Below are 56,080 nucleotides of genomic sequence, written 5' to 3' on the forward strand. Positions count from 1 at the left end.
CGGCGTGGGAGCCGTCACCGTCCTCGGCTCTCCCGAACTGCTCAGCCGGGACACCACCCCGGCCTCGGTCGCGGGAACCCGGATCGGCCCGCCCGTGTCCGGCCCGTACGGCGGCTCCGGCCCGCACGGCGCGCCTTCGAGGCCCGGCCCGCACGGCGCACCCGGTCTTCACGGCACGACCGGTCCGTACGGCGGTTCCGGCGAGCCCCCGGACGTGACCGCCGTCATCTCCCACGGCGACCGTCCGGGGCGGCTGTGGTGGACCTACCTGTCGCCGCACTTCGTCACCCCCGACCGGGCAGAACCCTGCGAGCTGGGCACGCGCGTCCCGGGGTTCGCCCGCTCCCTGGTGGAGCAGGTCGCCGGCCGGGCCGGCCGCTCGGACCTCTCCCTCTACCTGCGCGGCGTCGGACGGCAGGTCGCCCTGCGGATCCCGCCCGGGTTCTGGGAGCTGCTGGAGGCGGTGGCGGCGCGGATCGCGCCGCGCCCGCCGCGCATCCTCTTCCTCTCCCAGGAGCCGTACGTCCCGTGGGAGCTGGCGGCCCTGGAGCGCCCGCTCGACCCGTCGCTCCCGGTCTTCCTGAACTGCCAGGCGGCGGTCGGCCGCTGGGCCCTGGGCGGGCGGCGTCCCGGGCTGCCGCCGCCGACGGCCGCCGCGGCGGATGCCGGCGGTCTCCGGCACGCCCTGGCGGCGCTCGGCGGGCCGCCGGAGATGATCGGCCCGGCCCTGTCCGACGGGGCCGGGGTCGTGCTGGCGGGCGGCCCCGCGCTCGTGCCGCGCACGGTCGCCGGGTGCCGGGTGGGCGGCGCGCCGTTCGTCTTCCTGACCGGGGAGCACGATCCGGACGCCGCCCAGGCGCTGCTGGTGGCGGGGGCGGGCGGGGTGGCCGCCCCGCTCTGGCCGGTCGCCGGGGAGGCGGCGCGGGAGCTGGCGGCGGAGTTCCACCGGCGCTGCCTGTCCGGGGAGGCGCCCGCCGAGGTCCTGCGCTCCCTGCGCTGCGCGGGCTCGGCGGCGGCGCTGGCCTACCGGCTCTTCGGGCATCCCTCGGCGGCCCTCACCCGGCCTCAGCCTCCCGCGTGACGCTCCAGGAAGGTGTAGACGTCGGCCTCGTCCACACCGGGGAAGGAGCCGGGCGGGAGCGCGGCCAGGACGTGGGAGTTGGCGCGGGCCGAGGGCCAGGCGTACCCCTCCCAGCGCTGGGTCAGCTCCGTGGGCGGGCGGCGGCAGCAGTCACCGGTGGGGCAGTTGGACTTGGTGCGGTTGGTGGTCTCCCGGCCGCGGAACCAGCGTGACTCGCGGTACGGCACGCCGAGGGTGATGGCGAAGTCCCGCTCGCGGCTCGGGTCCACGTGGGCGACGCAGAAGTAGGTGCCGGTGGGCGAGTCGGAGTACTGGTAGAAGACGGAGAAGCGGTCGGGCGAGGCGAAGACCTGGCGGCCCGACCACTGCAGGCACATCCGCTGGCCCTCGATCGCGCCCTGCTCGTCGGCCGGGAAGACGATGCCGTCGTTCTCGTAGGCCTTGTAGATGATCCCGCCGGCGTCGTTGCGGACGAAGTGGCAGACCAGGTCGAGGAAGTGGGTGGCCAGGTTGGTGAAGCGGTGCGCGGCCATCTCGTAGGAGACGGCGAACACGTCGCGCAGGTCCTCCACGCTGAGCGCCCGGTCCTGCTTGGCCTCCCGCAGGTACGGCACGGCGGCGGCCTCGGGCACGAGCACCGCGGCGGCGAAGTAGTTGGCCTCGGTCCGCTGCCGCAGGAAGTCGGCGAAGTCGCGGGGCTTGTGGTGGCCCAGGGCCAGGTGGCCGATGGTCTGCAGCAGGATCGTGCGGGGGGTGTGCATGCCGAGCTGCTCGTGTTTGACGTAGATGCGGCGGTTGCGCAGGTCGGTGATCGAGCGGACCGTGCGGGGCAGGTCCTGGACGGTCTGCACGGTGTAGCCGAAGTGCGTGACCAGAGCCTGGACGGTGCTCTGCGACAGCGCCCCGCTCCGGTAGCCGACCGCGGCGAGCGCCTCGGCCGCCGCCTTCTCGATCTCGGGGAAGTAGTTGCCCTGCTCGCGCTGCTTGCGGCGGAGCTCGGCGTTGGCGACCCGGGCCTCCTCGGGGGTCGCGGTGCCCTTGGCCTCGCGTGAGCGCAGCTCGCCGTACAGGCCGAGGATGTGTTCGAGCACGTCGTTGGGCACGCGCGCGGAGACCTTCAGCCGGGCCAGGCCGAGCCTGGCGTAGAGCGGGTCGCGCTGGGCCTCCTCCAGGGCCATCTCCAGCTGGGCCCGGCGGTTGGGCGCCTGGCGGCGCAGCAGCTCCTCCACCGGCACGTTCAGCGCGGCGGCCAGGCTTTTGAGCAGGGAGAGCTTCGGCTCGCGCTTGCCGTTCTCCAGCAGGGAGAGCTGGCTCGGCGCCCGGCTGACCCGTTCGCCCAGGTCGGAAAGGGTGAGCCCGCGCTGCTTGCGCAGGTGCCGCAGCCGCTGACCGAAGGCGATGAGATCAAGCTCCTGCGTCAAAGACAGCGGTTCTTCCCCCACCAAGGATCCCATGCTCTGATCCTATGGGAAATTTCAAAGTATTTTCTACCCTGCCGACCGCCACCGGGTCCCGCGGCAGGTGGCGGAACCCGCCCTGAACCGGCCCCCCACCCACCCCGACTCACCCCACCCCGACCCCGCTCGGCTCGGCTCGGCCCGACTCGGCTCGGTCCGAAGTGACGTCCGGCGGCGCCGCGCGCATGACGGCGCCGTCCTCGGATAGAGGACACATCGGGCGAGAACCTCCGCCGCCCCCGCCGGCCCGGCATCGGCCGCATGCCGTCCCACCAGGGGGTCGGCGGTCTTCGGCAGCCACTCCAGTGGCCTGGACCACACACCCGATTGGTCTAGTCCATACCGAAAACTCTGAACTTCTTCTCTTCCGAATACCGACCGGTATTCGTCTACCGAGAAAAAACGTCGTTCTTTCCGCAAAAACAGCCTTGTTTGCCCGTTTCGTCGGGGAACAGACTTCTCAACAAGGCACCCAGGGGACGACAAGGAGTGAAAAAATGAACGATCGCCTCAAGGGAGCCGCAGACGAGCTGCGGCGCGAGTGGGAGACCAACCCCCGCTGGAAGGGCACCGAGCGGTCCTACACCGCCGAGGACGTGGTCCGGCTGAGGGGTTCGGTCCAGGAGGAGCACACGCTCGCCCGGCTCGGCGCCGAGCGCCTGTGGAACCTGCTGCACACCGAGGACTATGTGCACGCGCTCGGTGCGCTGACCGGCAACCAGGCGGTCCAGCAGGTCAAGGCCGGTCTGAAGGCGATCTACCTGTCCGGCTGGCAGGTCGCGGCCGACGCCAACCTCGGCTCGCAGACCTACCCGGACCAGAGCCTCTACCCGGCCAACTCGGTCCCGGCCGTCGTGCGCCGCATCAACAACGCGCTGCTCCGCGCCGACCAGATCACCTGGTCCGAGGGCGACGAGAACGCGCCGCACTGGCTGGCCCCGATCGTGGCCGACGCCGAGGCCGGCTTCGGCGGCGTGCTCAACGCCTTCGAGCTGATGAAGGGCATGATCGCCGCCGGTGCGGCGGGCGTGCACTGGGAGGACCAGCTCGCCTCCGAGAAGAAGTGCGGCCACCTCGGCGGCAAGGTTTTGATCCCGACCAGCCAGCACGTCAAGACCCTGAACGCGGCCCGCCTCGCGGCCGACGTCCTGGGTGTCCCGTCTCTGATCATCGCGCGGACCGACGCTCAGGCCGCGACGCTGCTGACCACCGACGTGGACCCCCGCGACCAGGCCTTCACCACCGGCGACCGTACGGCCGAGGGCTTCTACCGCGTGCGCAACGGCGTGGACGCCTGCATCGCCCGCGGCCTGGCCTACGCGCCCCACTCCGACCTGCTCTGGATGGAGACCTCCACTCCGGACCTGGACGTGGCCCGCGAGTTCGCCGAGGCCATCAAGGCGCAGTACCCGGACCAGATGCTGGCCTACAACTGCTCGCCTTCCTTCAACTGGAAGAAGCACCTGGACGACTCCACCATCGCCAAGTTCCAGCGCGAGCTCGGCCACATGGGCTACAAGTTCCAGTTCATCACGCTGGCGGGCTTCCACTCGCTCAACTACTCGATGTTCAACCTGGCCCAGGGCTACGCCAACGACGGCATGACCGCCTACGTCGAGCTCCAGGAGGCCGAGTTCGCCGCCGAGTCGCGCGGCTACACCGCCACCCGCCACCAGCGCGAGGTCGGCACCGGTTACTTCGACCTGGTCAGCACGGCCATCGCGCCGGACTCCTCCACCACGGCCCTGAAGGGCTCCACGGAGGAGGAGCAGTTCGAGGCTCACTGATCCCGAGGACGCTCCGGAAGCAGGGATTTCGACGCCGGACCGGGCCGGGCCACGCTCTCAGGGCATGCGGAGCCGCCTGACCCCGTCCGTCCCGTCCTCAAGCAAGATCCCTGCTCCCGGGTCCGCCCTCGGACTCGGACACCCCGACCAGGAAGAAGACCCCGCCTCTCACCCCCCAGGGAGGCGGGGTTTCCTGGTTCCGACCTATGCCCAGATCACATGACTCATCGCCCAATTCAGGACTTGGTGGAGTTACCTCTATTCCATTGGGATATGCCCAGATAGTTACCCCATCCTTACCCTGTCCTCCGTAGCCTCGACCCCATGGGGATCTGGCGAGGGCCGGACGGCATCGAGGTAGAGGCGATCATGCGGGACGACCAGCCCTGCCTGCGCGTCACCCGTACGGTCGGCCATGAGCGGGTGCTGATCGCGTACTGCGCGGACGTCCGCGAAGTGAACCGGTACGTGGACCTGGCGGACCTGGTCCCGGTGGAGGTCTCCGGCCACGCCCGCGCCTGACCCGCGGACGGCGCCCGCGCCCGCCTCGCGGGCATCCGGGCACACCCGATCCGCGAACATCCGGCCATAGGCGATCCTGCGAGAACGTGAACCTCGGCGGCGGGTGCGGCGTCGCTGTAGGCAGGGAGGCCCGATGGAAGTCCTGGACGGCCTCGCCGACGAAGACCTCCACCTGGAGCTCGTCCTCGTCGAGGCCCTGCACTGGGAGGCGGAGCGGCTGACCGCGCAGCTCCGACGCCCCTGATCCGTTACGGAAAGCGAAGGAACCGGAACGGAGAGCGCACGCATGCCCGTCGTCTCACCCGGGACGGCGGGCACTGTTCTGCCCGCCGGGACTTCCCCGTAATGTTGGCTCTCCCGGGCACATGCGAGGAATCAGAGCATGAACAAGCGCGAGCTGATCGAGAAGGCCGCCGCGGAGGCCGGCCTCACCCGACGGCAGACCGCCGCGGCGCTGGACGCGATTCTGGACACCATCCAGCACGCCGTGGCGAGCGAGGACAAGGTCGCGATTCCCGGCTTCGGCTCCTTCGAGATCGTCCACAAACCCGCGCGCACCGGGCGCAATCCGCAGACCGGCGAGCCACTGGAGATCGCCGAGACCTGGACGGCGAAGTTCAAGCCGAGCCCCGGGTTCATGGGGCTGATCCGCCAGCGCAAGAAGGACTGACGACGGCCCGGCCCCGGACGCGGCCGACGGCTCTCGGGATCCGGCGATCCGGGGTCAGCGGTCGCGCACGGCCCGGGCGGACCAGCGGCCGTCCAGGCGGTCGATCCGGAGCGGGCGGCCGAAGCACTCCGACAGGGTGCCGCTCGTGAGGACCTCCTCCACCGGCCCCGACGCCAGAACCCGGGTGTCCCGCATCAGCAGGGCGTGCGTCGTGGTGGCCGGGACCTCCTCCAGGTGGTGCGTGACGGTGACCGTGGTCAGCGCCGGGCGGGTCGCGGCCAGCTCCTCCACCGCGGTGATCAGGTCCTCCCTGGCGGGCAGGTCGAGTCCGGCGAACGGCTCGTCCAGCAGCAGGACCACCGGCTCGGCCATCAACGCCCTGGCGACCCGGATCCGGGCCCGCTCCCCCTGGGAGCAGACGCGGAACAGCCGCTCGCCCAGGTCCTTGCAGCCCAGGTCGGCCAGGAGCCGGTGCGCGCGCTCGTGTTCGGCCGGGCCGTACCGGTCCCAGAGCGGGGCGCTGGTCCCGGTGTGACCGGTGAGGACGACGGTGTGCGCGGTGGTGCCCTCCTCCTCCAGCAGTTCCTCGTCGACGAGCCGCTGGCTGGCCGCGACCAGGCCGATGCGCCGGCGCAGCTCGCGCAGGTCGACGCGGCCCAGCCGCTGGCCGAGCACGGTGGCCGTGCCCTGGCTGGGGTGCCGTACGGCCGCCGCCAGCGACAGCAGCGTCGTCTTGCCCGCCCCGTTGGGCCCGAGGACCACCCAGTGCTGGCCGTACTCCACCCGCCAGTCGATGTCCGCCAGAAGCGTCCGGCTGATCACCCTGACCCCGACAGCGCTCAGTTCGATCGCTCCTGACACAGACGTCCCCTCCGCCTCGGTTCGAGCGCTCACCCTAACGGATCGGCGTCTCCGCTCCCCGCGGGTTCAAGGGACGCGCCGCTCACCGTGACCGCCGCGGATCGGCCGGGAGCCCGGTCCCCGGCCGCCGTCAGTCGCCGATCTGGACGCCGGGGCTGGGCGAGGGGGAGACCGTGGCGGTCGGGGTCCCGGACGCGCTCGGCGTCGGCGTCGGGCTCTCGCCGTCGCCGGTCTGCGGGATCTGGGTGAAAGAGGGCTTCGGGCTGCCGGAGGACGACGGGCAGTCCGCCCCCTTGTTCCTGCCGTTCCCCCGGCCGTTGCCGTTCCCCTTGTTCTTGGCGTCCGCGCAGGTCTGCGGCTCCTCCGTGACGCCCGGGTCACCGGGCTCGCCGGGGTCGTCCGTCGTTCCCGGCGGCCCTTCCGGGGAGGGGCGTTCCCGATCGCCGGCGACGCTGGGCGCCGGAACGGTCCGCGTGGTGGTGACCATGATCGTGGAGGGGGTGGGCGGGACCGTGAGCCGCACCCGGCTTCCCGGCGGCCGGGTGCCGCGGAAGGTCGAGTCCGTGGTCGGCTCGTCGGCCGGGATCACCATCGGCACGTGCTCGGGATGCCCGCCGACGACTCCGCCGCCGGCGTTCCCGGTGGCGACCACCGTGATCGTCGCCAGCGAGACGGTGGCCAGCGCCGCGAAGCTCGCCTGGGGAAGATGCGCGCTCCTGCGCGGCCTGGCCCGGCGGGACGGCCGCGGCGGCTTGGCCTGATCGACCGGGATCGAGGGGTGGTCCCGGATCGGCGCCCCGCCGCCGCCCGGACCGGGTCCGGCGGAGGAGAACGGGCCGAACGCGGAGGCGGGGACCGGGAAGCCCGAGGACCACGAGGCCGCGGAGGCGGACGGCGCCGAGAGCGGCCCGCCGGACGCCAGCCGCACCCGGCCGCCTCCCGCCGGGTACGGCACCGGCGTCCAGATCTCGGCCAGCACCTCGGCGACCGCCTCGCGCGGGTCCCACGGGTCGCCGATCCCGCCCGCGGCGAGCAGCGCGCCGAGCAGGTCCGCCGCGCGCGGCCGGCGTTCGGGCTCCTTGGCCAGCGCCGCCTCGACGGCCGGGCGCAGCATCTCCGGGACCCCGGAGACGCGGGGCGGCTCGACCAGGATCCGCCGGGTCAGCACGTCGGCCTCGCCCGAGCCGAACGGGTGGTGGCCGGTCGCCGCGTAGGCGATCAGGCAGCCCCAGGCGAAGACGTCGGAGGCGGGCAGGGCGGGGCCGCCGACGAGCCGTTCCGGGGCGACCCAGCCGGGGCTCCCCATGACCTGCCCGGCCTGGGTGTGCGCGGCGAGGGTGTCCACGTCCCTGGCGATCCCGAAGTCGATCAGCCGCGGGCCGGTGTCGGACAGCAGCACGTTGCCCGGTTTCAGGTCGCGGTGGACCAGACCGGCCTCGTGCACCGCCGTCAGCGCGGCGGCCGTGCCCAGGGCGGCGCCGTAGGCGAGGTCGGGGGTGAGCGGGCCCTGCGCGGCCACCACCTGGGACAGCGCGGGCCCCGGGATGTACTCCGAGACCAGGTAGGGCCGTTCGCGATCGGTGCCGTCCTCCACCACCGCCGCGGTGCAGAAGGGCACCACCCGCCGGGAGAACTTCACTTCCTCGGCGAAACGGGCGCGGAGCGTGGCGTCGTTGAGGTGAACCGGGTGCGGCGTCTTGAGCGCCACCAGACCGCCCTGAGGGTGTTCGGCCAGGTAGACGACCCCCATTCCGCCGGTGCCGAGACGGCCCAGCAGGAGGTAGCGGCCGATGATGACCGGGTCCCCGACGGTCAGCGGCCGCACGCCAGGCGGCATGCCGCTCGTGGGGCCAGTTCCGCCACGTGCCATCCGGATCAAGCCTCTCTGTACGAGCTTCGGCAAGCACACTGTGACGGGACCGGAGAGCTGTTCGCTCCTGACTAGTCATAAGGGATATGGCCGGTAAGGTCACTGATCCCCCAAGGTAAGTAACCATTGGTGGCGATGTGACTAGATATCCCGGTGTGACCTGCGAGGACGGCGCGGCGGGCCCCTCCCGGAGGGAACCCCTCAGGCGGCGGCGGAACCGGCCTCGGCCGTACGGTCACCGGACAGGACTTCACCGGACAGGACCTCGCCGGCGGAGGCCCGCGGGGCGGCCGGCGCCGGGACGTCCGGGGCCGCGTACCGTTGGGCCGCGGCGAGGAAGCGGGCGATGTGCTGGAACGCCCGCCGGGCCTCGGGGACGACGTCGGCGAGGATGGGGAAGACGTGCGGCATCCGCCGCCACTCCTCGTAGGTGACCGGGACCCCGGCGGCGCGGGCGCGCTCGGCGACCCGGCGGCCCTCGTCGCGCAGGACCTCGGTCGAGCCGGTGACCACCATCAGCGGGGGCAGGCCGGCGTAGTCGCCGAACACCGGGGAGACCAGCGGGTCGCGGGCGTCGAGCCCGGCGGTCCAGCGGCGGGCGAGCCACTCGATGCGGCCGGCCGGCAGCAGCGGGTCGCTCAGGCGGTTGCTCCGCCGCGGGGTGTCGCTGAGGTCGGTCCACGGGGACAGGCACACCGCGGCGGCCGGCAGCGGCGCCTGCCGGTCGCGCAGCGCCAGCAGGGTGGCCAGGGTGAGGTGCCCGCCGGCGGAGTCGCCGGCCACCAGGATGTCGGCGGGGTCGTAGCCGCGCTCCAGCAGGCACTCGTAGGCCGCGACGGCGTCCTGGAGCGACTCCGCCGGCGTGTGGACCGGGCCCTGGCGGTAGTCGAGGGCCAGCACCGGGCGCCGGGCGGCGACCGACATGCGCCAGGTGATCGGCCGGTGGGTGGCCGGGGAGCAGACGAAGTAGCCGCCGCCGTGCAGGTAGAGCATGACCTTGCTCTCGTCGAGCCCGTGCCCGGCGCGGACCCACTCCCCCGCGCACGCCCCGACGCGGTCCTGCACCAGGCTCACGTGCGGGGGCAGCCGCAGCGGCACCTTCCCGGCGAGGCCGACCAGCCGCGAGGCGGCGACCACGCTGAGATCCGATCGGAGGAAGAGGCCGGAGATCGGTTTGACCGTGCTCCACATGAGCGTGTTGAGTGCGTTGGCCTGCCAGCTGACGGGGTAACCGGGACAGACGTCCACGTCGAGCTCATCGCGCATGCGGGAACCTCCTGGCAGGAGGATTCCCCGTCAGAACTTCGTTCTACCATGCGCCAGACATATCGTAAGAGTTACGGACATATATCGGCTTTTCGCACCGGCTCCTTCCGACTCTCCTCCCCAGGCCGCCGGATAACCCGTTGTCCCAGCCCAGAGCGGCGAGGAAAATCTGAGGGTTGCCCCGACGACACCCCGAGGAGGCCGCCTTCCCACCCCGCGCCCGCTTCCCGTCCCGTCCGCGGCCCCCGGCCCGAACCCGCCCGCCGCGCCGCTCCGGCCTGCTGTCCCGCACCCGCCTGCCCCTCTACGCGCGCATCGCCCGGTACGGCTTCCGCCGCCACTCCGCCTACCGCGCCGCCGCCCTCGCCGGAGCCTTCACCAACACCGTCTTCGGCATCCTGCGCGCCTACGTCCTGATCGCCCTGTGGCAGGCCCGTCCCGGCCTGGCCGGGTACGACGTCGCCGACGCCGTCACCTTCTGCTTCCTCAGCCAGGCGTTCATCGGCCCGATGCAGCTGTTCGGCGGCGGGCTCCAGCTCGCCGAGCGGGTGCGCGGCGGCGACATCGCCGTCGACCTCGCCCGGCCCGCCTCCCTGCAGGCGTGGAACCTCGCCGACGACCTGGGCCGCGCCGCCTACCTGCTCCTGCTGCGCAGCGTGCCGCCGACCCTCGTCGGGGCCGCGCTGTTCGGCGTCGTCTTCCCCGCGGACCCCGCCGTCTGGGGCTTCTTCGCCGTCAGCTTCCTCCTCGGCGTGATCGTCAGCTTCGGCTGGCGCTACCTCGTGGCGCTGTCGTCCTTCTGGATCGTCGACGACCGGGGCACGCAGTCGTTGTCGCTGGTGCTGATGATGTTCTTCAGCGGCATGGTCCTGCCGCTGAACCTCTTCCCCGGCTGGCTCGGCGCCCTGGCGCAGTCCCTCCCCTGGGCGGCGATGGTGCAGATCCCCGCCGACGTCTACCTCGGCAAGCGGGACGTGCCGCAGGCGCTCGCCCTCCAGCTCCTCTGGGCCGCGGCGCTGCTGGCGCTGGGCGCCCTGGCCACCCGCGCCGCCCGGCGCAAGGTGGTGGTCCAGGGTGGATGACCGCGCGAGATCCCGCCCGGGGTCCCGGGTGAGCCTCCGGGAGGCCGCCCGTGGTTAGGACCTACCTCCTGCTCGCCTGGACCTGGCTGCGCGCCTCGGCGCAGTACCCGATCCCGATGATCACAATGGCTCTCGGCTCGTTCGTGCTGAACGGGCTGGACGTCGCGGCGATCTGGGTGATCTTCGAGCACACCGACGCGCTGGGCGGCTTCGGGCTCGCCGAGGTCATGTTCCTGTACGGCGCCGCGGGCGTCTCCTTCGCCCTGGCCGACATGCTGTTCGGCAACGTCGACCGGCTCAGCCAGCACATCCGGGCCGGCACCTTCGACGCCGTGCTCATCCGCCCGGCGAGCGCGTTCGTGCAGATGACCACCGACCGGTTCGGCGTGCACCGGTTCGGCCGGATGGCCCAGGCCGCGGTGGTGCTCGGCATCGCCCTGCCCCAGCTGGACCTGGAGTGGGGCCGGGCGTGGATGATCCCGGTGATGATCGTGTGCGGGCTCGTCATCTTCACCTCGATCTTCACCCTCGGCGGCGCGCTGCAGTTCCTGCTGACCGACGCCCCCGAGGTGGCCAACGCCTTCACCTACGGCGGCAGCACCCTGACCCAGTACCCCCTGACCGTCTACGGCGGCGACCTCGTCAAGGCGGTGACGTTCATCGTCCCGCTGGCGTTCGTCAACTGGCAGCCCGGCCTGTACGTGCTGGACCGGGACGACCCCTTCGGCCTGCCGCACTGGCTGCGCTTCGCCGCGCCCGCCGCGGCGCTGATCCTCGCCCTGGCCGCCGCCCTCGCCTGGCGGGCCGGCATCCGCCGCTACCGTTCCACCGGGAGTTGACCGCATGATCGAAGTCGACCGCGTCGGCCGGTCCTTCACCGTCGGCCGGGGCCGGTCCCGGCGGACCGTGCACGCCGTACAGGACCTGTCGTTCACCATCGACGCCGGAGAGTTCGTCGGCTACCTCGGCCCCAACGGCGCGGGCAAGTCCACCACGATCAAGATGCTCACCGGCATCCTCGCGCCGACCTCCGGCCGGATCGAGGTGGCCGGGCTCGACCCCACGCGCCGCCGTACGGCCCTCGCCCGGCGCATCGGGGTGGTCTTCGGGCAGCGGACCACCCTGTGGTGGGACCTGCCGCTCAAGGACAGCTTCGACCTGATCCGACACCTTTACAAAGTAGATCGAGATGATTTCCGCCGGCGGCTCGCCGAGCTGACCGATCTCCTCGACCTCGGCGGCTTCATGAACACGCCGGTCCGGCAGCTGAGCCTGGGACAGCGCATGCGCGGCGACGTCACCGCCGCCCTCCTGCACGACCCGGCCGTCCTGGTCCTCGACGAGCCCACCATCGGCCTGGACGTGGTGAGCAAGGCCGCGATGCGCGCCTTCCTCGGCAGGCTCAACGCCGAGCGCGGCACCACGGTGCTGCTCACCACCCACGACCTCGGCGACATCGAGAAGCTCTGCCGGCGGGTCATGCTCATCCACCACGGCCGCCTCGGCTTCGACGGCACCCTCGACGACCTGCGGGCCACCGCCCCCGGCGAGGACTCCATCGAGGACGTCGTCACCCACCTCTACACGGCCTCGCCCGCCGACCGCTGAGCCCGGTCCTTCTCCATCTCCGCGCGGACGGCCCCGCAGTCGGGATCCGTCTCGGCGGCCCGCTCGAGCCGCTCGGACAGCAGGGCGGCGGCCTCCGCGAGGTGCGCCAGGCGTTCGGCGCCGAGGGTCTCCAGTACGAGGACCCGCACGGACTCCTCCCGGACGCGCCGGGCGCGCTCGGCCGCCTCACGGCCGGCGGCGGTGAGGACGACGTCCCAGCCCCGCGCGTCCTCGGCGCACGTGTGCCGCTCCAGCAGGCCGCGGGCGCCCATGCGGGCGGCCTGGTGCGACAGGCGGCTCTTCTCCCACTGCAACGACCAGCGCAGTTCCAGCGCCCGCATGCGCCCCCGCGGGGCGTCCAGGAGCACGTCGAGGATCTGGTAGTCGGCCTCGGACAGGCCGGTGGCGCGCGTGAGCTCGCGTGCCAGGTGGGCGGCCAGCCGGGCGTGGACGGCCGTGTGACTCCGCCAGGCGTCCATCGCCGTCGCGGGGCCGGTCGCCGTCGCGGGGCCGGTCGGCGCCGTCGGGTCGGTCGATGGCGGGCGCGAGGTCATGGCTCCACCCTACGGCACGGATGGTTGATACGTCACCAAACAAGGTATGGTTGATACGTCTACTACTTTTGACGGAGGACCCCATGCCCGACTACGGCCACGATCTGCGGTTCGGGTCGTTCATCACGCCTCAGAACCGCCGCCCGGACGCGGTGACCGAGCTGGCCCTCCTGAGCGAGCGGGCCGGCCTGGACCTGGTCACCTTCCAGGACCACCCCTACCAGCCCGGCTTCCTGGACACCTGGACGCTGCTGAGCTGGGTGGCCGCCCGGACCGAGCGCGTCCACCTGGCCGGCAACGTCCTCAACCTGCCGCTGCGGAACCCGGCCGTGCTGGCGCGCTCGGTGGCCAGCCTCGACCTGCTCTCGGGCGGGCGGATCGAGCTCGGCCTGGGAGCGGGGGCGTTCTGGGACGCGATCGAGGCCATGGGCGGCCGCCGGCTCACTCCGGGGCAGAGCATCGAGGCGCTCGGCGAGGCCATCGACGTCATCCGCGGCCTCTGGGACGCCGGCGAGCGCCGCCTGCTGCGCGTGGACGGCGCCCACCACCCGGTCAACGGGGCCAAGCGGGGCCCCGCGCCCGCGCACGACGTGCCGATCTGGCTGGGCGCGTACAAGCCGCGGATGTTGCGCCTGGTCGGTGCCAAGGCCGACGGCTGGCTGCCCAGCCTCGGCTACCTCCAGCCGGAGGACATCCCCGCCGGCAACAAGGTCATCGACGAGGCGGCCGGGGAGGCGGGGCGCGACCCGCGCGAGATCCGCCGCCTGCTCAACCTCGTGGGCGGGGACTTCGAGGCCTCCGGCCGGGGGCTGCTGCAGGGGCCGCCCGCCCGGTGGGTGGAGCAGCTGCTCCCCCTCGCGCTGGAGGACGGCGTCAGCACGTTCATCCTCGGCTCCGACGATCCGCGGGCCATCCAGACCTTCGCCGGGGAGGTCGCCCCCGCCCTGCGCGAGGCCGTGGCCGCCGGGCGGGCCCCCTCGGGAACCGGCGCCGGCACGGCCTCCGTCCGCGCGCGCCCGGCCCGCGCGCTCTCGCTGCGGCGCGAGGGCATCGACTACGACGCGGTTCCCGCCTCCCTGGCCGCGACCGCGGTCGAGCCCGGCGACCGCGGCTACGACGACGCGCGCTCCACCTACGTGTGGCCCGGCTCACCCGGTCTGGTGCTGCGCCCGTCCACGCCGGGGCAGGTGGCCGAGGCGCTGACGTTCGCCCGGCGGCAGAACGTGCCGCTGGCGGTGCGCAGCGGCGGGCACGGCATCAGCGGGCGATCCACCAACGACGGCGGCATCGTCATCGACGTGGGCGCGATGAACGGAGTCGAGGTGATCGATCGCGAGCGGCGGCTGGTGCGCGTCGGGGCCGGCGCCCGCTGGGGCGAGGTGGCCGAGGCGCTGGCGCCGTACGGGCTGGCCATCAGCTCCGGCGACTACGGCGACGTGGGCGTCGGCGGCCTGGCGACCTCCGGCGGGCAGGGCTTCCTGGGCCGCTCCTACGGCCTGACCATCGACCACGTCGTGGGCGCCGAGGTCGTCCTGGCCGACGGGCGGGTCGTCCGCGCGGACGCCGGGAACCACCCCGACCTGTTCTGGGCCCTGCGCGGCGCGGGCGGCGACATCGGCGTCGTCACCTCCTTCGACATCGAGGCCGCCGAGGTGGGCGACGTCGTCTTCGCCGTCCTCGTGCACGACGCCTCGGACCTGGCGCCGTTCCTGGAGCGCTGGGGAACGCTGGTCGAGGGCAGCCCCCGGCGGCTGACGGCCTTCCTGTCGGCCTTCCCCGGCCAGGCGGGCGGGCAGGTCCTCGCGCAGACCGTCGCCGTGTGGGCCGGAGACGACACCGACGCCGCCGTCACGGCCATCGAGCCGTTCCTGGAGCTGGCCCCCGTGCTGCGGCAGCAGGCCCAGCTGGCCCCCTACGCCGCGATCGTCGCGCCGCACCGCAACCGCCACTCCGGCGGCCAGGCCCAGCTGCGCAGCCGTTCCGCGCTGGTCGACCACATCGACGGCGCCGTCTCGGCCGCGGTGGCCGGCATGTTCGCGGCCGGCGACGTCGCCATGTTCCAGATCCGATCGGTCGGCGGAGCGGTCAACGACACCGCCCCGGACGCCACCGCCTACGCCCACCGCACCCAGAACTTCTCCCTGTCCGCGGTGGCCGGCGAGTCACGGCGGGCGGAGGCCGACCTGGCGTGGGAGCGGCTCGGCGTGAACGCGATCTACCCGAACTTCGAGTCCCACGGTGACGAGGACCTGCCGGCCAGAGCGTTCCCGCCGGACACGCTGCGGCGGCTCCGGCAGGTCAAGGCCGCCTACGACCCGCACAACGTCTTCCGGCACAACGTCTTCCGCAACGGCTTCCCCGTCGCCCCGGCGGCGGACGGTGAGGCCCGGCGGGAGAACGATCAGTAGTAGGCCGGGTCGCCGGACTCCTCTTCGTACTCGTCGTCGGAGCTCCGGGCCCGCCCGGCCCACCGGGAGGGCATCAGCACCGGGACGAAGAGGGCGACGCCGAGCATGGCGTAGACCCCGCTGCTGAGCAGGACGCCCATGCCCACGGGCGCCGTGTCGAGCGAGGCGTGGATCGTGGGCACCTCCGCCGCGATGCTCATCGCCCGGCTCGCGTCGAGGACGTAGATCACGGTCCAGGCGAGCAGGACCATCGACGGGACGAACCCGGCCAGCGGGGAGACCCGGCCGGCGATCAGCAGGCCGAGGAGGAGCCCGATCACGACCATGACGCCCAGGGCGATCCAGGTCTGCGTGGTGGAGTCGGGAAGGGACTGGCCGGTCGCGCCGGGCAGGGGCCGTCCGAGGGTGGTCACAGCCGCCCAGCCTCCGCCGAGGAGCAGGACCGCCGCCATCATCAGTCCGACGAGCAGCCCCAGGAAATGCCGCATCGCTACCACCCCGACCTCGTGTGCTTTCGCGGTTGCGGCAACCATAGCGACATATGTCATAAAGCGGCAGGCATCGTGCACCTTTGGGCCTGACCCGAACGCCCTCACCCCGAACGCCGGCCCCTCCGCATTCCCCGCCTCCCCGCGAGGGCGCGGCGGCGCCCGTCGGACGCGCGACGGGCGTCGGACGTCGGGCTCCGGAGCATCCGGGACCGGTGCGGGAGACTGGGGCGGTGACCATCGACAACGCCCCTCCCGCGTGGAGCACCTCCATCATCGTGCTGACCCTGGCGCGGCAGGTCGAGACCGAGCTGAACGCCGCGCTCGCGCCGCTTGACCTCACCGTCAGCAGGCTGGGGCTGCTCGGTCACATCGCCGGCGTGCCCGGGGCCTCCTTCAGCGACCTGGCACGCATGTCGGGCATCACCGTCCAGACCGTGCACTCCGCGGTGAAGACGCTGGCGAAGGCCGGGCTCGTGCGGGACCGCACCGCACGGGCCGGGGCGGCGTCGGCGATCGAGGTGACCCCCGAGGGGGCCCGTCTGCTGGAGGCGGCCGGGAAGGCGATCGCGCAGGTCGACGACCGGCTCTTCGGCCCGCAGGCGGACCCGATCCGCCAGCGCGTGGGCCGGGCCCTGCGGACCGCCTTCCACGACGAGGACGCGTGAAGACGCATGACGTTCCACACCGAGGACCGCCCGGCTTCCCCTCATGGAACCACGTGACACTCCGTCGCGGAGCCGCATGAGGACGCCCGGCTTCCCGTCGCGGAGCCACGTGACGGTCCATCGCGGAGCCGCACAACACTTCATCGCGGAGCCGCATGGCCCGGGGTTCGCGGCGGAGCCGCGGGGCCTGAGGAGCTGAGGTTCCGGCAGATCTCCGCACCCGGCTTTCAGGGCGCCTGAAGCTTCCATTACGCTTCAGGCACCCTGAAGGTTGAGGAGATCCCATGGACCATGCCCTGCTGTCGGTGCACGTGCTCGCCGCCATCGTCTTCGTCGGCGGCTCGGCCGTCGCGACCAGCCTGTTCCCCCGATACGCGCCCCTCGCCCCGGAAACCGGCACGGGTGAGCGGAGCGCGTCCGTGGCCGCCGCCCTGCACCGCATCACCGGCGGTTACGCGGCGGCCGGCCTCATCGTCCCGGCCGCCGGGATCGCCCTGGCCGTCGCGCAGGATCGGATGGGAGAGATCTGGATCACCGTGTCGATGGTCCTCACCGCTCTCGCGGGCCTGCTGCTGGCCACGCAGATCCACCCGCGCCAGAGGCGGGCGCTCGCCGCCCCGGGCGACGGCCGGGCGCTGCGGACGCTGAGCATGCTCGCCGGCGTCTACAACCTGGTGTGGGCGACCGTCGTGGTCCTCATGATCGTCCGGCCGGGGTCGGCGGCGTGACCGCGCTTCGCGTCCTGCGGATCGCGGCCGCCGCCGAGGCCGTCTCCATCGCCGTCCTGCTCGCCAACCTGCTCACGGTCCACGCCGAGGCGGTCACGAGCGCCGCCGGCCCGCTGCACGGACTCGCCTACGTGACCGTCGTCGCGGCCGCGTCGACGGCGCGGGCCGCCACCGGCGTGCGCCGGCGCGCTCTCCTGCCGGGCGTCGGCGGGCTCCTCGCTCTCCGCCGGCTGCGATCCCGGCCCTCATCCCGCACCGACCGGAAGGACATCTGATGGACGCCTACCCCGACCTGCCTTTCCCCCGCACCGACCTCGCCCTGAGCGCCATGCGCTTCGCCCGGGACATCGAGGATCCGGCGATCTTCAACCACAGCATGCGCACCTACCTGTTCGGCCGGTGCATCGGTGAGCAGCAGGGCCTGCGGCCCGATCTCGACTACGACGACGAGCTGCTGTTCCTGGGCTGCGTCCTGCACGACGCCGGACTCAGCGACCCGGGCGACGGCGAGAATCGCTTCGACGTCGACGGCGCCGACCTCGCCGCCCGTTTCCTCGGCGAACAGGGGGTGTCCCCGGAGAGAGTCGAGGTCGTGTGGGATGCGATAGCCCTGCACCTGTTCCATGAGGTCGCCCTGCGCAAGCGGCCCGAGATCGCCCTGGTGACGGCCGGGGCCGGGTTCGACCTCGGCGCCGACGGGCCGTACACCCTCCCGGCCGGGTACGCCGACCGCGTCCACGCGGCGCTGCCCCGCCTGCACGCCGCGGCCGTGCTGTTCGACTCGATCGCCCGACAGGCGCTCGCCAAGCCGCACAAGGCCCCGCCGTACACCATGCCCGGCGAGTTCCTCCGCCAGCGCACCGGCCGGGACTGGCCGACCTGGCGGCAGCTGATGACCCAGCCGACCGGCTGGCACGACTACGACGGCTACCCCCCGGCCGGATGAACGCTCCCCCGTCCGGTCGCCGGTGTGAGGGCGCGGCCGATCACCCCTCCGGGGAGGGGCCGCCGGAGTCGCGGGCGGCGCCGCGTGGCGGAAGGTCCGGGGAAACCCGCGTGCGACGCGGGGAGCCGCCGCAAGTAGCATGCGGAGACCCGTCACCACCCCTGGGGGAACCCCTCTGATGCACCACGGCACCGCGCCCGCCCGGCCCCTGACCGCCGACCGGACGGACATGCCGGCCGACATCCGGCTGATCGTCACCGACATGGACGGCACGCTCCTCGACGACGACGGGCGGATCCCCCCGGACCTGTGGCCCCTGCTGGACCGGCTGCGCGATCGCGGCGTGCTGTTCTGCCCCGCCAGCGGCCGGCAGTACGCCTCGCTGGCCGTGCAGTTCAAGGACGTCCTCGACGGGACGGTCTTCATCGCGGAGAACGGCGCCTTCGTCGTCCGGGACGGCCGGGAGATCAGCTCCGACCTGCTGGAGCCGCCGTTCGTCCGCGACGTCGTGGCGGCCGCGCGCGACCTCGCCGCGGGCGGAGTGGACGTCGGCGCCGTCGTCTGCGGCAAACGCACCGCCTACGTGGAGCGCACCGACCCGGCCTTCCTGGCCGAGGCCGTCAAGTACTACGCCCTCCTCACTCCGGTGGACGACCTCGCCGCCGTCGACGACGAGATCATCAAGATCGCGCTGTTCGACTTCGGCACGGCCGAGCACAGCACGGCCCCGGCGCTGCGGCCGTTCGCCGCGACCCACCAGGTGGTGGTCTCCGGCGAGCATTGGGTGGACGTCATGCACGCCGGCACCGGCAAGGGCGCGGCCGTGCGGCGGCTCCAGGAGGAGCTGGGCGTCACGCCCGCGCAGACCATGGTCTTCGGCGACTACCTCAACGACCTGGAGATGCTCGACGCCGCCGAGTGGTCCTTCGCGATGGCCAACGCCCACCCGGAGGTGATCGCACGGGCCCGCTACCTCGCCGCCTCCAACAACGAGCACGGCGTCCTGCGCGCCATCGGCCGGGTCATGGGCCTGACCCCGCAGCCGCCGGTCGCCTGAACGCCTTCGCCCGGAACACCGGCGGCGCCCCGCCGTTCCGCCGGGAGTCCGGCCGGCCGGGCGTCCCGCCGGGCCGCCGTTCCCTCCGGGGTGGGCGGGCGCGGCAGGTGGAGCACGGGAGAGGGAATCCGCCGGGCGGGACTCGTGAGACGATGGGCGGCGTCATGCGTGCCCGTCTCCCGTTCCGTCTCCTGCGCTCGGCCGCCTTCTCGGCCGTCTGCGTGGCGCTCGCCGTCCTCGGCCACCGGGCCGCGGGCGGTCCGGGGCCGGAGCCGTGGGCGGTGGCCGCGGGAACGGCGGCGGTCGCGATCACGGCGACGGCGCTCGCCGGGCGTGAACGTTCGGCCACGGCCGTCAACGTCACCCTCGCCTGCCTCCAGCTGCTCCTGCACGAGCTGTTCGCCCTCGGCGGCCCGTCCGCGATCCTCCCGCACGGCCACGGGCAGGGACTCGGCGAGAGCCTGGGAATGATCCTGGCCCACCTCACCGCCACGCTGATCACCGGCTGGTGGCTGGCCCGGGGCGAGAGCGCGCTGTGGGCGCTGCTGCGCACGGCCGGCAACCGTCTCGGCGCGTCCTTCCGGCTCCTGGCGGCCCCCGCGGCGCCCCCGGCCGTGCGGCCGGTTCCCCCGCCCCGCGCCGCGGCCGTCCCCGCCCGGCGCCTTCTCCTCCACACCGTCAGCCGGCGCGGTCCTCCACTCCCCGCCGTCTGACGCCGTCACCTCACCGGAGCCGCCCCGCCGCGACCACCGGCGCCCGCGCGTTCCCGGTCGACCTCACCTGCCTTGAAGTGGAGAAACTCGCATGTCCCCGTCCCCCGTGTCTTCCCTCTCGTCCCTCCCCGCGCCGTTCCGCCGCGCCGGCGTCGTCGCCGCGGGCGCCGCCGCCCTCGTCCTCGGCCTGGCCTCGCCCGCCCTCGCCCACGTCACCGTCAACCCCGGCAGCGCCGAGCAGGGCGGCTTCACCAAGGTCGCCTTCCGGGTGCCGAACGAGCGCGACGACGCCTCGACGAACAAGCTGGAGGTCTTCCTCCCCACCGACCACCCGCTGGCGTTCGTCTCGGTCAAGCCGGTGCCCGGCTGGGAGGTCGAGGTGACGGAGAGCAAGCTCGACAAGCCCGTCACCACGGAATACGGCGAGCTCACCGAGGCCGTCACGAAGATCACCTGGTCCGGCGGGGAGATCGGGCCCGGCCAGTTCCAGGAGTTCGAGGTGTCGATGGGCATGCTGCCCGAGGACACCGACCACCTCGTCTTCCCCGCCACCCAGACCTACACCGGCGGCGAGGTGGTCAAGTGGGACGACGAGCCGGCCGCCGACGGCTCCGAGCCGGAGCGCCCGGCCCCGGTCCTGAAGCTGACGCCCGCCTCCGCCGAGAGCGGTCACGGCGGCGGCCACTCGTCCGCCTCCCCCGCCCCGGCCGCCGCGCAGGACGCGCCGTCGGTGACGCCGGTCGCGCACTCCGGGACGGCGTCCTCGGACGGCACCGCCCGGCTGCTGGGCGCCGGAGGTCTGCTCGCCGGACTGGCCGGCACCGTGGTCGGCGTGATCGGCCTGCGCCGCGGGAGCCGTACGGCCCAGCCCGGCCCGGCCGCGGACGACAACCCGGCCGCCCCGGCCTGAGGGCGGGTGATCCGGCCCTCCAGGCGTGAGGGCGGGTGATCCGGCCCTCCAGGCGTGAGGCCACGAGGCCCCGACCGGCCCTCCGGTTGTGAGGCCGCGAGGCCGCGCCGCCCCCGGCCGGCCCTGAGCATCGGGGACGGCCGGGGCGACGGTGAGGCATTACGCTGACCGTCTACGGGGGCACCGGAGATCCGGCCCGGAGAGGAGGGCCCGACGTGGTGAGTGGGCCCACCGGCCGCCCGGCCGGCACCCGGCCGGCCCCCGCCTCCCGGCGCGGACGCTTCTCGTCATCCCTCGCCTCCCGGCGCAGACGTGTCCTGTCGTCCCTCGTCTCCCGGCGTAGACGCTTCTCGTCATCCCTCGCCTCCCGGCACGGACACCTCCTGCCGCTCCACGCCCACCTGCGCGGACGCGTCCTGTCGGCGGTGCTCCTCGCCGCCGCGACGTCGTCGGTCGGGCTCTGCGCGCTCGCCGTGCTCGGCGCCTTCCTCCATGAGGTGCCCTACCTCGACCTGGCTGGGGCGCCCGTCTCGTCCGCGCGCCGGTTCGTGGTCGCGCTGTCGGCCGGAGGCTCCCTGGCGCTGTGCCTGTGGCTCCGGCGCCGCAGCCGCCTCACCGCCGCCGTGCTCGGCCTGGCCGTGCTGACCGCGACCGGCGCCTCGGTGATCACCGCTCGCATGACGGCCGCGGTCGAGCGCGCGGGCGCCGACATCAGCCTCGTCCAGAGCCTCGTCCACGTCGTCGGCGGCGGATCGGCGACGCCGTCCGCGCCGGACGCCGAGGCCGCCTACAGCACCTATCAGGGCCGGCCGCTGAAGCTGAGCGTCTACCGGCCGGCCGGTTCGACGACCGCCTCGCGCGCGCCCGTCCTGCTCTACGTCCACGGCGGCGGCTGGGTCGCCGGCTCGCGCGCTGACCGCAGCGACGACATGCGCTGGTTCGCCGACCGGGGCTGGCTGACGATCAGCCTCGACTACGGGCTGTCCGCCGAGGACCGGCATCTGTGGGACGTCGTCCACGGTCAGATCGGGTGCGCGCTCGCCTGGGTGGCGCGCAACGCCCACCGGTACGGCGGTGACGCGGCCAGGCTGTCCCTGACCGGCGACTCCGCCGGCGGCAACCTCGCCGTCAACACCGCCTACATGGCCGGGAACAAGACGCTGCGCGCCTCCTGCGCCGGCCCGGTCCCGGCCGTCGCCGCGGTGTCCGTCCTGTACCCGGTCCTGGACCCGGCGGGCTTCCACCGCAACGACGACCCGGCCTCCGGCGAGGCCGCCCGCAGGATGGCCGAGGCGTATACCGGCGGCTCGCCGCGGGAGTTTCCGCAGCGATACGCCGCCGTCTCCGCTTTCTCGCACCTCAGCGGCGCGGCGCCGGCCACCCTCGTGATCGTGGGTGAGGCCGACCGCCTCGTCCCGCCCGAGGGCGCCTACCGCTTCGCCGAACAGGCCCGCGCCCGAGGGGTGGACGTCGAGCTCGTCCGCGTGCCCCACGCCGGACATGTCTTCGACGGACCGGCGGGCAGCATCGGCCGGCAGGCCTACCGGCAGCTGACCGCCGCATGGCTCCGCGACCGCGGCCAGGCGCCCTGACCGCTCCGCCGCCCTGACCGCTCCGCCGCCCTGACCGCTCCGCCGCCCTGACCGCTCCGCCGCCCTGAGCGCTCCGCCGGCCGGGCCGGCGTCCGGCCGGCGGAGTTCGCCCGCGGTGACGGCGATGGCCCCGCGGCGGCGTTCCGCGGCGACGGCGGCGGCCCCGCGGCGGGCGTTCCGCGGGGCCGCCGGGGCGGCTCTCCGGACTTTTCAGGAGGTGATGTCCTTACCGCCGAAGCGGGCCCAGGCGATCGAGCCGAAGATCGCCGTGTAGGCGGCGAAGACGAGCAGGCCCTGGCCCATCTCCTCGGTCGCGACCGGGTCGCGCAGGACGCCGTCGAACCCGTTCCACCACTGCGTCAGCAGGTACGGGTGGAGCCAGGACAGCTGCGGGATCACGGAGAGGACCTGGACGACGATGACCGCCACCACCGTCGTGGCGATCGCGCCGATCGCCACCTCGGTCAGGGTGGACAGGGCCAGGGCGACCGCGGCCAGCGCGGCCATGCCCGCCGTGACGTAGAGCACGACCAGGCCGATCCTGAGCAGCCCCTCCATGAAGGGGATCGTCGTCCCCGACAGCAGGGTGATCGGCCCGATCGGGAACAGCGCCAGGCCGACCACCAGCGACGACACCGCGATCACGCTGACGGCCGCCAGGCAGAACAGGACCGCGTTGCCGTACTTGACGGCCAGCAGGCGTGTCCGGCCCGCCGGGGCGGTGAGCAGGTAGCGCAGCGTGCCGGCGCCCGCCTCACCGGCGATCGCGTCACCGGCCACCACCGCGACGGCCACCGGGAGCATGAGCTGGACCAGCACGGACAGCGCGGCGAAGGTGAGGAAGAGGCCGTTCCCGGTGATCTGAGCGAAGATCGCCCCGCCGTTCCCCGGCCCGTCGGCGCCCCCGGCCGTGAGCGGCTCGGCGAACAACCGCATCACGACGCCGATCAGCACCGGGATGAGCCCGAGCACGGCCAGCACGGCGACGTTGCGCGGCCGCCGGAAGGTCAGCCCGGCCTCCGAGCCGAGCATCCGCAGCCAGGCGCGCGCCGCCCCCGGCGGGCGGGAGGCGGGCGTCCGCTCCCCCGCCCCGGCGGGGATCACCGGTCGCCTCTCCGCGGCGGGAGCCCCCGGCACGCGGGCGGACCCGGCCTCGACTCCGCTTCCGGTTCCGGCGGAGACCGGCTCCGCCACGCGGGCGGATCCCGTCTCCCTTACGGCTCCCGTCCCGGTGGAATCCGACTGCGATACATGAGCGGGTCCCGCCTCGGTCACGACCCCCGTCCCGGTGGGAACCGGCTCCGATACACGAGCGGGTCCCATCTCCGTCGCGACTCCCGTCCCGTCAACCGTCGACATCGAAACCCTCCCCGGTCAGGCCCACAAACACGTCCTCCAGGCTCGGCCGCCGCACGGCCAGGCCGCGTACGGCGACGCCCGCGGCCACCAGCGCGGCGGTGACCCGCTCGGGCGCCTCCGCGCCCAGCTCGGCGGTGACCTCTCCATCCCCGGTCAGGACCCCGGTCAGCCCGAGCCCGGCCAGCACGGACGCCGCCTCGGCGGTGTCCGGGGTCTCCACCCGGACCACGGCCGCCTCCCCCGAGCTCAGCTCCCGCAGCTCGTCCAGGGACCCCTGGGCGACCAGGCGCCCGGTCCGCATGACGCCGACGTGCGTGCACATCTGCTCCACCTCGGCGAGCAGGTGGGAGGAGACGAACACGGTCGTGCCGTCGGCGGCGATCTCCTTCACCAGCGCCCGCACCTCGCGGGTGCCCTGCGGGTCCAGGCCGTTGGTCGGCTCGTCGAGGACCAGCAGTTCCCTCGGGCCGAGCAGCGCGGCGGCGATGGCCAGCCGCTGGCGCATGCCCAGCGAGTAGGCCCGGTACCGTTTGCGGGCCGCCGCGGACAGCCCGACCCGTTCCAGGGCGAGCGCGATCCGCCGGGCGGCGGTTCGCGGGTCGGCCGCCGGGTCGACGGCGTCGTAGCGGCGCAGGTTCGCCTCGCCCGACAGGTAGGGGTAGAACGCCGGCCCCTCGACCAGCGCGCCCACCCGGGGCAGCGCGGCCGGGATCCCGCCGGGCATCGGCGTGCCGAGCAGCTCCCAGGCGCCCCCGGTCGGGGTGACGAGGCCGAGCAGCATGCGGATCGTCGTGGTCTTCCCCGAGCCGTTCGGACCGAGGAAGCCGAAGACCGACCCGCGCGGCACGGACAGATGGAGATCGTCCACAGCCACCTGGCCGCCGCGGAACCGCTTGGTCAGCCCGCGGGTGACGATCGAGTGGTCTCCGGCTCCCGTCATCACCGTCCGGCCACCTCGACCAGCTTCTCCGGGGTGACCGCGCCGACGAGCAGGCGCCCGTCATCGGTCAGCAGGGCGGAGACCAGCTTGGTCCGGATGACCTTTCCGCTGCCCCACGGCCCGCTGACCGGTGCGGCGGACTCCAGCAGCGCGTCGGCCAGCGCGGTGGTCTCGCCGGGCCGGGCCTCCTGGCCGTCCTGCCCCTGGCCCTGGCCCTGGCCCTGGCCCTGAGTCTGGGCCTTGAGGTCCTCCTCGGAGAAGGGGATCACCGCGACCGTGGTCCAGCCCTTGCCGACGGTCCGCATGCCGTCCGCGAGTTCCGCGTTCTCCTCCTGCCGGGCCTCCATGCCGGCCTTCGCGTCCTTGGCGAGCTCGTCCAGCGACTGCTCCTTCACCGTGGCGCCGGCCGGCGGGGTGAAGGTGAAGTTCTCCGCGGCGGGCGGGGTGAAGCTCACCGAGGTGAAGCCGACCTCGAAGGCGGGCTCCGCCGCGCTCTTGGCGTAGACCTGGACCCGGAGCGGGACGAAGGTCTCCCCGTCGAGCGCCAGCTTGACCTCCTTGACCAGGGACGAGGCGTCCTTGGGGGCGAGGGTGAGCTGGTAGGCGTCGCGTCCGGCGACCTTCTCGCTGGACGACACCCCGACGGCGGTGTCGGCGTCGGCCTGCCGGAGCACCTCCTCGGCGATCTGCTGCGGCGTGGTCGCCGTGGGCAGGGCCTCGGGGTGATCGGGCGCGTCCTCCGTCTTCACGCTGCCCTTGATGCGGGTGGCCGTGCTGGAGTCGCTCTCCCACAGCCACGCCTGGTCACCGTTGACGATCAGGTCGGTCTCGCTCATCCGGCCGGGCAGCGCGAGGCGGAACTTGGTCTCGCCGCCGTACCAGACCTTCAGCTCGTGGGAGCCGGTGAGCAGGGTGGCGGGCGAGGTGCCGCCCATCCCCGACACCTGCGGCAGTCCCGGAACGCCGAGGGAGGCCGTCTGCAGGACCGTGCCCGACATGGGCCGCGGACCGGACTCGGCGGCCTTGAGCGCGTCGGCGAGCAGTTGCCCGGCGGTGCGCTCGGGCAGCACCGGGTCGCCCTGGACCGCGGCGATGACGGGCCCGGCTCCGATCGCCCCGGCCACCACCGCCACCGCGGCGACCGGCACGCCCCACCTCACGGCGCGGCTCCCGCGCGCCGTCCGCCGCGTTCGCTGCTGTGCTTCCTGTGGCATGTCACTCCTTAACGGTATGCCGTCAATCCCTTCCTCCAGCAGCCTGCGTGAGCGGTCCTGTGCCGGAGCTGAGACAGACTGAGAGGGCCCACAGACTTCTCAGCCGGTTCTCAGCCGGGCTGCCCGAAGATGGGGTGATCGGAAAGGGGGGCGGGATGCGGGTTCTCGTCGTGGAGGACGAACGGCGGATGGCCGCGGCGCTTCAGCGCGGGCTGCAGGCCGAGGGGTTCGCCGTGGACCTCGCGCACGACGGCGAGGAGGGCCTGCACCTGGCCAGGCAGGGCGACTACGACGTGGTCGTGCTGGACATCATGCTGCCCAGGCTCTCCGGCTACAACGTGTGCAAGCAGCTGCGCGCCGAGGAGAACTGGGTGCCGATCCTGATGTTGTCGGCCAAGGACGGCGAGTACGACATGGCCGACGGGCTCGATCTGGGCGCCGACGACTACCTCACCAAGCCGTTCTCCTACGTGGTGCTGGTGGCCCGGCTCCGGGCGCTGCTGCGACGCGGCGCGAACCGGCGTCCGGCCGTGCTGCGGGCCGGGGACCTGTCCCTGGACCCGGCCCGGCGGAAGGTCGCCAGGGGCGACACGCCGGTGGAGCTGACCCCCCGGGAGTTCGCGCTGCTGGAGTATCTGATGCGCCGCCACGACGAGGTGGTGTCCAAGAGCGAGATCCTGGAGCACGTCTGGGACACCTTCGACACCGATCCCAACGTGGTGGAGGTATACGTCGGCTACCTGCGCCGCAAGATCGACGTGCCGTTCTCCCGGACCGCGCTGCAGACGGTGCGGGGCGCCGGATACCGGCTGGCCGGCGATGGAGGCTGAACCGGACGCCGGGAACGGGCGCCCCGCTCCCGGGCTCCGTGCTCCCGGATGGCGGCGGACGGACACGGGCGCTCCCGGGCGCCGCGCTGCCAGGTGGTGGCGGAGGGACGCCGGCGCCCGCCGTACCGCCGGGTGGTGGCGGCGCAAGAGCCTGCGCTTCCGGCTGACCGCGGTCGCCTCGGCGGTGCTGGGCGTGGCGCTGGCCCTGTCGGCCTACGTGATGATCGACGTGCTCGGCCGGGCGCTGACCGCCACGATCGACGAGTCGGTCTACCAGCGGGCCAGGGAGATCGTCTCCCAGTCCGACGCCGGGCAGCTGCCGGCCGAGCTGACCTCCCCGGACGGCGTCCTGATCCAGGTGCTCGACTCCGCCGGGCGCATCACCCACGCCACCACCGGGACCGACCGGCTGGTGCCGCTGCTGAACACCGGGGAGCGGGCGAAGGCGGTCACGGCGAAGAAGGCGGACTTCCTGTACGGCGGGCCGTACGGCATCCCGCACCTGCTGCGCGTGCGGGTGCTCAGCGCGGACGGCGGGAGGACGGTGATCGCGGCCCGGCCCTTCAGCGAGGTCCAGACGAGCCTCACCACCGCCGGGAAGGTGCTCGTCGTCGGAACGCCCCTGCTGCTGGCGCTGCTCGCCGCGACCAGCTGGGTGATCATCGGCCGGACCCTGCGGCCCATCGCGGCGCTGCGCCGGGGGGCCGAGGAGATCACCGGCACCGCCCGCTCCCGCCGGTTGCCGGTCCCCGAGTCGCGCGACGAGGTGCACAGCCTGGCCACCACGCTCAACGCCATGCTGGACCGGCTGGAGCGGGCCGACGCCCGCCAGCGCTCCCTGGTCTCCGACGCCGCGCACGAGCTGCGCAGCCCGCTGGCCAGCATCAGGCTCCAGCTGGAGGTGGCGCTCGGCCACCCGGGCGGGCAGGACGACTGGCGGGAGACCGCCGAGGGCGTGCTGGAGGACACCACGCGCCTGACCCGCCTGGCCGAGGACCTGCTCGCGCTGGCCCGCCTGGACGAGCGCGGCGGCGCGCTCGCCCGCCGGGAGCCGGTCGAGCTGGACCAGCTGGCCGCGCAGACCGTCGAGCGGTACGGCAAGGCCGTCGTGCTCCGGATCGGCGACGACGCCCGGGCGGCCGGGAACGGCGTGAGGATCGACGGGACGGGCCCGGACGGCGCGATCGTGGTGGCCGGGGACGCGCTGGACCTGGGGCGGGTGCTGGTCAACCTGGTCGACAACGCGCTGCGGCACACCGCGTCCCCGGTCGTGGTGGCGCTGCGGGCGGAGGGCGCGGACGCCGTGCTGACCGTCACCGACGACGGGCCCGGCATCCCCGAGGCCGACCGGGAGCGGGTCTTCGACCGGTTCACCCGGCTGGACAGCGCGCGCAGCCGCGACGAGGGCGGGGCCGGGCTGGGGCTGGCGATCGTCCGCGAGACGGTCAACGCGCACGGCGGCGCGGTCCATCTGGAGGACGCCTCCCCGGGCCTGCGCGCGGTGGTGCGGCTCCCGCTGACCTGAGGCCTGCCCGTGTCCCGGCCCGATGCCCGCTACGCATACGCCTACGCGGTCTGCGCCGAACCGCCCGCCGGCCTGTCCCGGGGGCGTCCCGAGGTGATTGACTGGCCCGGCCGCGCCGCGTCGTCCGGCCCGCCCTCCCCCCGCGGCCCGCGGGAGCCGTACGTCCGAAGGAGTTCCATGAACCTGCCTGACAAGGGTCGTGACACCGGCGAGCTGCTGGCGGAGATCGCCCGGATGAAGGAGGCCGACCTGCCCGTGCGGGGCGGCAAGGTGACCGCGTACGTCTACGACACCGGCCGCCCGGAGGTGCACGAGGCGGCGGCGCGGGCCTACGCCGAGATGCTGGAGGTCAACACGCTCGACCCGACGGCGTTCCCCAGCGTGGTGGAGATGGAGCGGCAGGTGGTCGGCGCGGTCGCGGACCTCCTCGGCGGCGGGACCGGGATCTTCACCAGCGGCGGCACCGAGTCGATCATGCTGGCGGTGAAGGCGGCGCGCGACTCCCGCCCGGTTGCGGGCCGCCCCCGGATGGTCGTGCCGGTCACCGCGCACCCGGCCTTCCACAAGGCCGCGCACTATCTGGGAGTGGCGGTGGACGCGGCGCCGGTGGACCCGGTGACGTTCCGGGCGGACGCCGCGGCGACGGAGGCCGCGATCACCGATGACACGGTGCTGGTGGTCGTCTCGGCGCCCTCCTACCCGCAGGGCGTGGTGGACCCGGTCGGGCGGATCGCCGGGAGCGCCGCCGCGCGCGGCGTGCTCTGCCACGTGGACGCGTGCGTGGGCGGGTGGCTGCTGCCCTGGCTGCGCGAGGCCGGGGCCGAGGTGCCGCCGTTCGACCTGTCGGTGCCGGGGGTCACCTCGCTCTCCTGCGACCTGCACAAGTTCGGCTACTCCCCCAAGGGCGCCTCGGTGGTGCTCTTCGCCGACCCGGCGCTGCGCCGCGCGGCCTACTTCGCCTCGGCGTCGTGGCCCGGCTACACGGTGATCAACGCGACCGTGCAGAGCTCGAAGTCCGCCGGGCCGCTGGGCGGCGCGTGGGCCACCCTGCAGGCGCTGGGCCGCGAGGGGTACCTGGAGCTGGGCCGCGCCACCCTGGCGGCGGCCCACCGCCTGCGCGAGGGCGTCGCCGCGGTCCCGGGCCTGCGGCTGCTCGGCGCGCCGGAGTCGTCGCTGGTGGCCTTCGCCTCCGACGAGATCGACGTGTTCACGCTCTCGGACGAGGCCAGGAGGCGGGGCTGGTTCCTGCAGCCGCAGCTGTCCTACGCGGGCATCCCGGCCAACATCCACGTCACCGTCACCGGGGTGACCCTGCGCGGGGTGGAGGCGATGCTCCAGGTGATCGCCGAGTCGGCCGCGGCGGCCCGGGAGCGCGGGCCGGTGCGGCTGCCCGAGGGGCTGGTGGAGCTGGTGGCCGGACTGGATCTGGAGGCTCTGGACGACGCGGCCTTCGGCGAGCTGGCGGCCTCGGTCGGGGTGGACCTGAACGGTTCCGGGCAGCCGGAGATGGCGGTCGTCAACGCGGTGCTGGACGCGCTGCCCGCGGACCGGCGGGAGGCCGTCCTGATCCGCTTCCTCTCGGTGATCTACAGCTGAGCCCCCCCGCACGCTCTCGACATTCACGACATTTGCCACATATGGCACTGGCGCGGCGGAGACTCTGTCCGGAACAGAGTATGTAACAAATAGATTTACGCCTGTCACGATATTGCCGTAAACATGACGGCGGTTCACCATAGGGGCGCTCACCCTCCGCCCGGACGGCCCCACGAGGGCCCCGGGTCACCCCCCACCAGGAGGACCGTCATCATGAGCACTACCTCCGTCGTCCGATTAACCGGAATCACCGCCGCGGCGCTGGCGCTCGTCCTCGGGACGGCCCAGCCCTCGGCCGCCGACCCCGCGCCCGAGGGCGCGATCGCCGCCGCCGACAGCCCGGTCGCGGTCGCCGACAGCTACATCGTGGTCCTCAAGGGCCAGTTCACCCGGGCCGACCGGGAGCGCAAGGCCCAGGACGTCGCCGGCGCCGAGGGCGCCTCCGTGAGCGCCGTCTACCAGCGGGTCCTCAACGGCTTCGCGATGAAGGCGACCGAGGCGCAGGCCCGCGCCGTCGCCGCCCGCTCCGACGTCGCCTACGTCGAGCAGGACCAGGAGTTCAGCCTGATCGGGCAGCCCTCGCGGCAGCGCGTCGCGCAGGCCGTGGCGTCCTGGGGCCTGGACCGGATCGACCAGCGCAACCTTCCGCTGGACGGCAACTACACCCCGCCGAACAGCGGCTCGGGCGTGCGCGCCTACATCATCGACACCGGCATCCGGATCAGCCACACCGACTTCGGCGGGCGGGCGCAGAACGGCCGCGACGTCTACGACGACGACAACGACGTGGCCGACTGCAACGGCCACGGCACCCACGTCGCCGGCACGGTCGGCGGCGGCCAGTACGGCGTCGCCAAGGCCGTCACCCTCGTCGGCGTCCGGGTGTTCGGCTGCGGCAGCACCACCTCCACCTCGATCATCATCGAGGGCGTGGACTGGGTGACCGCCAACGCGGTCAAGCCCGCCGTGGCCAACATGAGCCTGGGCGGCGGCGCGAGCACCGCGCTGGACACCTCCGTGCGCAACTCCATCAACTCCGGCGTCGTCTACGCGCTGGCCGCGGGCAACGAGAACACCAACGCCTGCAACCGCTCCCCGGCCCGGGTCGCCGAGGCGATCACCGTGGGCGCGACCACCAACACCGACGCGCGCTCCTCCTTCTCCAACTACGGCACCTGCCTGGACCTGTTCGCCCCGGGATCGAGCATCACCTCGGCCTGGTACAACAGCGACACGGCCTCCAACACCATCAGCGGCACCTCGATGGCCTCCCCGCACGTCGCCGGGGCCGCGGCGCTGCTGCTGAACGCCAGCCCGTCGGCCACCCCGGCGCAGATCCGCGACACGATGGTCACCGCCGCCACCACCGGCGTGGTGACCAACCCCGGCACCGGCTCCCCCAACCGGCTGCTGTTCACCGGCGGGGGCGGCGGCGGTCCCGACCCGACCGTGGTCTACTCCGACGACTTCGAGGCCGCGCGCGGCTGGACCGTCAACCCGGGCGGCGCCGACACCGCGACCACGGGCCTCTTCGAGCGCGGCGACCCGGGCCAGACGACCAGCGGCGGCACGGTCACGCAGCCGGGCGCCACGCCCAGCGGGAGCAACGCGCTGGTCACCGGTGCCGCGGCCGGGGCGAGCGTGGGCGCGAACGACATCGACGGCGGCGTGACGAGCGCCCAGTCACCGACGATCACGCTTCCCGCGAGCGGCACGCTCACGCTGTCGTTCTCCTGGTACCTCGGTCACCTCAACAACGCCAGCAGCGCCGACTACATCCGCGTCCGCGTGGTCGGCACGACCACCACGACCGTGCTGGACCAGCGGGGCGCGGCCTCCACCCGCGCCGCCGCCTACGCGACCGCCACCGCGAACATCTCCGGCCACGCCGGCCAGACCGTGCGCATCGTGGTGGACGCCGCCGACGCCTCCGGCGCCAGCCTGGTCGAGGCCGGGCTCGACGATGTGAGGATCACCGCCCAGTGACGGCCCGATAGCGGCATCGGACCGGGTCACCCGCTCCCCCGGGGTGGCCCGGTCCTCCCGGGCGTCCCGTGCGGTCCGGTCCTCCCGGGCGTCCCGTGCAGGGCGGTCCGCCCCCGCTCAGGGCAGTTCGGCGAAGCGCTCCACGTCTTCGATCTTCCCGGCGATGATGATCACATCGCCGTAGCCGAGGACGGTGTCCGCGCCCGCGTAGGTGAACTCCTCGTGCTCCCCCTTGACGCAGACGACCGTGACGCCGTACTTGCGGCGCAGGTTCGTCTCGCCGAGCGGGACGCCGACGTAGTCGCGCGGCGGCCGGGTCTTGACCAGCGCGTAGTTCTCGTCGACCTCCATGTAGTCGAGCATGCGCCCGTTGAGCAGGTGGGCCACCCGCTCGCCCATGTCGTGCTCGGGCAGGATGACGTGGTGGGCGCCGACCCGCTCCAGGATGCGGCCGTGGTCGCGGCTGATCGCCTTGGCCCAGATGTCCTCGATCGCCAGCTCCACCAGCAGGGAGGTGGTCAGGATGCTGGACTCGATGTCGGTGCCGATGGCGACCACGGCCCGGTAGAAGTCCGGGACGCCGAGCTGGCGCAGCGCCTCCAGGTCCGTGGAGTCGGCGGCGACCACGTGGGTGAGCTTGCCCGACATGCTCTGGACCACCTTCGGCCGGCTGTCGATGGCGAGCACCTCGGTGCCGCGGCGGACCAGCTCCGTGGCGAGCGAGCTGCCGAACCGGCCGAGCCCGATCACCACGACCGGGTCGTTTCTCGTATCAGCCAACGGTCGTTCTCTCCTCGGAGTGTTCACCGCGCCGCATGCGGGTGACGGCGCCGAGCGCCGCGCGGGCCGAGGCCGCGTCGTGCACGCGGAAGACGCGGGCGCCCTGCCAGGCGGAGACGGCGAGAGTGGCCATGGTACCCGCGTGCCGCTCGTCGACGGGAAGGCCGCCCAGGGTCTCGCCGACGAAATCCTTGTTGGAGACCGCGACGAGCACCGGCCAGCCGGTGGCGGTCATCTCCCCGAGGCGGCGGCTGACCTCCAGGGAGTGGTAGGTGTTCTTGCCGAAGTCGTGGGCCGGGTCGATGAGGATCGACTCGCGGGGGACCCCGGCGGCCGCCGCCCGCCCGGCCAGGTCCACGGTGTAGCCGATCACGTCGGCCACCACGTCGGCGTAGGCGACGCGGTGCGGCCGGGTCCGCGGGACGGCCCGTCCCGCGTGCGCGCACACCAGGCCCACGCGGTGCTCGGCGGCGACCCGCGCCAGATCCGGGTCGACCCCGCCCCAGGTGTCGTTGAGCAGGTCGGCGCCCGCCTCGGCGACGACCTTCCCCACCTCGGCGCGCCAGGTGTCGACACTGATGATCAGATCGGGATGGCGTTCGCGGACCGCCGCCACCAGGCCCGCCACCCTGCGGATCTCCTCGGCCGGGTCCACCTCGTCCCCGGGGCCGGCCTTGACGCCGCCGATGTCCACGATGTCCGCGCCGCCCTCGACGGCCCCGTCCACCGCCTCCAGGGCGGCGGAGAATCCGTAGGTCCTCCCCCTGTCGAAGAACGAGTCGGGGGTGCGGTTGACCACCGCCATGATCGCGAACTCGCCGGGCCGGAACTCACGGCCTCGCAGGCGCAAGATAGTCATCGAGACCGAGCCTATCGCCCGGTGTCGGAGAGGACGGCGCTCCCACCTGCGCCGCCTCTGGGGTTCTCATGGGATTTCGGACTGTCCCGTACGGCCCGCCCACCACGGCCCCGGCACGGTCCGCGCGGCCGGCCCACTTCCGGCTGCGGTCCTGCTGCTAGGCGGCCGACCCACCTTCGGCCGCGGTCAGGAACTCCTGGGCGGCGGCGGGCAACCGCCGTCGCGCGTGCACGATCGCGATCACCCGACGGATCGAGGGATCGAGCGGCCGGACCACCAGTCCGGCCCGGACGGCCTGGTCGGCCATCCCGCGGTACCAGAGCAGGGAGGCCAGGCCCGCGCGGACCGGCCCGAGCCAGTTGCCGCGCTCTTCCGCCTCCAGGGCCGCCACGGGGGCGACGCCGTACTTGGCGAACAACGAGTCGAGCTCCCTGCGCCGGGCGCTGCCGCCGGCCGGCAGCACCAGCCGCATGCCGTTGAGCCTGCTCATCGGCACCGGGTCGGGCAGGTCGAGGCCGGGCGGGGAGATCAGGACGATCTCCTGCCGCTCCAGCGGATGGCTGATCAGGTCGGCGGGGACGGGCAGATCCGTGAGGCCGAGGTCGGCCCGCTGGCTCCTGATGGCGTTCACCACGCCGTCCCGCCCGTCGCAACGGACGATGTGCACACGCACCCCCGGATGTTCGGCGGTATACGAGGGAAGGATGCGCCCGGCCAACCCCGGCTCGAGGCTGGGGGTCGAGGCGATGCGGAGCTCCGCCTCGGACGAATGGCCGTGGGTCGACAGAGCCTCGATCTCGTGGACGGCGTCGAGCGCCTCCCGGGCGAGCTTGACCACCCGGCGCCCCTGCGCCGTGACGACCACGCCGCGCCCGGAGCGGGCGAACAACGTCATCCCGAGTTCTCGCTCCAGGTCCCTGATCGCACGGGAGAGCGCAGGTTGTGCGATGTACAGCGACCTGGCCGCGTCGGTCATGGTGCGGTGCTCCGCCGTCGCGACCACGTAGCGGAGCTGCTGCAGATTCATGGCTCTGAAGTTAGGACACGGCGAGCGGCCCGGTACGGCACATTGCGGAGATCACCTCGCGTGATTTCGAACCGTAACCGAATACGACTACATCCGTGACGGGTGATAAATCAGTATGCTTACGCCCCAAATTTCTTAAAGAACCAATCTGGCCGGATATATCGGACGTTTGGGCTTACGGGGAGACAGCGTGACAGGCAACGGGCACTATCCTCCGCCGCCACCTCAACCTCAGGGGCATCCGCATCCGCCTCCCGGCTGGGCCCCGCGGGGAGGTCACCCGCCCTCGCCGCCCCCGCCCCCGGCCGGCCCCCCGATCCCCCTGCCGCCCCCCGCCGGAGCCCCGGCGCCGCCTCCGGCCCCGCCCCGCCACGGGTACCCGCAGCCGCCGCCCCGGGGCTATCCCTCCCAGGCGCCGCCTCCCGGCCGCCCCCCGCAGGCGCCGCCCCCCGGGCCGGGCTATCCGGCCCCTCCCCCCGCCGGCCGGCCGGCCCCGCTCCACGGCCGCCCGCCGTACGGGCAGCCGCCCCCGCCGGGACGACCGCCCCACGGCCTGCCACCGCAGGGACGCCCGCCGCAGGGGCAACCGCCATATGGACAGCCGCCGTACGGCCAGCCGTCGCACGGGCGCCCGCCGTACGGCCAGCCGCCCCCTCCCGGCCCTCACCACCGGCCCCCGTACCCGCCTCCCGCATGGCAGCCGCCGCGTCCCCGCCAGGGCGGCGGCGCCGCGGTGATCATCAGCGTGGTCTTCGGCCTGCTCGCGCTGACGTTCACCGGGCTCGTGGTGGTCGGGGCGCTCATCAAGGGCAGCCGGGTGGACGCGGACCCGGTCTCGCCGATCGCGTTCCCCACCTCCTCCCCGTCCGACCCGCCCCGGGAGCGGCCCTCGGATCGACCCTCGGAGCGGCCCTCGAACCGGGTGACGGACGAGCCGGACGACAAGCCGAGTCCCGAGGAGGCCGAGACCCGCACGCTCAACACGTCCCTGAAGAACAACTCCCTCTACGCCGGCCAGGGCCTGTCCAGGGTGCACTGCCCGGGCGGCTCGGCCAGCATCTACAGCCACAGCCAGCTCAAGGCGCTGATCCTGAAGACCTCCAGGTGCATGGACAAGGCCTGGTCCAAGGTGCTGCGCGCCAGGGGGATCGAGTGGCACCGGCCGGGCTACGCCATCACCGCCACCCGGGGGCGCGGCGCCTGCGGCGACTTCCCCCAGCGCGGGAGCATCGTGCCGTACTACTGCCCGAGCAACACCACGATCTACGCCTCCACCACGGCCATGGCCAGGGGATCGGGCAACGCGCTGGGGTACGGCCAGATCACCGAGTGGCACGGCGGGATCATCAGCATGATGGCCCACGAGTACGGTCACCACGTCCAGCAGCTGTCCGGCCTGTCCGGCAGCTGGTGGGAGCGGACGCTGGAGTCGGGCAGCCAGAGCGGCAAGCTGGCGCTGAGCCGCCGATTCGAGCTCCAGGCCACCTGCTTCGGGGCGATGTTCATGCGCTCGGTCTCGGCCAGTTACCCGGTCACCTCGGCGCGGCGCAACACGCTCTACTACTTCTACTCGCGCGTGGGCGACCATCCCGGCTACCCGCGCGACCACGGCAAGCCGGTGAACAACGGACGCTGGTTCCGGCAGGGCTACGAGAAGAACAAGACCTTCCAGTGCAATACCTGGCTGGCGCCCGCCTCGTCGACCTCGTAACTTCAATCCTCATTCACCTGACCTTGGTCATCTGTCTGCCATGTCCGGGTATGGGGGCTAGAATCCAGGGCAATTCTGTGCAATCGGGGGACCTCGGCCGTTTTGCCAGGTGGACCGGACAAGGACCGAGTAGGAAGCGGTGTGACGATGCGCCATGGGCAGGACTCGGGGGGGCTCTCCGGCGAGAGCGGGAAACCGCGTCCCCGACGGCGCGGCAGCCGCGCGGCCCGGCCCGCGAACGCGGCGAACGGCCACCCCGGGAACACCCCCGCCCCTCCCCTGGAGCGCGACGCCGCCCCCCACCCCGGCCAGCCCGTACCCGCGTCCGCACCCTTACCCGTTCCCGCTCCCGCGCGGGCGGCTCACGAGCCGGGGCACGAGGCCGGCCCGGCGGGCGGCACGGCCACCCGGGTGAAGCCCGCGACGGGCGGCGTCGGATCCGCGCCGGACCCGAATCCGGGCGCGGGCCCCGCGGCCGGCCCGGGCGCCACGGCGACCCCGGCAGGCGCGGGGGCGCCCGGCGACCCGTCCGCCGGGCGCGGGCCCATGTCCCGGCTGAAGTTCGCCCGGCCGCTGACCACCGGGTCGCTCATCGGGTGGACCGCCCTGTCGGCGATCCTGCCGGGCATCGCGCACCTGCGCGCGGGGCGCCGCCGTACCGGCTACATCCTGCTCGGCTCCTTCGGCCTGCTGCTGGTCCTGGGGGTGATCGCCGGAATCGTCGTCTCCGGCGACACCGGCATCGCCACCCGGGACGGCGTCCTCGGCCTGATCGTGGGCCTGGCCGTGCTCGGCGCGCTCGGCTGGTTCCTGCTGGTGATCTCCTCCTACATCACGCTCGGCCCCAACCGGCTCAACAGCGCGGGCCAGATCGTCTCGGGCATCGTCATCGGCACGCTGTGCGTGGCGGTGATGGCCCCGTTCGCGTTCGCCGCCAGCACGGTGCTGACCGTCAAGGAGACGGTCAACGACATCTTCCCGAGCTCGCCGGACGACCCGGCCGCCCCGACGTTCAAGCCCGAGGACCCCTGGAACGGCCAGGAGCGGGTCAACTTCCTGCTCATCGGCGGCGACGGGGCGGGCAACCGGGAGGGCGTGCGGACCGACAGCATGAACGTGGCCAGCGTCCACATCAAGACCGGCAACGCGGTCATGTTCAGCCTCCCCCGCAACCTGCAGCACGTGCGCTTCCCGCCCGGCAGCCCGCTGGCCAGGCAGTTCCCCAACGGCTTCATGCGGGAGCTGCCCAACGGCGGCCTGCTCAACGAGGTCTGGCAGTACGCCGAGGACCACCCGGAGATCATGGGCAGCAAGCACCAGGGTCCCCGGGCGCTCATGGACGCGATCGGCTACACGCTCAACCTGAAGATCGACCACTACGTCCTGATCAACATGTACGGCTTCGCCCACCTGGTGGACGCCATCGGCGGACTGAAGATCAGGGTCGAGAGCGACGTGAAGTACGGCGGCTCGTTCGGCACCGCCGGCACGATCAAGGCCGGCTACCGCACCCTCTCCGGCGAGGAGGCCCTCTGGTACGGCCGCTCCCGCGTCGGCAGCGACGACTTCTCCCGGATGGCCCGCCAGCGCTGCGTCATCGGCGCCTTCGCCAAGCAGGCCACCCCCGCCGTCGTCCTCACGAACTTCACCAAGATCGCGAGGGTGGCCAAGCGGATGGCCCAGACCAACATCCCCCGCGACATGCTGGAGCACCTGACCGAGCTGGCCCTCAAGGTCAAGGACGCCAAGATCACCAGTCTCCAGTTCGTGCCGCCGGAGTTCTACTCCGGCTCCCCCGACTGGCAGAAGATCCGCACCGCGACCGCCCGGGCCCTGCGCCAGTCGACCCAGCCCAGCCGCAAGCTCATGGCCGGTTCGGGCGCGCCCTCCCCGGGCACCAGCGGCGCGGCCTCCCCGGGCACGAGCGGCGCGGCCCCCACCCCGACGCTCAGCGCGCCCCCGAAGGCGACGCCCGGCAAGACCCCGACGGCGAACAGGAGCGCCCAGTCCATCGACGAGCTCTGCGGCATCTGACCCGGATCCGATCCGGTCGCCCGGGGTCCCGCCCCTCCTCGGGGCGGGACCCCGGCGCCGTCCGGTGACCGGGGCGGCTCATCCGGCCCGGACGTGCCCGACCCGGCTCACCCGGCCGGGCTCACGCGGCCCGGGCGGTCCTGGGCAGCAGGGCGAACGCGCCCAGGTAGAGCAGGCCCGCCACGATCAGCAGGCCCTGGTACCCGATGACCAGAGCCAGGTACTCCAGGCAGCCGCCGACCATCGCGCCGAGCAGGTTCGCCCCGAAGGCCGTGGTGCCGTCGGCCGAGTCGGCGAAGCGCTTGGCGAACACCACGTTGGCCGCGAAGATCGGCAGGAACGCCACGGCCACGGCCACCACCGCGCGCAGCGGCACCGGCAGGCCCAGCAACCAGGAGTTCGGCACCAGCCAGGCCAGCACCAGGCCGGCCAGGAGCACGCCGTACATGACGGGCAGCGGCGGGGTGCGGAAGCGGCGGGTCACCTCCACCGCGGCCAGCACCGCCACGAGCACCCCGGCGAACACGATCGCGTTGACCACCCAGGTGGTGCCGAACAGCAGCGCGAACCCGGTCACGCTCTTGGTCTCCAGCAGCAGGAACGCCACGCCGAGCAGGAACAGGTCGGCGTAGGGGCGCATCCGGGTGTACGGCCCGGCGACCGCGCGGACCGCCAGCAGGCTCACGATCAGGATCAGGATCAGGGTGATGACGTAGATCTCCGGAATCGTCCGGTCCTTCAGGTACAGGAAGGGCCGGTCGTCGCCCGAGGGCGGCGGGGTCTGCGCGGTCGCGCCCGCCCACTCCTGCCCGCAGGCCTGGTCGGCGGCGGCGAGCCCGGCGGTGATCACGGCCTGCTGGCCGGCCTGGGTGACGACGTCCACGCACGGCTTGTGCCCGAAGGCGGCCTGCACGGTGGAGGCGAGCCGGTCCACCAGCCAGCTCTCGCGGTAGTAGTTGTACATCGAGAAGGTCCCGCCGGGCTTGAGGCGGTCCCTGGCCGCCTCCATCGCCTCGCGGGTGAACAGGTAGCTCTCCAGCCGCAGCGAGCTGGCGCCGGAGACGAGGGTGAGCGAGTCGGGCAGCGCGAACAGGATCAGGTCGTACTTGCGGTCCGTCTGCTCCAGGAACGCGCGCCCGTCGGTGACGTGCGTGGCGACCCGGGGATCGTCGTAGGGCCGGTCCGGGTGGTAGGTCCCGCCCAGCTCGCGGAGCTTGGGGTCGATCTCCACCGCGTCCACCCGTCCGGCGCCCTTCGACAGCGCGATCGCCACGTCGGTGCCGCTGCCCGCACCCACGATCAGCACGTCGTCCAGCCTCCCGGCGGCCGAGCGCTCGTACGGCAGGGCGTACTGCCGCTCCCACTCCAGCCGCTTGACCGCCGGGACGGCCCGCTGGTGCGGGATGCCGTTGACCTGGATGTCCATCATCTCCACGCCCTGCTCGGCGAAGTGGGTGCGGGTCACCTTGTAGTACGGCGACCACAGGGCTCCGGCCGTCAGCGTCTCGGCCGCCAGCGCCGCGACCACCACCAGCGACGGCACAACCAGCGCGGCCCGTGCCCACAGCCGCCGCGGCCGCAGCAGCACGGCGTAGGCGGCCGCGGTGATCACGCCCCACACCACCGGGGGCGCGCTGAGGAATGACAGCGCCGTGAACAGGCCGATGCCGGTGAGGCTGCCGATCAGGTCGTAGCGGTAGGCCTCCAGCCGGTCCAGCTCGGGGAAGCAGCGCCCGACCAGCTCGGCCGGGCCCATCAGCACGACCGCCGCGGCCGCGAAGACCACCGGCAGGATCAGCCAGGCCGGAGGCCCGGCGGTGCTGAGGCTCGTCCAGTACAGGACGCCCTCGGTCTGCCGGTCCACGGTGACCGGGAAGAACGTGACGACCAGCACCAGGACGGCGAGGGTGATCGGCGAGTAGTACGGCTGCCGGGCCGTGCGCCCCACCCGCAAAAAGCCCAGTCCGATGCCGAGGAACGAGCCCAGCAGCACGAAGTTGGTGAAGTAGCTCAGGTGCACGATGTTCGATCCGGTCCACCGGATCAGCGCCAGCTCCAGGAAGAGCATGAAGGCGCTGGCCACGACCAGTCTCGGCCGGGTGCTCAGCCAGTGCTCCGGGCCGGCGTCGGGATGGGGGGATGGCGTGGTGTGCGCCGCTGCGGTCATGGCGTCCAAGCTAGTGATCCATGACCTTGCAGGGAAGGAAAACCAGCCCAGCGGTTCGCGGTGATTTGGCGACATAGATGCTGGTGGGAGCCATTTGCATGGGTGGACATGATCGTGGTTGATGAAGGACGGTGGTGAGGTGCGTTTTCCCTGATCCGTCTGATCAACCGGTGGTGAACGATGCGCGTCCTGATCCAGCTCCGCCCCTCCCCCGAGGTCGTCGCGGCGGTGACCGACCCCGGCGTGGCCACGACCGCGGCCGACGTCGCCGACGGCCTGCCCGGGGTCGTCCTCGACCCCTCCTTCACCCCCGTCGCGGTGCCCCGTCCCGTGCCCTCGGCGGGGGGCGATCCCCTCTCGCTGAACCAGCCCCTGACCTTCTCGCTGGCCGCCGAGGACGCCTCGGTCCTGGTCCGCGGGGAGATCTCCGACGACGAGCTGTCCACCCGCATCCCCTTGCTCTCCGTGGCCCGGTCCGACGTCGTCGGCGTCTTCGCCGACCCGGTGATCCAGCCGAGCCTCACGTGCGGCGGTGATCCACCGGTGGGCGACTGGCACGACGTCGAGCGGCTGATCCGCGCCGAGGAACTCGCGGGTGACGGGCTGGACGGCTCGGGGGTGGCCCTGGCGATCGTCGACACCGGGATCAACCTCGAGCACGTCCAGCGCCATCTGGACCGGGAGGCGAAGCTGGACAAGGAGCGCAGCTGGGTGCCGGGCGGGGTGGACGGCACGCCGGGCCGCTTCGAGGTGGACCACGGCACGATGTGCGCCTTCGACGCGCTCATCGGCGCGCCGAAGGCGACCCTGCTCGACCTGCCGGTGCTGCTCTCCCAGCGCCAGGGCGGCTCGGCCCTGGACGGCCTGCTCTCCGACGCGGTCGCCGCCTTCGCCCACCTGCGCGAGGTGCTGAACGCCCAGCCGGAGGAGAGCCGGGCCCTGGTCGTCAGCAACAGCTGGGGCTCGTTCTCCCCGCGGTGGGACTTCCCGGTGGGCAACCCCGGCAACTACTCCGACAACGCCGCCCACCCGTTCAACGTGATCGTGGCGAGCCTGGAGGACGCCGGCGCCGACATCCTGTTCGCCGCGGGCAACTGCGGCCGCGACTGCCCCGACGGCCGGTGCGCCTTCCGCGAGCGGCCGATCGTGGGGGCCAACTCCCACCCCCGCGTGTTGTCGATCGGCGGCGTCGACGTCGAGAACAGGCGGGTGGGCTACTCCTCCCAGGGGCCCGGCCGCCTGGCCAAGCGCAAGCCGGACGTCTGCTCCTACACCCACTTCTCCGGTTCCAAGGCGTTCGGCGACGGCGCGCCCGACTCCGGCACCTCCGCGGCCTGCCCGGTCGCCGCCGGCCTGGTCGCGGCCGTGCGCACGCAGTGGCCGGCCTCCCGGCTCTCCCCCGGCCAGCTGCGCACGCTGCTGCGCCGTACCGCCGACGACCGCAGCGACGTCGGCTTCGACTTCGACTACGGATACGGAATCACCGACACAGAAGGAATCCTTGCCGCACTGCGCCGCAGAAGGGGCGCGTAGCGTAGGGTCCATGCTTCTGGTGACGGTACGGCTCCAGCCCGGGGCGACGCTGGCGCAGGCCATGGATCGCCTCGGGCTGTCGGAGGAGGAGGTCGACACCGGCTACGGCCTGGTGCTGCTCGACCCGGCACAGAACCTGTACGCCCTGCGCGTGACCGAGGCCGCCGCCCGCCGGGTCGGCGGGACGACCGGCGAGGGCCCCTACTCCGACCCGCCCATCGAGCCCTTCGGCCCGCCCCGGTAGGGCCGCGCGTTCACCGCCCGGGCGGCAGGCCGGACGCCCGGGAAGCCGGCCTCAGCCGTCGGCGCCGTCACCGGCCGGTTCCCCGCTCCGATCGACGCGCCCGGCCCGGCGCGGTTCCGCGGCCGGAGCCTGCCGGCGGCCGGGTGAGTGGCGGGGGCGTCTGGTGTCCACGTTGCCGGTCAGGGCGTTGAGGATGCCGGGCAGTTCCGCCACCGTCTCGGCGGGCAGCCCGGTCACGGTCTCCTCCGCCAGAGCGCACCACAGCTGCTTGACCCGGTCGGCCAGCGCGCTGCCGCTGTCGGTGAGTTCGACGACGCTGGCGCGCTTGTCGGAGGGGGCGGGTCTGCGGCGGATGTGACCGGTGGCCTCGAGCTTGCGGGTCATCAGCGTGACGCTGGGCGGTTCGCAGCCGAGCGCCTCGCTGAGCTGGGCCTGGATCATCGGGCCGGTCCGGGCGAGTTCCAGCAGGAGCACCTCCTGCCCGGGGTGCAGGCCGAGCGGGGCCAGCAGCGTCGCGGCCCTGGCCCGGTGGCGCAGGCTCAGGAGGCGGATGGCCTGGTTGAGGGCGTCGGCGTGCTCGAAGTCCACGGGCTCTCCTTGACAGATTAGTTACGCGAATAACATTATGCGCATAACGTTATCCGCGTAACTAATTCTACGCCGAGGGAGCCCGCATGACCACGAAGGCCGACGTCCCCCGCCCCGGCGCGCCCCGATGGGGGCCTCCGCGCACCGGTCCCACCTGGATGATCATGACGCTGGCGTGCGCCTGCCAGTTCATGGCGATCCTGGACGCGGCCATCGTCAACGTCGCCCTGCCCTCGATCCGCCGGGACCTCGGCTTCACGCTCACCGGCCTGCCCTGGGTGGTCAACGGCTACCTGCTCACCTTCGCCGGCTTCATGCTGCTGGGCGGCCGCGCCGCCGACCTGTTCGGCCATCGCCGGATGCTGGTCGCCGGATTGTCGCTGTTCTCCGCCTCGAGCCTGGCCGGCGGCCTGGCGGCCGCCCCGGAGGTCCTGGTGGCGGCCCGCCTCGCGCAGGGCGCGGGTGCGGCCATGCTGGCGCCGGCGACGCTGGCCGTGATCAACGTCTGCTTCACCGGGGAGCGCGCGCGGGCCCGGGCGTTCGGCGCGTGGTCCGCCGCGGGCGGCGTGGGCGGGATGGCCGGCGCGGTCGCGGGCGGCGCCATCACGACCGGCCTGTCGTGGCGGTGGATCTTCCTGATCAACGTGCCGATCGGTGCGGCGCTGATCGTATTGGCCATGAGGTCACTGACCGGCACGCGGACCGGCCGGCGGGAACCGCTCGATCTCATCGGCGCGGTCACGGGGACGGCGGGGCTGGCCGCGCTGATCTACGGGGTCATGCAGAGCGCCGATCACGGCTGGACGTCCGCGCACGTCGCCGGGCCGGTCGCGGCGGGCCTGCTCCTGCTCGCCGCCTTCACCGTGGTGGAGACGCGTTTCGCCGCCCACCCGATGATGCCCCCGCGGCTGTTCGGGATCCGCGGGGTGGCCGTCGGCAACGGCATGCTGCTGCTGTTCGGCGGGGTCGCCATGGCGATGTGGTACTTCACGTCGCTGTTCCTGCAGAACGTGCTCGGCTATGACGCGCTCCAGGCCGGGCTCGGGCAGACACCCGCGGCGGTGACGTTCGTGGTGGTCGCGCGGCTGGCGGCCACCCTGCCGCCGCGGACCGGCGCGCGTCCTCCGGTGCTGGCCGGCTGCGCCCTCCTCGTGGCCGGGTTCGGCTGGCTCGCCCAGGCTCACACCGGCAGCGACTACGTCACCGGCATGCTCGGGCCCACCCTGCTCGTCGCGGCCGGAATCGGGCTGACCTTCCCCACCGTCATGGCCGCGGCGACCGCCGGCGTGCCCGAGGGCGACGCGGGAACCGCCGGCGGCCTGGCCAACACCGCCAATCAGGCGGGCGGATCGGTGGGCCTGGCGGTGCTCGCGTCCGCCGCCGGCGCCAGAGCCGCGACGGAGGGCGGGGATTCCCCCGCCGCCCTCGCCGCCGGCTACGACCTGGTCTTCCTCATGGCGGCCGGGCTCAGCCTGGCCATCGCGGCGGCCGGCCTGCTGCTGCCCCGGCGGCCGCGCGGCTGACCTCCCGGATCACGCGCGGGCGTCTCCAGGCCCGGCCGCCCGCCGAGCCACCGGCCCACCGGCCCCGAACGGTCGCCCCGCAGGCGGAGTGTCGCGGCGGATCCGCCGGAATCCGCCGCGCACGTCTCCGGATTTTCGGGGACACTTGCGGAGCAACCCACCCGAAGGAAGAGATGAATGCACGTTCCGAGGCGGGCAGCCGCCTCACCGCTCTGGGCACGCAGCTGCTCGAAGTTCACATCTGGCTCCGCGAGATGCTGGAAGACCTCCAGGACAGCATCGACGAGTACTTCGACGGCGGCGGGCTCCCACCGCGGGACCTCCGCGCCCACTGCCTCTCCTTCTGCACCGCGTTGACGCGCCACCACACCGGCGAGGACAGGGGCGCGTTCCCGGTGATCGCCGAGGAGTTCCCCGAGCTGCGCGAGGTCCTCTCCGACCTGCGCACCGACCACAACCAGCTGGACTGGCTGCTGGGGAACCTGCAGAAACTGCTCGACTCCCTGCCGGAGAAACCGGACCCGGCCACGGCCGCCAAGGTGCGCGAGGAGGTGGTGGCGCTGTCGGCGATCATGCAGACGCACTTCATCTACGAGGAGAAGAAACTGATCTCCGTGCTCAACTCGATGGACGTGCCCGAGTGGCGCGAGAACCCGCCCGCCTTCCTGCTGATCGACGACGAGGACGGGTCCCCGGCCTCTCCCCGGTGAGTCTCCGCCGTCACGCTGCCCGGGCGGGCCCGTGTCCCGGGGCACGGGCCCGCGTGACGAGCGCTCAGGCGTTCTCCCGGTTGAACACGCGGGTGCCGACGACCACGCACGCCACCGTGAGCCCGGCGGTCACCGCGGCTCCCGCCGCCACCGTCCAGGTGGCGTAGCGGCCCGCGAACAGGTCGCGGACCGCCTCCACCACGTAGCGGAACGGGGTGGCGCGGGAGATCGCGTCCAGCCAGGCGGGGGCCATGGACATCGGCAGGAACGCCCCGGACAGCAGGACCAGGGGGACGACCCCGGTGGTCATGATCGGCGCGAAGGCGTCCGGGTCCATGGTCAGCGCGATCGCGTTGGACAGCGCGGCCAGGCCGACGCCGAGCAGCGCCATGAGGACGAGCCCGGCCAGCACGCCGGGCAGCGGCGCGCGCATGCCGAAGGCGTAACCGGCCCCGAGCAGCATGACCGACTGGACCAGCAGCGTGAGCGAGCTGCTCAGGACCCGGCCGAGCAGCAGGGCCGTACGGCGCGCCGGGGTGACCCGGAGCCGCTCCAGCACACCGGAGCGCGCGTCGAAGACGATGCCGAATCCGGCCAGTCCCGCGCTGAACAGGGCGACCTGGGCGAGCAGGCCGGGGAGCAGCGTCTCCCAGGTGCCGATCGTGGCGAACAGCGGGCCGAACAGCACCAGGTAGAGCAGCGGCTGCAGGACCCCGAAGACGATCCCCGCCTTCTGCCGCAGGGCGATGCGGGTGTTGTGCCGGAAGACGAGCCAGGTTTCGCGGATCGCGTTCATGCCGCACCCCGCGCTCCGGACGCCGCCGCCTCGCCGTCCTCCCGCAGGGACCGGCCGGTGATGGCGAGGAAGGCGTCGTCGAGGGTGCCGGTCCCGCCCTTCAGCTCGGCGGGGGCGCCCTCGGCGACGACCGCGCCGTGGTCGATGATGATCAGGCGGTCGGCCAGCGTGTCGGCCTCGTCGAGATAGTGGGTGCTCAGGAAGACCGTGAGCCCGTCCTCCTCCCGCAGGCGGCGGATGTGGTCCCAGAGGGCGGCCCGGCTCTGCGGGTCCAGGCCGGTGGTCGGCTCGTCCAGGAAGAGCAGCGTCGGCCGGTGGACCAGGCCGAAGGCCAGGTCGAAGCGGCGGCGCTGGCCGCCGGAGAGCGTGCCGCCCGTCCGGTCGGCCAGGGGCGCCAGGTCCAGGCGCTCCAGCGTCTCGGCGACCCGCTCGCGCGCCTGGGCCGGGCGCATGCCGTACAGCATGGCGTGCAGTTCGAGCTCCTCTCCCACCGGGTCGAACGGGCCGACCCCGCCGCCCTGTGACACATAGCCGATGCGCCGCCGCACGCCCCGGGGGTCGGTGACGAGGTCGTGCCCGGCGACCGTGGCGGCGCCCGCGGTGGGGCGCAGCAGGGTGGTCAGCATGCGCATGGTCGTCGTCTTGCCCGCGCCGTTGGGGCCGAGGAAACCCACGATCTCACCGGCTTCGACGGTCAGATCCACGCCCGTGACGGCCCGGACGCCGCCCTTGAAGGTCTTGCTCAGACCCGATGTCTTGATCATTTCATCGCCTCCATTTTTACAGTAACACTAATTTTTAAGTGACTGCAAAAATTTCCCGGCCCCTAGGATGAGGGCATGGGCGAGGGCCTGCGTGAGCGCAAGAAGAGGGAGACCCGGCTGCGCATCTCCGACATCGCGACGGGGATGTTCGTGGCCCGCGGCTTCGACAACGTCACCGTGGCCGAGGTCGCCAGGGCGGCCGACGTCTCGGTCAACACGGTCTTCAACTACTTCGCCACCAAGGAGGACCTGCTCCTCGACCGGGCCCCCGAGGTCGAGGAACTCCTCGCGCGGGTCTTCCGGGAGCGCAGGCCGGGCGAGAGCGTGCTGGAGGCGGTGCGCCGCGACCTCCTGGACGCGCTGGACACCGGCCACTACCGCTACGGGTTCCACGAGGCCGACGACGCCTTCGTCCGCATGGTCGAGAGCAGCCCGTCGCTGAGCGCCCGGGTCCGGGAGATGAACGAGGCCCGGGAGCGCAAGCTCGCCGAGGCCATCGCCGGAGAGCTCGGCACCGGCCCCGGCGACCTCACCCCCGCCCTGGTCGCGGCGCAGATCGGCGCCACGATCCGCACGATCGTGGGCCATGCCGTACGGCGCATGCTCGCCGGCGAGAGCGTCGGGGCCATCGCGCCGGACCTGCGGCGGCAGGCCGAGCACGCCTTCGGGCTGCTGGAGACGGGGATCGGCGGCTACTGCGTCAGACCGGAGACACCGGAGGGCCCGCGGGCCTAGGGAGAGACGGGAAGGCTCACGGACGCGGGAAGAGCGGGAGGCACGGCGGGAATCGGGGCTGTCTCCGGAAACCCCGATCACCCCCTGCCGCTCTTGACCTAGCGCTTGCTACGATCAGTGGCGGGCGGCCGGGCGGCCGCCGGGGAGCAGGAGTCCATCGTGGGTTCACGCCTCATCGCGCGGCTCAAGCCGTTCTTCCAGTGGCTGGCGACGACCGACGCGTTCATGAAGATCGGGCCGAGGGTCGTCCCGCGCCTCGACCGGGCCGTCCACCGGCTCACCGGCGGCAGGGGAGTCATGAGCGACGGGATGATCCCCACGCTCCTGCTGACCACGACCGGAGCCAAGAGCGGCGAGCCGCGCTCGACCCCGCTCGCCTGCCTGCCGGAGGAGGACGGATCCTTCCTGGTCGTCGGCTCCAACTTCGGCCGGGAACACCACCCCGCCTGGAGCGGCAACCTGCTCAAGACCCCGCGGGCGACGGTCTCCTTCCGCGGCCGGGAGATCCCGGTCACCGGACGCCTCCTGGACGGCGACGACCGGGCCGAGGCCTGGCCCCGGCTGCTGCGGATCTGGCCGGTCTACGACCGCTACACCGAGAAGTCGGGGCGCGAGCTCCGGGTCTTCCGCCTGTCCCCCGGACCGTGAACCGCCGCCCCGGACGGTGACCGCGGAGGGCTCCCCCATCGGAACCGCCGTCCCCGGACGGCGACCGCGGGGCTTCCCCCGTCGGGCCCCGCGTCGACGGCGTGGACGGTCCCGGACAGCGGCCGCGGGGACCTCGCCGTCGGCGGGAAGTCCCCACGGGCGTGACGGGGCCGGACGGCGCCGCGTCAGCGGGAGTAGAACTCCACGACCATCTGCTCGTCCACCGGGACCGCGATCTGCTCGCGCATCGGGCGGCTGACCACCGTGAAGCGCAGTTCGGCGTGGTTGACGTCCAGGTAGGCGGCGATGCGCTCGTCGGCGTAGACGCCCTCGGCCGCGGCGACGAACGGCTGCATCCGGCGGGACCGCTCGCGCACCGTGATGACCTGGCCGGGCTTGACGAGGTAGCTGGGGATGTCCACCTTGCGGCCGTCGACGGCGATGTGGCCGTGGGCGACGTACTGGCGGGCGGCGTAGATGGACGGGGCGAGGCCGGCGCGCAGGACCAGGGAGGCCAGGCGGCTCTCCAGCAGCACCACCAGCTCGGCGCCCGACCGGCCGGGGCTGCGCAGCGCCATGTCCCAGTAGCGGCGCATCTGCCGCTCGGAGACGTCGTAGTACCAGCGGAGCTTCTGCTTCTCCATCAGCCGCAGCCCGTAGTCGCCGGTCTGGCGCCGGTTGGTCTTGCGGCCGTGCTCGCCCGGCGGGTAGGGCCGCTCCTCGAAGTAGCGCACGGCCTTGCGGGTGAGCGGGACGCCGGCGCGGCGGGAGAGCCGCACCTTCGGTCCGGTGTAGCGCACGATCGCTCCTTGTGGTTAGGTTTGCCTTACTGAGGTAAGCCTTACCTTAGAGGCAATCGCCCGTCGATCTCAAGGAGAGCCGGTTCATGCAGCATCCCCTCACCGCCCCGCCGCTCCCCGAGCGGATCCGCACGCTCGCCGCCGTCGCCGTCCCGAGCCACGTCTCCCTGGCCGGCACGAATCTGCCGGCCAGGCCGGCCCGCGGCGGCGTCGACGGCGCCGGACGCCCGATCCTGCTGGTCATGCCGGGAGACCCGCTGCACGGGGCGGAGGACGAGCCGGTGGTGACCGTGGACCTGACCGCGAGCCGCTCGCTCGACGGCCGCGAGCTCTCGCGCGGGCTGCTCAAAGTGCAGGGCTGGGCGCAGGCCGTACCGGCCGGGGAACTGCGCGCGACCGCGATCGCGATCGCCGAGCGCTGCCCGGACGAGGCGTTGTTCGAGGCCCTGGAGGACCCGGAGGGCACGCACGGGCCGCGCCTGCTCCGGGTGGACGTCGGGCAGGTGGTCTATCTCACCGGCACCGAGTCGGGCGTCCTGGACGCCGAGGAGTATCTCGACGCGGCGCCCGACCCCCTGCTGGCCGACGCCGAACGGATGATCCGGCACGTCAACGGCGCGCACCGGGACCGGCTGGTGGCGGCGCTGTGCGCCCTGCTGCCCTCCCCCGTCACCGACGCCTGGCTGTGGGAGCTGGACCGCTTCGGCGTCACCGTCCGCTCCGGCGGCCTCGACCAGCCCACCCTGATCCGCCTGCCGTGGCCCGAGCCGATCACCGACGTCTGCTCCCTGGAGACGGCCCTGCACTGCCTGCTCTGCCACCGCTGAGCGCGGAAAACCGGCGGGGCGATATCGCGGAAATACAGGCGGTATCGCGCGGCATCACGGGAATACGGTGGCGCGGCCGGAGAACACGTGGGAACAATCGCCGAACGCCCCACGATGAATTATTCCGGGAGCGAAATCTCATTCCTGCGCATCACCTCGTCGGTGGTGCGGATGACATGGTCGACGAATCCGTAGTCTCTGGCCTCCGTGGCGGTGAACCAGCGGTCGCGGTCCCAGTCCTCCTCGACGCGTTCGAGGGACTGGCCGGTGTGGAAGGCGATCCGCTCGCGCATCATCTGCTTGGTGTAGAGCATCTGCTCGGCCTGGATCGCGATGTCGGCGGCCGTGCCGCCCAGCCCCCCGGAGGGCTGGTGCATGATGACCCTGGCGTGCGGGAGCGCGTAACGCTTGCCGGGCGCGCCCGCGCAGAGCAGGAACTGGCCCATCGAGCCCGCGATGCCCATGGCCACGGTGGCCACGTCGTTGGGGATGTACTGCATCACGTCGTAGATGGCCATCCCGTCCATCACCGAACCGCCCGGCGAGTTGACGTAGAGCCAGATGTCACGGCGGTCGTCGTGGGCGGACAGCAGCAGCAGCTCCCCGCAGATCCGGTTGGCCGTCTCGCTGTTCACCTCGGATCCCAGCACGACGATCCGGTTGCGCAGCAGCCGCTGGTAAAGCTGGTCCTCGTATACGGGGTGCGGGCCGGTCATTCGCGGCCCCCTTTCCTGGTTCACATTCCGGTAAAGCGAATACCTGCGACCATAACCCCGCCCGATCCCGTTTCATCATCGCGTTCGCTGTCAGCGCTTTTCGCGGAGAGCGCAGGGAAATCGCTCCCGGCGGCCATTCGGGAGTTCACCGCCGCACCCGGGTCATCCCGCCCGGAGCCGGGACGGCGGCGCGGCGCGGCGGCGGGCCGCGGCCGTCCTGACCGCTCGTTTACCCTGCTCACGGGCGTGCCCTCCGCTCGCGGAAGGCTCCGGCGGGATACAAAGTGCCGCAGGAGGTCGCGGGGCGGCGGACAGGAGGTGGGATGGAGGGCAAACCGGTGCCGCCCGACGAGGGCGATCGGCTGCGCGAGCTGAAGGAACTGGGAGCGCTGGAGGCTCCGCTGGAACCGGATTTCCAGGCCATCTCCGAGCTGGCGGCGTACATCTGCCGCATGCCCATCGCGCTGGTCAACCTGCTGGGCAGGGACAAGCAGCACTTCCGCGGCCGTACCGGCATCGACTCTCCCGAACTGGACCGGTCGATCGGGTTCTGCCCGTACGTCGTCTCCGGCCGTCGGCTCCTGGAGGTCCCCGACGCGCTCGCCGATCCGCGTTTCCGGGACGACCCCCTGGTCGCCGGGGAACCGCACGTGCGCTACTACCTGGGCGTTCCGATGATCAGCGAGCGGGGCCACGCCCTGGGCACGGTGTGCGTGCTGGACTACCGTCCCCGGAAGCTGGACGCCGAGCAGCACGACGCCCTGCGCACCCTGGCCGCCCACGCCGGCGCGCTGCTGGAGCTGCACCACCACGCCCGCCAGGCCAGCGAGGTCGCCCGGCGCCTGCAGGACGTGGAGGAGCTCAAGCAGCAGTTCCTGCGCAGCGTCAACCACGAGCTGCGCACCCCGCTGACCTCGATCCGCAGCTACCTCCAGCTCATCCGGGACGGCGGGCTGGACTCGGGCACCGAGCGGAAGTTCCTGGGGGTGATCGAGCGCAACAGCGACCGCCTGCTGAACCTGCTGGACGAGCTGCTGCTCATGGCCAGCCTCAACGCCCACACCGCCGCCTTCACCCCGACCCGGGTCAACCTGTCCGTCATCGTCCGGCAGGCGGTCGAGACCTCCACCGCCAAGGCGGCCGGCAAGGACCAGGTCCTGCGCATCCACGCCCCGGCCGAGGTGGAGGCGTGGGCCGACAGCGGGCGGCTGCACCACGCGCTGGTCCACGTGCTGGACAACGCGGTCAAGTTCACCCCTTCCGGCGGGCGCATCGACGTCACGGTCACCGCCGAGCCGACGCCCGCCGTGGAGGTCCACGACACCGGGATCGGCATCGCGCCGCAGGACGTGGAGCACGTCTTCGAGGACTTCTACCGCGCCGCCGAGGCGGAGCTCCAGGCGATCGGCGGAACCGGAGTGGGCCTGTCCATCGTCCAGAAGATCATCCAGCTGCACGGCGGGAGGGTCCGGCTGAAGAGCAAGCCGCACGAGGGCACATGCGTGCGCATCACCCTGCCCGCTCCGCCTCCGGGGAGCGTCCCCGAACCGGACGTTCCCGCATCGCCGCCGGACTTCCCCGGGGCGCCGCCGGACTTCCCCGGGGCGTAGGGGGAGTCCGGCGGTCCGCGCTCCCGCCGCCCGGCCTACTGCTTGGCGCTCGGCACGGCCAGCGGCTCGTCCGGGGCCTTCCCCTTGGCCTTGGCCATCTGGTCGCTGAGCTCCTGGAGCCGGTTACGGCCCATCGCCTTGCGCACCTCGGGGAACCACTCGTTCTCCTCCTCCTCGACGTGGTGGCGGACGTTCTCCATGAGAACGGTGACCTTGGCGTCGAACCGCTCGTCCCGCGGGTCCAGGTTCTTGAGCTCCGACAACATCCACACCACCACGTGGTGCTCCTCGATGCTCTCCAGGACGTGCTCGGAGACCTCCGGCGCCTCCGCGCGGACGGTGGGGTAGAAGATCTCCTCCTCGATGTAGGTGTGCGCGGTCAGCTCCTCGATGATCTGGTCGACGAGCTTGCGCTTCTCGGCGTAGGCGTCCTCGCCCGCCTTCTCGAACTGCTTGAACAGCTTCTCGACGGTCTTGTGGTCTTCCTTCAGGAGCACGATGGCGTCCACGATGTTCCTCTCCTCGGGTCCCTTCTCGGGGGCCGTGTGCGAAATCAGGGATTGAGCAGGACCTTGACGGCCCCGTCGCGTTTCTTCTGGAAGATCTCGTAGCCGTGCGGGGCCTGCTCCAGGGGGAACCGGTGGGTGGCCAGGTCCATGACCCCGAGCGGGTCGGAGTCGTCGGTCACCAGCGGCATCAGGTCGTCGATCCAGCGCTTGACGTGGGCCTGGCCCATGCGCAGGGTGACGCCCTTGTCGAAGAGCCTGAGCATCGGCATCGGGTCGGCCATGCCGCCGTAGACGCCGCTGATCGAGATCGTGCCGCCGCGCCGCACGGTGTCGATGCACTGGTACAGGGCGGCCAGCCGGTCCACGCCCGCGTTCGTCATCAGCGGGGCGGCGATGGCGTCGGGCAGCAGACCGGTGAGCGTCTGGGTGAACTTGGCGACCGGTGAACCGTGCGCCTCCATGCCGACGGCGTCGATGACGGAGTCGGTGCCGCGGCCGCCGGTCAGCTCGCGGACCGCCTCGGGGACGTTGTCGGTCACCGAGGCGTCCAGCACCTCGACGCCGTGCCGGCGCGCCATCGCCAGCCGCTCCTGGACGCCGTCCACGCCGATCACCCGGTAGCCGAGGTGCTTGGCGATGCGGGCGGTCATCTGGCCGATCGGGCCGAGGCCGAAGACCGTGACGCTGCCGCCGTCGGGGATGTCGGCGTAGGCCACCGCCTGCCAGGAGGTGGGCAGCACGTCCGACAGGTAGACGAACCGCTCGTCGGGCGGGCCCTCGGGCACCTTGACGGGGCCGAACTGGGCCTGCGGGACCCGCAGGTACTCCGCCTGGCCGCCGGCGACCTCGCCGTACAGCTTGGTGTAGCCGAACAGGGCCGCGCCCATGCCGTGGTCGCGGACCTGGGTGGTCTCGCACTGGGCGTACAGCTTCATCCCGCACATGTGGCAGTGGCCGCAGGAGATGTTGAACGGGATGACGACCCGGTCACCGGGCTTGATGTGCCCGACGTCCGCGCCGACCTCCTGGACGATCCCCATCGGCTCGTGCCCGAGGATGTCGCCCGCCCCGATGAAGGGGCCCAGGACCTCGTACAGGTGCAGGTCGGAGCCGCAGATCGCGGTGGTGGTGACCTTGATGATCGCGTCGGTCGGCTCCTTGATCGCGGGGTCGGAGACCTCCTCGACCCGCACGTCGCGCTTTCCATGCCAGGTGACGGCCCTCATGGCCTGTCTCCTCTCCGATCCGATGAGCCCGAAAGGAGACCGTCTACCCGCCCCCGGGCGGGCAAACGGTCGCGAACGTTCAGCGCAGGCGGGGCAGGACCTGCTCGGCGTAGAAGTCGAAGAAGGCGTCCTGCTCCTCGCCGATCTGGCTGATGTAGACCTCGTCGAATCCGGCGTCGAGGTACTGCTTGATCGCCTGGACGTGGACCTCGGGGTCGGGCCCGCACGGCGAGCCCTTGCTGGCCTCCTCCTCGGTGACCATCTGCGCGAGCTGCTCGAAGTGCCGGGGGAGCGGGAGCAGCTGGGCCGCCTCGCCCTGGATGCCCTGGGTGGGCCAGAGCCGGTGCACGGTCTTGCGGGCGGTGGCCTCGTCGGCGGCGTAGCAGACCTTCAGGCCGCCCTGCACGGGCTTGCCCGACCCGCCCGAGGTGCGGAACTTCCCGACCATCTCCGCCGACGGGCCGGTGGTCATGTAGCCGTCGGCGACGCGCCCGGCCAGCTCCACCGACTTGTCCCCGAAACCGGACATGTAGATGGGGGGCGGCTCGTCGGGCAGCGTGTAGATGCGGGCGGTGTCGACGTCGTAGTGCTCGCCCCGGTGGGTCACGAGCTTGCCGCTCCACAGCTCCCGCATGATCTCGATGGCCTCTTCCAGCATCTCCAGGCGCTCCTCGGCCGGGGGCCAGCGGGAGTCGACGATGTGCTCGTTGAGCGCCTCACCGGTGCCGACGCCGAGCCGGAAGCGGCCGTCGGTCAGGACCGCGCTGGTGGCGGCGGCCTGGGCGATGATCACCGGGTGGATGCGGACCAGCGGGCAGGTGACCGCGGTGGTGATGGGCAGCGAGGTCGCCTCGGCGATGGCGCCGATCACCGACCAGACGAAGGGGCTCTGCCCCTGCTCGTCCAGCCAGGGGTGGAAGTGGTCGGAGATCCACAGGCCCTCGAACCCGGCCTGCTCGGCGAGCTTCGCCTGACGCACCAGCTCCTTGGGTCCGTGCTCCTCACTTGACAGGAAATATCCAAATTTGGCCACACTTACCTCCTTGGCGTGAGCTGCACGGACTTCTCCATACCCCTCGTGAAAAGGCCAAACAGACCACCCTCGCCGGGGCGGCTCCCCGGCGGCGCAGGCTTCCCCCTCGCCACACGTGGCCGCGCCCGTCCGCGATCCGGGCCGCTCCGCCGTCCCGCGATCGGCCCGCCGAGCCCGATAACCAGGGGATGAATCCCCTCGTATCACCCCATGACGGTCGCCCAACCTTGTGCCGCCACCACTCCAGGGGCGAGACTGGGGCCAGGCGCGTGGGCGGGCCCGGAGATGCCAGGACCCCGCGATCATGTCGCCGTTCTGGAGTTCACCCATGTCAATGGAGATCAGCAGGGAGCGCTGTAACGACTTCACCGTCATCACGATCATCGGAGAAGTCGACAAAACAGAGGAAGCCCTGCTCAGCGAGCAGATCGATGAGGCGTTCGCGGCCGATCGGCCACGCCTGCTCTTCGATCTGTCGTCCATGGACTTCATAGACTCGTCCGGTCTGCGGCTGCTGGTGCAGGCCTCCAGCAGGGCCCACCGCTGCGGCGGCACCTGCGCCCTGTGCTGCCTCAACCCCGTTCCACGCCGGATCATGCGGCTGACCGGCCTCGACGCCGCCTTCGACGTCTATCCCACACTCAAGGACGCTCTCGCCCAGCGGCGGGCCGAGAGCCTCGCCTCGGTCGACCTGGCCTGACCGCCTCACGCGACGGCCAGGATTCACCCGCCCCTCCCGGGGCATCGGGCTGGTATGCGTGTAACCATCGTCGGCGCGACCGGCAACGTGGGCACGAGTGTGGTCTCCTCCCTCGTGGCCGACAGCAGCGTCACATCCGTTCTCGGCCTCGCCCGCCGGCTGCCCGGCTGGCATCCGGAGAAGACCGAGTGGCGCGCCGTGGACGTCTCCACGGCCTCCACCGGCGACCTCGCCCCGCACTTCGAGGGCTCGGACGCGGTCGTCCACCTGGCCTGGCTCTTCCAGCCGACCCGGGACCCGGTGACGACCTGGCACGCCAACGTGCTGGGCAGCCTCCGGGTCTTCGCGGCGGCGGCCCGGGCCAAGGTCCCCGCCCTGGTGTACGGCTCCTCGGTCGGCGCCTACTCCCCCGGCCCGAAGGACCGCCCCGTCACCGAGGACTGGCCCACCCACGGCTGGCCCGGCGCCGCCTACGGGCGGGAGAAGGCCTACGTGGAGCGGGCGCTCGACTCCTTCGAGCGGGACCATCCGGACATCCGGGTGGTACGGCTCCGCCCCGGCTTCATCTTCAAGCGGGAGGCGGCGACCGAGCAGCGGAGGCTGTTCGGCGGGCCGTTCCTGCCGCAGCGGCTGATCAGGCCCGGCCTGATCCCCGTCGTCCCCGACATCCCCCGCCTCCGGTTCCAGGCGGTCCACGGCGACGACATCGGCGAGGCCTACCGCCTGGCGGTCACCGGACGGGACTCGGGCGCCTTCAACATCGCCGCGGGGCCGGTGATCGACCCCGCGACGCTGGCCGAGATCCTCGGCGCCCGCCGGCTG

General features: G+C 72.7%; 53 protein-coding genes (2 of these 53 only partly in view). 32 read left to right on the forward strand and 21 right to left on the reverse strand.

Annotation, left to right across the window (positions count from 1 at the left end; genetic code table 11):
• A protein-coding gene (locus Plo01_RS00235; protein ID WP_203888378.1) for a CHAT domain-containing protein crosses the window boundary here: on the forward strand, positions 1-1,081 show its 3' portion. Its footprint begins 1,049 nt before the window's first position; only the last 1,081 of its 2,130 coding nucleotides appear in the window; its start codon lies beyond the left edge, outside the window; its stop codon occupies positions 1,079-1,081.
• Here Plo01_RS00235 and Plo01_RS00240 read toward each other — a convergent pair.
• Positions 1,066-2,535 (reverse strand): helix-turn-helix domain-containing protein, encoded by a 1,470-nt coding sequence (locus Plo01_RS00240; protein ID WP_373871660.1) that lies wholly within the window; start codon positions 2,533-2,535, stop codon positions 1,066-1,068. The genes Plo01_RS00235 and Plo01_RS00240 overlap by 16 nt on opposite strands.
• 500 nt (positions 2,536-3,035) lie before the next feature.
• On the opposite strand from Plo01_RS00240, the gene aceA reads away from it, so the two are divergent.
• The 3 genes from aceA to Plo01_RS00255 all read left to right on the forward strand — a co-directional run bounded on the left by aceA (position 3,036) and on the right by Plo01_RS00255 (position 5,517).
• On the forward strand, positions 3,036-4,325 hold the full coding sequence (aceA, locus tag Plo01_RS00245; RefSeq protein WP_203888379.1) for an isocitrate lyase: 1,290 nt from the start codon (positions 3,036-3,038) through the stop codon (positions 4,323-4,325).
• Between the two features lie 324 nt (positions 4,326-4,649).
• Positions 4,650-4,847 carry a hypothetical protein gene (locus Plo01_RS00250; RefSeq protein ID WP_203888380.1) on the forward strand — a complete coding sequence of 66 codons (198 nt, stop codon included), beginning with the start codon at positions 4,650-4,652 and terminating at the stop codon, positions 4,845-4,847.
• Between the two features lie 382 nt (positions 4,848-5,229).
• A complete protein-coding gene (locus Plo01_RS00255; protein ID WP_196442136.1) occupies positions 5,230-5,517 on the forward strand; it encodes an HU family DNA-binding protein in 288 nt (95 codons plus the stop codon).
• A gap of 54 nt (positions 5,518-5,571) precedes the next feature.
• Here Plo01_RS00255 and Plo01_RS00260 read toward each other — a convergent pair whose 3' ends face one another.
• From Plo01_RS00260 to Plo01_RS00270, 3 genes are all read right to left on the reverse strand, one after another.
• Positions 5,572-6,378, reverse strand: a complete 807-nt coding sequence (locus Plo01_RS00260) for an ABC transporter ATP-binding protein (protein ID WP_203888381.1) — start codon at positions 6,376-6,378, stop codon at positions 5,572-5,574.
• A gap of 130 nt (positions 6,379-6,508) precedes the next feature.
• Positions 6,509-8,203, reverse strand: a complete 1,695-nt coding sequence (locus tag Plo01_RS00265) for a serine/threonine-protein kinase (protein ID WP_203888382.1) — start codon at positions 8,201-8,203, stop codon at positions 6,509-6,511.
• Between the two features lie 246 nt (positions 8,204-8,449).
• A complete protein-coding gene (locus Plo01_RS00270) occupies positions 8,450-9,514 on the reverse strand; it encodes an alpha/beta hydrolase (RefSeq protein ID WP_203888383.1) in 1,065 nt (354 codons plus the stop codon).
• Positions 9,515-9,690: 176 nt separating this feature from the next.
• Here Plo01_RS00270 and Plo01_RS00275 point away from each other — a divergent pair, with 176 nt between their 5' ends.
• Genes Plo01_RS00275 through Plo01_RS00285 form a run of 3 tightly spaced genes read left to right on the forward strand, consistent with a single transcriptional unit; the run spans position 9,691 to position 12,204 of the window.
• Complete coding sequence (locus Plo01_RS00275) at positions 9,691-10,596, forward strand: ABC transporter permease (RefSeq protein WP_373871661.1); 906 nt, start codon at positions 9,691-9,693, stop codon at positions 10,594-10,596.
• A gap of 50 nt (positions 10,597-10,646) precedes the next feature.
• Positions 10,647-11,435: an ABC transporter permease gene (locus Plo01_RS00280; RefSeq protein ID WP_203888384.1), complete on the forward strand. Its 789-nt coding sequence runs from the start codon at positions 10,647-10,649 to the stop codon at positions 11,433-11,435.
• A 4-nt stretch (positions 11,436-11,439) separates the two neighbouring features.
• Complete coding sequence (locus tag Plo01_RS00285; protein WP_203888385.1) at positions 11,440-12,204, forward strand: ABC transporter ATP-binding protein; 765 nt, start codon at positions 11,440-11,442, stop codon at positions 12,202-12,204.
• On the opposite strand, the gene Plo01_RS00290 is transcribed toward Plo01_RS00285, so the two are convergent.
• Positions 12,177-12,758, reverse strand: a complete 582-nt coding sequence (locus tag Plo01_RS00290) for a winged helix DNA-binding protein (protein WP_239315708.1) — start codon at positions 12,756-12,758, stop codon at positions 12,177-12,179. The genes Plo01_RS00285 and Plo01_RS00290 overlap by 28 nt on opposite strands.
• A gap of 83 nt (positions 12,759-12,841) precedes the next feature.
• On the opposite strand from Plo01_RS00290, the gene Plo01_RS00295 reads away from it, so the two are divergent.
• Positions 12,842-15,166: an LLM class flavin-dependent oxidoreductase gene (locus Plo01_RS00295; RefSeq protein WP_203888386.1), complete on the forward strand. Its 2,325-nt coding sequence runs from the start codon at positions 12,842-12,844 to the stop codon at positions 15,164-15,166.
• Here Plo01_RS00295 and Plo01_RS00300 read toward each other — a convergent pair.
• The gene (locus Plo01_RS00300) at positions 15,160-15,654 is read right to left on the reverse strand and encodes a hypothetical protein (protein WP_203888387.1); all 495 of its coding nucleotides are present in this window, start codon (positions 15,652-15,654) and stop codon (positions 15,160-15,162) included. The genes Plo01_RS00295 and Plo01_RS00300 overlap by 7 nt on opposite strands.
• Positions 15,655-15,887: 233 nt before the next feature.
• Between Plo01_RS00300 and Plo01_RS00305 the strand changes: the two genes are divergently transcribed.
• The 8 genes from Plo01_RS00305 (at position 15,888) to Plo01_RS00340 (ending at position 22,268) form a co-directional block, all read left to right on the forward strand.
• Positions 15,888-16,322 (forward strand): MarR family winged helix-turn-helix transcriptional regulator, encoded by a 435-nt coding sequence (locus Plo01_RS00305; protein ID WP_203888388.1) that lies wholly within the window; start codon positions 15,888-15,890, stop codon positions 16,320-16,322.
• A gap of 284 nt (positions 16,323-16,606) precedes the next feature.
• Positions 16,607-17,050 (forward strand): hypothetical protein, encoded by a 444-nt coding sequence (locus Plo01_RS00310; protein WP_203888389.1) that lies wholly within the window; start codon positions 16,607-16,609, stop codon positions 17,048-17,050.
• The gene (locus Plo01_RS00315) at positions 17,047-17,325 is read left to right on the forward strand and encodes a DUF3817 domain-containing protein (RefSeq protein WP_203888390.1); all 279 of its coding nucleotides are present in this window, start codon (positions 17,047-17,049) and stop codon (positions 17,323-17,325) included. The genes Plo01_RS00310 and Plo01_RS00315 overlap by 4 nt, the downstream gene beginning before the upstream one ends.
• On the forward strand, positions 17,325-17,996 hold the full coding sequence (locus Plo01_RS00320; RefSeq protein ID WP_203888391.1) for an HD domain-containing protein: 672 nt from the start codon (positions 17,325-17,327) through the stop codon (positions 17,994-17,996). The genes Plo01_RS00315 and Plo01_RS00320 overlap by 1 nt, the downstream gene beginning before the upstream one ends.
• A gap of 178 nt (positions 17,997-18,174) precedes the next feature.
• Positions 18,175-19,053 carry a Cof-type HAD-IIB family hydrolase gene (locus Plo01_RS00325; RefSeq protein ID WP_203888392.1) on the forward strand — a complete coding sequence of 293 codons (879 nt, stop codon included), beginning with the start codon at positions 18,175-18,177 and terminating at the stop codon, positions 19,051-19,053.
• Positions 19,054-19,217: 164 nt separating this feature from the next.
• Positions 19,218-19,766, forward strand: a complete 549-nt coding sequence (locus Plo01_RS00330; protein WP_239315709.1) for an MFS transporter — start codon at positions 19,218-19,220, stop codon at positions 19,764-19,766.
• A gap of 91 nt (positions 19,767-19,857) precedes the next feature.
• The gene (locus Plo01_RS00335) at positions 19,858-20,676 is read left to right on the forward strand and encodes a YcnI family copper-binding membrane protein (protein WP_203888394.1); all 819 of its coding nucleotides are present in this window, start codon (positions 19,858-19,860) and stop codon (positions 20,674-20,676) included.
• Positions 20,677-20,894: 218 nt separating this feature from the next.
• Complete coding sequence (locus Plo01_RS00340; RefSeq protein WP_203888395.1) at positions 20,895-22,268, forward strand: alpha/beta hydrolase; 1,374 nt, start codon at positions 20,895-20,897, stop codon at positions 22,266-22,268.
• A gap of 210 nt (positions 22,269-22,478) precedes the next feature.
• Here Plo01_RS00340 and Plo01_RS00345 read toward each other — a convergent pair whose 3' ends face one another.
• The 3 genes from Plo01_RS00345 to Plo01_RS00355 all read right to left on the reverse strand — a co-directional run bounded on the left by Plo01_RS00345 (position 22,479) and on the right by Plo01_RS00355 (position 25,727).
• The gene (locus tag Plo01_RS00345; protein WP_239315710.1) at positions 22,479-23,372 is read right to left on the reverse strand and encodes a DUF2705 family protein; all 894 of its coding nucleotides are present in this window, start codon (positions 23,370-23,372) and stop codon (positions 22,479-22,481) included.
• Between the two features lie 241 nt (positions 23,373-23,613).
• Positions 23,614-24,567 (reverse strand): ABC transporter ATP-binding protein, encoded by a 954-nt coding sequence (locus tag Plo01_RS00350; RefSeq protein WP_203888396.1) that lies wholly within the window; start codon positions 24,565-24,567, stop codon positions 23,614-23,616.
• Positions 24,567-25,727, reverse strand: coding sequence for a LolA family protein (locus tag Plo01_RS00355; protein WP_239315711.1), 1,161 nt, complete (start codon positions 25,725-25,727; stop codon positions 24,567-24,569). The genes Plo01_RS00350 and Plo01_RS00355 overlap by 1 nt, the downstream gene beginning before the upstream one ends.
• Before the next feature lie 209 nt (positions 25,728-25,936).
• Here Plo01_RS00355 and Plo01_RS00360 point away from each other — a divergent pair, with 209 nt between their 5' ends.
• From Plo01_RS00360 to Plo01_RS40795, 4 genes are all read left to right on the forward strand, one after another.
• Positions 25,937-26,611 (forward strand): response regulator transcription factor, encoded by a 675-nt coding sequence (locus tag Plo01_RS00360; protein ID WP_203888398.1) that lies wholly within the window; start codon positions 25,937-25,939, stop codon positions 26,609-26,611.
• The gene (locus Plo01_RS00365) at positions 26,601-28,136 is read left to right on the forward strand and encodes a sensor histidine kinase (RefSeq protein ID WP_203888399.1); all 1,536 of its coding nucleotides are present in this window, start codon (positions 26,601-26,603) and stop codon (positions 28,134-28,136) included. Before Plo01_RS00360 ends, Plo01_RS00365 begins: the two co-directional genes overlap by 11 nt.
• A 177-nt stretch (positions 28,137-28,313) precedes the next feature.
• Complete coding sequence (locus Plo01_RS00370; RefSeq protein WP_203888400.1) at positions 28,314-29,732, forward strand: pyridoxal phosphate-dependent decarboxylase family protein; 1,419 nt, start codon at positions 28,314-28,316, stop codon at positions 29,730-29,732.
• A 213-nt stretch (positions 29,733-29,945) separates the two neighbouring features.
• Complete coding sequence (locus Plo01_RS40795; protein WP_203888401.1) at positions 29,946-31,718, forward strand: S8 family peptidase; 1,773 nt, start codon at positions 29,946-29,948, stop codon at positions 31,716-31,718.
• A gap of 117 nt (positions 31,719-31,835) precedes the next feature.
• Here Plo01_RS40795 and Plo01_RS00380 read toward each other — a convergent pair whose 3' ends face one another.
• The 3 genes from Plo01_RS00380 to Plo01_RS00390 form a co-directional block, all read right to left on the reverse strand.
• The gene (locus Plo01_RS00380) at positions 31,836-32,498 is read right to left on the reverse strand and encodes a potassium channel family protein (protein ID WP_203888402.1); all 663 of its coding nucleotides are present in this window, start codon (positions 32,496-32,498) and stop codon (positions 31,836-31,838) included.
• Entirely contained in the window at positions 32,491-33,357 is an 867-nt protein-coding gene (folP, locus tag Plo01_RS00385; RefSeq protein WP_203888403.1) for a dihydropteroate synthase, read from the reverse strand. Before folP ends, Plo01_RS00380 begins: the two co-directional genes overlap by 8 nt.
• A 157-nt stretch (positions 33,358-33,514) precedes the next feature.
• Positions 33,515-34,384, reverse strand: coding sequence for a LysR family transcriptional regulator (locus tag Plo01_RS00390; protein ID WP_203888404.1), 870 nt, complete (start codon positions 34,382-34,384; stop codon positions 33,515-33,517).
• Between the two features lie 733 nt (positions 34,385-35,117).
• Here Plo01_RS00390 and Plo01_RS00395 point away from each other — a divergent pair.
• Both Plo01_RS00395 and Plo01_RS00400 read left to right on the forward strand, forming a co-directional pair.
• Positions 35,118-36,095: a neutral zinc metallopeptidase gene (locus Plo01_RS00395; protein ID WP_239315771.1), complete on the forward strand. Its 978-nt coding sequence runs from the start codon at positions 35,118-35,120 to the stop codon at positions 36,093-36,095.
• Between the two features lie 147 nt (positions 36,096-36,242).
• Positions 36,243-38,129 (forward strand): LCP family protein, encoded by a 1,887-nt coding sequence (locus tag Plo01_RS00400; RefSeq protein WP_239315780.1) that lies wholly within the window; start codon positions 36,243-36,245, stop codon positions 38,127-38,129.
• Positions 38,130-38,250: 121 nt separating this feature from the next.
• Here Plo01_RS00400 and Plo01_RS00405 read toward each other — a convergent pair whose 3' ends face one another.
• Positions 38,251-40,296, reverse strand: coding sequence for a spermine/spermidine synthase domain-containing protein (locus Plo01_RS00405; protein ID WP_203888406.1), 2,046 nt, complete (start codon positions 40,294-40,296; stop codon positions 38,251-38,253).
• A gap of 180 nt (positions 40,297-40,476) precedes the next feature.
• On the opposite strand from Plo01_RS00405, the gene Plo01_RS00410 reads away from it, so the two are divergent.
• Complete coding sequence (locus Plo01_RS00410; protein ID WP_203888407.1) at positions 40,477-41,829, forward strand: S8 family serine peptidase; 1,353 nt, start codon at positions 40,477-40,479, stop codon at positions 41,827-41,829.
• Positions 41,830-41,839: 10 nt separating this feature from the next.
• On the forward strand, positions 41,840-42,073 hold the full coding sequence (locus Plo01_RS00415; protein ID WP_203888408.1) for a hypothetical protein: 234 nt from the start codon (positions 41,840-41,842) through the stop codon (positions 42,071-42,073).
• 51 nt (positions 42,074-42,124) lie between these two features.
• Here the strand turns inward: Plo01_RS00415 and Plo01_RS00420 are convergent, their stop codons facing one another.
• The gene (locus Plo01_RS00420; RefSeq protein WP_239315712.1) at positions 42,125-42,661 is read right to left on the reverse strand and encodes a MarR family winged helix-turn-helix transcriptional regulator; all 537 of its coding nucleotides are present in this window, start codon (positions 42,659-42,661) and stop codon (positions 42,125-42,127) included.
• Positions 42,662-42,747: 86 nt separating this feature from the next.
• Between Plo01_RS00420 and Plo01_RS00425 the strand changes: the two genes are divergently transcribed.
• Both Plo01_RS00425 and Plo01_RS00430 read left to right on the forward strand, forming a co-directional pair.
• Positions 42,748-44,184, forward strand: a complete 1,437-nt coding sequence (locus tag Plo01_RS00425; protein ID WP_203888409.1) for an MFS transporter — start codon at positions 42,748-42,750, stop codon at positions 44,182-44,184.
• Between the two features lie 173 nt (positions 44,185-44,357).
• Positions 44,358-44,894 carry a hemerythrin domain-containing protein gene (locus Plo01_RS00430; protein ID WP_203888410.1) on the forward strand — a complete coding sequence of 179 codons (537 nt, stop codon included), beginning with the start codon at positions 44,358-44,360 and terminating at the stop codon, positions 44,892-44,894.
• A gap of 64 nt (positions 44,895-44,958) precedes the next feature.
• Here Plo01_RS00430 and Plo01_RS00435 read toward each other — a convergent pair whose 3' ends face one another.
• Positions 44,959-45,690: an ABC transporter permease gene (locus tag Plo01_RS00435; RefSeq protein ID WP_203888411.1), complete on the reverse strand. Its 732-nt coding sequence runs from the start codon at positions 45,688-45,690 to the stop codon at positions 44,959-44,961.
• Positions 45,687-46,454, reverse strand: coding sequence for an ABC transporter ATP-binding protein (locus Plo01_RS00440; RefSeq protein WP_203888412.1), 768 nt, complete (start codon positions 46,452-46,454; stop codon positions 45,687-45,689). The genes Plo01_RS00435 and Plo01_RS00440 overlap by 4 nt, the downstream gene beginning before the upstream one ends.
• Positions 46,455-46,529: 75 nt before the next feature.
• Between Plo01_RS00440 and Plo01_RS00445 the strand changes: the two genes are divergently transcribed.
• Both Plo01_RS00445 and Plo01_RS00450 read left to right on the forward strand, forming a co-directional pair.
• Positions 46,530-47,189, forward strand: a complete 660-nt coding sequence (locus Plo01_RS00445) for a TetR/AcrR family transcriptional regulator (RefSeq protein WP_203888413.1) — start codon at positions 46,530-46,532, stop codon at positions 47,187-47,189.
• A gap of 159 nt (positions 47,190-47,348) precedes the next feature.
• On the forward strand, positions 47,349-47,837 hold the full coding sequence (locus Plo01_RS00450; protein ID WP_203888414.1) for a nitroreductase family deazaflavin-dependent oxidoreductase: 489 nt from the start codon (positions 47,349-47,351) through the stop codon (positions 47,835-47,837).
• Between the two features lie 185 nt (positions 47,838-48,022).
• Here Plo01_RS00450 and rpsD read toward each other — a convergent pair whose 3' ends face one another.
• Complete coding sequence (gene rpsD, locus Plo01_RS00455; RefSeq protein WP_203888415.1) at positions 48,023-48,637, reverse strand: 30S ribosomal protein S4; 615 nt, start codon at positions 48,635-48,637, stop codon at positions 48,023-48,025.
• 86 nt (positions 48,638-48,723) lie between these two features.
• On the opposite strand from rpsD, the gene Plo01_RS00460 reads away from it, so the two are divergent.
• The gene (locus tag Plo01_RS00460) at positions 48,724-49,464 is read left to right on the forward strand and encodes a DUF2470 domain-containing protein (RefSeq protein ID WP_203888416.1); all 741 of its coding nucleotides are present in this window, start codon (positions 48,724-48,726) and stop codon (positions 49,462-49,464) included.
• 119 nt (positions 49,465-49,583) lie between these two features.
• Here Plo01_RS00460 and Plo01_RS00465 read toward each other — a convergent pair whose 3' ends face one another.
• A complete protein-coding gene (locus Plo01_RS00465) occupies positions 49,584-50,180 on the reverse strand; it encodes a ClpP family protease (RefSeq protein ID WP_203888417.1) in 597 nt (198 codons plus the stop codon).
• Positions 50,181-50,503: 323 nt separating this feature from the next.
• Here Plo01_RS00465 and Plo01_RS00470 point away from each other — a divergent pair, with 323 nt between their 5' ends.
• Positions 50,504-51,790, forward strand: a complete 1,287-nt coding sequence (locus Plo01_RS00470; RefSeq protein WP_203888418.1) for a sensor histidine kinase — start codon at positions 50,504-50,506, stop codon at positions 51,788-51,790.
• Between the two features lie 35 nt (positions 51,791-51,825).
• On the opposite strand, the gene Plo01_RS00475 is transcribed toward Plo01_RS00470, so the two are convergent.
• The 3 genes from Plo01_RS00475 to Plo01_RS00485 form a co-directional block, all read right to left on the reverse strand.
• The gene (locus Plo01_RS00475) at positions 51,826-52,299 is read right to left on the reverse strand and encodes a hemerythrin domain-containing protein (RefSeq protein ID WP_203888419.1); all 474 of its coding nucleotides are present in this window, start codon (positions 52,297-52,299) and stop codon (positions 51,826-51,828) included.
• A gap of 44 nt (positions 52,300-52,343) precedes the next feature.
• Entirely contained in the window at positions 52,344-53,525 is a 1,182-nt protein-coding gene (locus Plo01_RS00480) for a zinc-dependent alcohol dehydrogenase (protein ID WP_203888420.1), read from the reverse strand.
• Positions 53,526-53,604: 79 nt separating this feature from the next.
• Complete coding sequence (locus Plo01_RS00485; RefSeq protein ID WP_203888421.1) at positions 53,605-54,558, reverse strand: LLM class F420-dependent oxidoreductase; 954 nt, start codon at positions 54,556-54,558, stop codon at positions 53,605-53,607.
• A gap of 328 nt (positions 54,559-54,886) precedes the next feature.
• Here Plo01_RS00485 and Plo01_RS00490 point away from each other — a divergent pair, with 328 nt between their 5' ends.
• Positions 54,887-55,258, forward strand: coding sequence for an STAS domain-containing protein (locus Plo01_RS00490; RefSeq protein WP_203888422.1), 372 nt, complete (start codon positions 54,887-54,889; stop codon positions 55,256-55,258).
• A 54-nt stretch (positions 55,259-55,312) separates the two neighbouring features.
• Positions 55,313-56,080: the 5' portion of an NAD-dependent epimerase/dehydratase family protein gene (locus Plo01_RS00495; RefSeq protein ID WP_203888423.1), read on the forward strand. It continues 291 nt past the right edge of the window; 768 of the gene's 1,059 nt are visible here — the first part of the coding sequence; the start codon lies at positions 55,313-55,315; the stop codon falls past the right edge of the window.

It is taken from the genome of Planobispora longispora (assembly GCF_016863135.1).
Taxonomy (GTDB): domain Bacteria; phylum Actinomycetota; class Actinomycetes; order Streptosporangiales; family Streptosporangiaceae; genus Planobispora; species Planobispora longispora.

Excerpts from the sequence above, each read along its gene's own strand:
- Plo01_RS00390 (WP_203888404.1), bottom strand. The coding sequence starts at position 34,384 with ATGAATCTGCAGCAGCTCCGCTACGTGGTCGCGACGGCGGAGCACCGC.
- Plo01_RS00440 (WP_203888412.1), bottom strand. The coding sequence starts at position 46,454 with ATGATCAAGACATCGGGTCTGAGCAAGACCTTCAAGGGCGGCGTCCGG.
- Plo01_RS00365 (WP_203888399.1), top strand. The coding sequence starts at position 26,601 with ATGGAGGCTGAACCGGACGCCGGGAACGGGCGCCCCGCTCCCGGGCTC.
- Plo01_RS00255 (WP_196442136.1), top strand. The coding sequence starts at position 5,230 with ATGAACAAGCGCGAGCTGATCGAGAAGGCCGCCGCGGAGGCCGGCCTC.
- Plo01_RS00410 (WP_203888407.1), top strand. The coding sequence starts at position 40,477 with ATGCGCGTCCTGATCCAGCTCCGCCCCTCCCCCGAGGTCGTCGCGGCG.
- Plo01_RS00300 (WP_203888387.1), bottom strand. The coding sequence starts at position 15,654 with ATGCGGCATTTCCTGGGGCTGCTCGTCGGACTGATGATGGCGGCGGTC.
- Plo01_RS40795 (WP_203888401.1), top strand. The coding sequence starts at position 29,946 with ATGAGCACTACCTCCGTCGTCCGATTAACCGGAATCACCGCCGCGGCG.
- Plo01_RS00400 (WP_239315780.1), top strand. The coding sequence starts at position 36,243 with ATGCGCCATGGGCAGGACTCGGGGGGGCTCTCCGGCGAGAGCGGGAAA.
- Plo01_RS00405 (WP_203888406.1), bottom strand. The coding sequence starts at position 40,296 with ATGACCGCAGCGGCGCACACCACGCCATCCCCCCATCCCGACGCCGGC.
- Plo01_RS00360 (WP_203888398.1), top strand. The coding sequence starts at position 25,937 with ATGCGGGTTCTCGTCGTGGAGGACGAACGGCGGATGGCCGCGGCGCTT.
- Plo01_RS00310 (WP_203888389.1), top strand. The coding sequence starts at position 16,607 with ATGGACCATGCCCTGCTGTCGGTGCACGTGCTCGCCGCCATCGTCTTC.
- Plo01_RS00250 (WP_203888380.1), top strand. The coding sequence starts at position 4,650 with ATGGGGATCTGGCGAGGGCCGGACGGCATCGAGGTAGAGGCGATCATG.
- Plo01_RS00460 (WP_203888416.1), top strand. The coding sequence starts at position 48,724 with ATGCAGCATCCCCTCACCGCCCCGCCGCTCCCCGAGCGGATCCGCACG.
- Plo01_RS00445 (WP_203888413.1), top strand. The coding sequence starts at position 46,530 with ATGGGCGAGGGCCTGCGTGAGCGCAAGAAGAGGGAGACCCGGCTGCGC.
- Plo01_RS00415 (WP_203888408.1), top strand. The coding sequence starts at position 41,840 with ATGCTTCTGGTGACGGTACGGCTCCAGCCCGGGGCGACGCTGGCGCAG.
- Plo01_RS00335 (WP_203888394.1), top strand. The coding sequence starts at position 19,858 with ATGTCCCCGTCCCCCGTGTCTTCCCTCTCGTCCCTCCCCGCGCCGTTC.
- Plo01_RS00465 (WP_203888417.1), bottom strand. The coding sequence starts at position 50,180 with ATGACCGGCCCGCACCCCGTATACGAGGACCAGCTTTACCAGCGGCTG.
- Plo01_RS00425 (WP_203888409.1), top strand. The coding sequence starts at position 42,748 with ATGACCACGAAGGCCGACGTCCCCCGCCCCGGCGCGCCCCGATGGGGG.
- aceA (WP_203888379.1), top strand. The coding sequence starts at position 3,036 with ATGAACGATCGCCTCAAGGGAGCCGCAGACGAGCTGCGGCGCGAGTGG.
- Plo01_RS00470 (WP_203888418.1), top strand. The coding sequence starts at position 50,504 with ATGGAGGGCAAACCGGTGCCGCCCGACGAGGGCGATCGGCTGCGCGAG.
- Plo01_RS00295 (WP_203888386.1), top strand. The coding sequence starts at position 12,842 with ATGCCCGACTACGGCCACGATCTGCGGTTCGGGTCGTTCATCACGCCT.
- Plo01_RS00325 (WP_203888392.1), top strand. The coding sequence starts at position 18,175 with ATGCACCACGGCACCGCGCCCGCCCGGCCCCTGACCGCCGACCGGACG.
- folP (WP_203888403.1), bottom strand. The coding sequence starts at position 33,357 with ATGACTATCTTGCGCCTGCGAGGCCGTGAGTTCCGGCCCGGCGAGTTC.
- Plo01_RS00240 (WP_373871660.1), bottom strand. The coding sequence starts at position 2,535 with ATGGGATCCTTGGTGGGGGAAGAACCGCTGTCTTTGACGCAGGAGCTT.
- Plo01_RS00370 (WP_203888400.1), top strand. The coding sequence starts at position 28,314 with ATGAACCTGCCTGACAAGGGTCGTGACACCGGCGAGCTGCTGGCGGAG.
- Plo01_RS00490 (WP_203888422.1), top strand. The coding sequence starts at position 54,887 with ATGTCAATGGAGATCAGCAGGGAGCGCTGTAACGACTTCACCGTCATC.
- Plo01_RS00480 (WP_203888420.1), bottom strand. The coding sequence starts at position 53,525 with ATGAGGGCCGTCACCTGGCATGGAAAGCGCGACGTGCGGGTCGAGGAG.
- Plo01_RS00435 (WP_203888411.1), bottom strand. The coding sequence starts at position 45,690 with ATGAACGCGATCCGCGAAACCTGGCTCGTCTTCCGGCACAACACCCGC.
- Plo01_RS00270 (WP_203888383.1), bottom strand. The coding sequence starts at position 9,514 with ATGCGCGATGAGCTCGACGTGGACGTCTGTCCCGGTTACCCCGTCAGC.
- Plo01_RS00320 (WP_203888391.1), top strand. The coding sequence starts at position 17,325 with ATGGACGCCTACCCCGACCTGCCTTTCCCCCGCACCGACCTCGCCCTG.
- Plo01_RS00330 (WP_239315709.1), top strand. The coding sequence starts at position 19,218 with ATGCGTGCCCGTCTCCCGTTCCGTCTCCTGCGCTCGGCCGCCTTCTCG.
- Plo01_RS00285 (WP_203888385.1), top strand. The coding sequence starts at position 11,440 with ATGATCGAAGTCGACCGCGTCGGCCGGTCCTTCACCGTCGGCCGGGGC.
- Plo01_RS00350 (WP_203888396.1), bottom strand. The coding sequence starts at position 24,567 with ATGACGGGAGCCGGAGACCACTCGATCGTCACCCGCGGGCTGACCAAG.
- Plo01_RS00430 (WP_203888410.1), top strand. The coding sequence starts at position 44,358 with ATGAATGCACGTTCCGAGGCGGGCAGCCGCCTCACCGCTCTGGGCACG.
- Plo01_RS00290 (WP_239315708.1), bottom strand. The coding sequence starts at position 12,758 with ATGACCTCGCGCCCGCCATCGACCGACCCGACGGCGCCGACCGGCCCC.